The organism is Gilliamella sp. wkB178 (assembly GCF_001690705.1).
In the GTDB taxonomy this organism is placed as follows: Bacteria; Pseudomonadota; Gammaproteobacteria; order Enterobacterales; family Orbaceae; genus Gilliamella; species Gilliamella apicola_K.
Genome location: NZ_LZGK01000001.1, coordinates 173015 through 230685, shown reverse-complemented (window position 1 = coordinate 230685; position 57671 = coordinate 173015). Strand labels below are relative to the sequence as shown.

The window sequence follows — 57671 nt, the reverse complement described above, 5'->3', positions numbered from 1 at the left end:
TTGATAGCAACATTATCAGTGCACAAATGGATTATGCCGGCGGTGTTAAATTTGGATTAATGTTGGCTGAAATGAAAGGCAAACCGAAAAGTACCGCATCAGCGATACAATTTTTAGAAAAACATAATACTAAAGTAGAGGTGCTCGGTTATGCTTGATTTTTTACCTTCATTCAAACCATTTGAATCATTATTTCGATATTTAACCGAATTTCATTTTTGGGCTGATTTTGTTGCATTTTGTTCTTCATTTAATGGTTTTAATGAAGCTATGTTATTTAAAATGGCACAAGCTACAGATGAAACACTGTATATGGTTATTTTATCTGGTTTTTGGGGAACCGTCCTTGGACTACCCATAGGCATCTTATTATATACCACTCGCAAAGGACAAATATTAGAGTGTTACTCAGCCAATAGTATCATCTCATTTATTACCAATATATTTCGTTCAATACCTTTTATTATTTTAATAGTTTGGATTATTCCTTTTACTACTTTTTTAATAGGTACTTTTATTGGAAAACAAGCAGCCATTGTACCATTAAGTATTGGTGTAGCACCTTTGATTGCTCGTATGATTGAAAATGCATTGCTTGATGTACCTAAAGGCCTGATAGAAGCAGCTCGATCTATGGGAGCAACACCACTACAAATCATATATAAGGTTTTATTACCTGAATCATTACCCGTGATTGTTAATAGCATGACTATCACACTTATTACTTTAACCGGCTATATTGCAATGGCTGGTGCAGTTGGCGCTGGTGGATTAGGGCAACTGGCAATTCAATATGGTTATAATGGCTATAAGCCTGCTATAATGAATACAGTTTTAGTTATATTAATTGTTATTGTCTTTATAATTCAATTCATTGGCAATACTATCGTTAAACGCGTTACTCATCACTAATTTTGGAGAAACTTATGTCAATTAAAAAGCTAGCACTTGTTACCTCATTGGTGAGTGCATTTTTTTTAACTGGTTGTGACAATAATAAACAACCAGCAGCTACAGAGAATAAACCCGCAGAACCAGCTAAAGTAAGCACTATTAAAGTAGGAGTTATTTCAGGCCCGGAACAAGAAGTTGCGGAAGTGGCTAAACAACAAGCTAAAGATCTTTACAAACTAGATGTGGATCTAGTTATTTTCAATGATTATGTTACACCAAATCAAGCATTAAATGATGGTTTAATTGATGTTAATGCTTTTCAACATAAACCTTATTTAGACGAACAAATGAAAGAGCGTGGTTATAAATTAACCGTTGTCGGTAACTCATTTGTTTACCCAATTGCTAGCTATTCACACAAACTAAAACCTGTCGAAACAGTAGCCGATACAGAATCTGGAGTTAAAGTGACTTCACCACGTGGTGAAACTTTCTTTATACCAGCCAATGCAACGATAGCCATTCCAAATGATCCTACTAATTTAGGCCGAGCCTTACTTTTACTGGAACATGAAGGCATGATTACCGTTGATAAATCCAAAGGCTTATTGCCGACTGTCCTTGATATTACTAGCAATCCATATAACTATAAAATAGTAGAACTTGAAGCCCCAATGTTACCTCGTTCCTTGGATGACGCTCAAGTAGATCTCGCTATTATTAATAATGCTTTTGCTGGACAAGCAAATCTAACTCCTAGCAAAGATGGTATTTTTGTGGAAGATAAAGAATCACCATATGTTAATATTATCGTAGCGCGAGACGCAGATAAAGATAATGAAAATATCAAAAACTTTGTTAAAGCATACCAAACCGATGCCGTAGCCCAAAAGGCTGACCAAATTTTTAATGGTGGCGCTATTCGTGGTTGGTAACAATCTACAAATATATTAAGCTTGATAAATTCCGTCGGCGATAGCCGGCGGAAATAATAACTAGAATAAGTTGAATTATCCAAACTTTATATCAAAATAAGCATAATTAATAGCTAACTTAAACATCATGACTTATTCAATTAATCCTATCGGAATTATTCACTCTCCTTATAATGAAAAATTTGCTGTCCCCAGGCAGCCTAATTTAGTCCTGGCTGGACAAGGTGAACTACATTTACTACCACCATTTAACGATCCTAACTGTATAAAAGGCTTAGAACAATTTTCACACTTATGGCTATTATTTCAATTTCATCAAATTGATCCTAAAAAATGGCGACTGACCGTCCGTCCTCCTCGCTTGGGAGGCAATAAAACCTTAGGAGTATTCGCTACCAGATCACCCTTCAGACCGAATCATATTGGATTATCGGCGGTAGAGTTAAAAGATATTGTCCTTGAAAAGAAGCAAATAATTTTAAAATTAGGTAGCCTTGACTTAATCGATGGCACTCCAATTATTGATATCAAACCGTATCTTCCTTACTGTGATAGTTACCCTGAAGCAAATGCCGGGTATGCACAATCAGTTCCCGAACAAAAATTAACAGTTGAATTTTCAACCTCTGCACTAAACCAACTTGCTATATACCAAAATAAACACCCTCAATTAGCTGAATTAATAACTCAAGTTATTGCTCAGGATCCAAGACCAGCTTACAAACAAAGTAACCTTGATCAACAAACTTACGGTATTACTCTGTATCATTTTAATATTAAATGGCAAATAACTAATCAACAAGCAACAGTTATTGATATTGACGAAAATAAGATCTACTGAATTAATTTTTAATATAAATTATAACTATTTAGTATGACTAAAAATTATAACAAATTGATTATAAATGATATTTTACAGAGAAAATATAACAAAAAGTTTTGTAAAGTTTCTTTACAAATTTATTATCTAAACCATATAAAAAATGTTGGAAAAATACAATTATTTTGTTAGATTAACAGCGGAATTATTATTCCTATATTTCAATTTTACCACTATAGATATACGGATCTTAGTGGTATTTTTATTGACTAATATTAATGATAGTTTGTGTGTTGTTTGTTTTTTAACTCTGCAATATCAATCGCGTCGAATAAATAATGTTTACTGCAATAATCACAATGCATATCAATCTTGCCACCTTCTTCATTTAAGATCTGATCAATTTCCTCTGCAGATAATGTCATTAAACTATCTTCACAACGTTGACGAGAACAGATGCATTTAAAGGTAATTTGATGCGTTTCAAAAAGGCGAACTTGTTCTTGATTATATAAACGATAGAGAATCTCATCAGCAGGTAATTGAAACAGCTCACTACCAGTAATTGTTTCAGTCAATGTACTAAGATGTACAAACGATTCCTCGGTATTCTCATCATTTGGTAAAACTTGTAGTAAAATACCGGCAGCTATAGGCTTATTATTATGGACACCCGTTTTCACAAATAAGCGTGTAGGTAATTGCTCAGATTGCACAAAATAGTTTTCGATACACCCAATCAAAGTATCTTTTTCTAATCCAACAATACCTTGATAACGTTCACCATTTTTGGGTGTAATAGTAATTACAATATAACCATTACCAACCATATCTTTTAATGTCGCATTATCCGCAATTTCACCATTCACGCGAGCAACACCACGCAATTGTTGCTGGTTATTACCATTGACTACCGCAAGTTTAAGCGCCCCATCACCTTGCAACTGTACCGCTATATCTCCTTCAAACTTTAAAGTTGCTGTCAATAAACTAGTAACCACCAATAATTCACCTAGTAACTTTTGCACCGCAATAGGGTAATTATGATCATCTAAAATCGCCTGATAGGTATCTTCAAGCCGAGTAAGTTCCCCACGAATAGGATGATTATCAAATAAAAATCGATTTAAAGTATCCATTAATTATTATCACTTTGTTGTCGTTCATGTTTAAATTTAAGTAAATTACGCCGCTCTTTTTTATCTGGTTTACGATCAGGATGCGGCATAGTTAATGCGTTGAGTTTTCGTGCCTCAGCTATTTTTTCTCGTTTAGTAATACTCTCTTCGGTTTCTTGATAAAGTAATTGGGCTTCTATTGCTGGTCGGCGTTGTTCACTAATTGCTAAAATTTGAATTGTTTTAAGATCGGAACCCTGGCGAAGGGTTAAAATAGCGCCTACTTCAACAATTTTACTTGGTTTAGTCCGTTGCCCATTATAATGAACCTTACCACCATCCACCATTTCGCGAGCAAGAGATCGAGTCTTATAAAATCTTGCTGCCCATAACCATTTATCTAGCCTGATAGAATCCATTACTTCCTCAAGTGAGCTTATTCATACGTTGATTTGCCACTAAAATATATATATATTACCTAAAATGTCTTTGCAAATTATATAAGGACTTTTTGTGAAAAATCAATTTTATGGGGTAATGACATAATCATTACCATCAGCGGAAAAAGTACCGGAAAAACCAAATGGCACAATATCACCATGTAAATCAACAGAATAATTGATTGCTTTAGGCGGTTGTTTAATTAATTTCCATTCATTTAACAATGAACTTGTAATATTATAGGCAGTAAATTTCAAAGATAGAAATTCTGTTTTGGAAGGATTAATAAGTGCCGTTGATTCAACCATTCCACCATTAATTAAAGTACTAAAACTTAATAAAGACTGGCCCTGAGAATCAAAATTAACTGCCAAATCAGGATACTTAATATCTATTCTATTAATAGATCCTCTTTCAGCTTTAAAAAATAAAGTCCCTGCATATAATCCTAATTTTTTGTCTTGCACTAAAGTTACATCGGTACCAGAAATTTGAAAATTAACTAAAGTAAACGGATAATCAGGATAGGTTCTAATCAATATACTTGGCAAAACAGTTAGTTTATTAATTACAACTTGGTTAAATATATCCGGCAATATCACTGTTTCAAATTTTTCGGGGAGTTGATAATCCACATCAGAAAAAGTTAGCTGATCAAGTTTTAATTGATTATCTTGCCAAATTCCAGAAAAATTAAAGTTACCCCTACTCCAAGAGGCGATAGCTTTTTCAATGGTGAATATATTATTTTGTGATTTTAATTGTAATAATACTGATGAAAAGACCTCATTATGCCAAACCATTTTCTCAGCATCGAAAACTAGCGAACTTTGCCCTAAGTTCCATTGCTTATCATAAGCTATATTAGTCGCCTCAATATTCCCTTTTTCAATTGTTATTGAGGGTAACTGTATAGTGCTATCAAACATCGAAAATTGATGAATGGTGAACTTTGAAAAAATAGTAGGTAATTGCTCAATATCGTTATCGTCATTTAATTGAACATGAACATTATTAATTTTTAATTGGTCGATATCTAACCTATTGTCAGCTAAGATTTTTAATTTGCTAACAAAAAAACCATTATTAATATTACCGCCTAAATTAGTAATAGAAGTAACACCATCTTGATAGAATCCTTGAACTAACACCGACTTTATTGGGGTTTGATTAAACAATACTTGCTGTGAGGACAAATCAAATTGATACTTACCTTGTTTAGATAAAGCAAAAGGTTTAATTGCCCCATTAATTTGTTGAAAAGAAAACTTGTCTTTTTCATTATTGAGTGAAAGATTAACCGTAGAATCAACAAGATTTAACAAATTTGCCGAAATATCATACTTACGATTACCTGTATCATTAATCACACCATTAATAACGGTAATAGAATTAAAATGATGCAACTGCCAAATATTATCTTTATCTAGCCCAATAATTAATTTTGGTATAGTTGTTATTTCTTGTTCTTGATTTTTATCACTGATAACGACATCATCTAATACTAATTCATAAAAATTATTAACAGAATAATGTATCTTACCAATTGAGATTGAGTATGATGTTAATTTAGATAATTGCTGACTAACTAGTTGAGCGACAAATGAAGTTGATATCAATAAATATGATAGCAAAACCAAAACACTAACAACGGTTAATAAAGTAATTATGTAAAATCGTAATCGGCGCATAAATTAATTAAATTATTAAAGATTGGGTTACCTTAACTCATTATAATTAAAATAGCACCTTTTTTCAGCATAAATGATTTGTGGTTAAGTCAGTTTTACAGTTATTATATCGTTATAGACAATTATGTCTTTAATATAACAAATGGAATCGATTACTATCCCTTTCTTAAACAAGATGAGGGCAAGTTGTTTTTTATTTACGATAAATAAAACGGGAGCAAACAAAGATGCAACAAATCCCAATGACAGTGAGAGGGGCCGAATTATTACGCGCCGAACTCGAAGAATTAAAAAATGTCAAAAGACCCCAAATTACAGCAGCTATAGCCGAAGCTAGAGCGCATGGTGACTTAAAAGAAAATGCTGAATATCATGCAGCGCGAGAACAACAAGGTTTTTGTGAAGGTCGCATTCAAGAAATTGAAACTAAGTTATCGCAAGCACAAATTATTGATGTAACCAAAGTAAAAAATACCGGACGTATTATTTTTGGGGCAACGGTCACCGTCATCAATGTTGATACGGATGAAGAAACGACCTATCGAATTGTCGGCGATGATGAAGCTGATTACAAACAAAATTTAATTTCGGTTAATTCACCTATTGCCCGAGGTTTAATTGGTAAAGAAGATGGCGACACTGTACACATTAAAACGCCTGGTGGTGAGGTAGAATTTGATATAGTTAAAGTCGACTATATTTAAAGTTACAATTTGTATAATACCAAAAAACAGGGTTATCTGCCCTGTTTTTTTATAACTTTATTTTGGTAAAGTAATCTTCTTGTCTTCACTTGGTCTAAATATGGTAAAAATAGAACCAACTTGTTGTACTGACTCAGCTTTAGTTTCCCGAATAATCGCATCACAAATCAGTTTTTTAGTTTCGCGATCTTCTGCTGCTATTTTAATTTTGATTAGTTCATGAAAATTCAAAGCATTTTCAATTTCTGCTAACACCCCTTCGGTAAACCCATTAGCACCAATCATTACCACAGGTTTTAAATGATGAGCTTCACCTTTTAAAAATTGTTTTTGTCTATTAGATAAATTCATTAATTTTTTATCACATTAAGTTGTAATTCTGTTATTTTACCCTTATATATATGAGTAATCAATGAAGTGGCCACTTTAACCTTAAGGATTTATTAGTTGTGAGTAATAAAAAACGCTCGGCAAGCTCAACCCGTTGGCTTAATGAGCATTTTAAAGATCGCTTTGTACAGCAAGCACAAAAAAAAGGACTACGATCAAGAGCTTGGTTTAAACTAGAAGAAATACAAAAAACTGACAAATTATTTAAACCTGGCATTACCGTTGTTGATTTAGGCGCAGCACCTGGTGGGTGGTCACAATACGTTGCTTCACTTATTGGCAATAAAGGTCGCATTATTGCTTGTGACTTATTGCCAATGGATCCGATTGTTGGTGTGGATTTTTTGCAAGGTGATTTTCGCGATGAAGCGGTTTTAAAGGCGTTACTTGAACGTGTGGGTGACGAAAAAGTACAAGTAGTCATGTCTGACATGGCACCCAATATGAGTGGGCAACCGGCAGTAGATATTCCCAAAGCCATGTATCTGGTAGAACTGGCTTTGGATATGTGTAAAGATGTACTTGCTCCCAATGGCAATTTCATTGTGAAAGTGTTTCAAGGGGAAGGCTTTGAAGAATATCTCAAAGAGGTGCGTTCATTATTTAAAACTGTCAAAATTCGTAAACCAGAAGCCTCTCGAGCACGGTCGCGAGAAGTTTATATTGTAGCAATGGGGATGAAGTAGCCAGTTGCAGAATTTTGTAGTAACATTACTTAATATTTTTTAGTCGTAACTGTTAATTTTTATGAGAGGTTTTTCTTTTGAACGACATGGTAAAGAATCTACTGATCTGGGGAATTATCGCTGTAGTATTGATTGCTGTATTTAACCAATTTAGTTCAATATCTAACAGTGGACCTCAAGTCAATTATACCCAATTTAATTCAGACATCGCTAGTGGTAAACTCCAAGAAGTTCGTATTAATGGGCGTGAAATTGTTGCCACCACCAAAAGTAATAGTAGCTACGTTACCTACATCCCTTATTTTGATGATAAATTGATGGATGATTTAGTGGTAAACAAAGTTGCTGTTTATGGTAGCCCAGATGAAAAACCAAGTTTACTGACTAGTATATTGATTTCTTGGTTTCCAATTATTTTATTAATTGGTTTTTGGATTTTTATGATGCGCCAAATGCAAGGTGGTGGCAAAGGTGGGCCAATGTCAGTTGGTAAAAGCAAAGCTCGCATGTTAACCCCTGATCAAGTTAAAACCAAATTTGCTGATGTTGCCGGCAGTGAAGAAGCCAAACAAGAAGTTACTGAAGTAGTAGATTTTTTACGTGACCCTGGCAAATACCAAAAACTCGGTGGTCGCATTCCGAAAGGTATTTTGATGGTAGGACCTCCGGGTACTGGTAAAACCTTACTCGCAAGGGCCATAGCTGGTGAAGCTAATGTACCTTTTTTTAGTATTTCTGGTTCTGACTTTGTAGAAATGTTTGTTGGTGTAGGTGCCTCACGCGTACGTGATTTATTCGAACAAGCTCGTAAACATTCACCTTGTATTATCTTTATTGATGAAATTGATGCCGTTGGCCGTAAACGTGGTGCTGGTTCAATGGGTGGTCATGACGAACGCGAACAAACTCTTAACCAAATGCTTGTTGAAATGGATGGTTTTGAAGCTAATAGTGGTATTATCATTATTGCGGCAACTAACCGTGTTGATATTTTAGACCCAGCTTTACTTCGCCCAGGTCGTTTTGATCGCCAAGTACAAATCGGTTTACCAGACATGAAAGGCCGTGAACAAATTCTGGCGGTACATGTTCGTAAAGTTCCGCTAGCTTCTGATGTAGATCTATCTGTGTTAGCTCGTGGTACACCAGGTTATTCAGGTGCTGAATTAGCTAATTTAGTTAATGAAGCGGCCTTATTTGCTGCTCGTCGCAATAAACGCCTAGTGACCATGGATGAATTTGAAGAAGCCAAAGATAAAATTAATATGGGTACCGAACGCCGTTCATTAACCATGACTCAAGAACAGCTTATTTCAACCGCTTATCACGAAGCCGGTCATGCAATTATTGGTTACTTAATGCCAGACCATGATCCTATTCACAAAGTAACTATTATTCCTCGTGGTCGAGCTTTGGGGGTGACTTTCTTCTTACCTGAAGGTGATCGTGTTAGTGAAAGCCGTGAAAAACTTGAAGGCGACATCGCTACTCTATATGGTGGTAGACTTGCTGAAGAATTGATTTATGGCATTGATAAAGTCTCAACCGGTGCTTCTAACGACATAAAAGTAGCAACCCAATATGCCAGAGCCATGGTCACTCAGTGGGGCTTTTCTGATCGTTTAGGACCTTTGTTCTATGAAATGGATGATAATTCTGCTTATGGTCGTCCTAAAGATATCTCGGATGAAACGGCCCGTATCATCGATGAAGAAGTTAAACTCATTATTGATCGTAACTTTGAAAGAGCGCGCAAAATATTAACTGAAAATATGGATGTGCTCCATGCAATGAAAGATGCACTGATGAAATATGAAACTATCGGTTCTAAACAAGTTGCTGATTTACTTGCTCGTAGACCAATTAGTGCACCAGATGATTGGACTGAAAATGACGAAAAAGCAGCCAAGGAAATTCCTAACGAAGGCAGTAACACACCGCCTGAATCGGAAAATTAATTTCCTTATTGATTAAAAACAACGCGCTCCGGCGCGTTTTTTGTCGGTAACAATTAGTTGATTTAATCAATAAACTTATAATGATAAAAGCTACACTACTACAACCATAATACTCTGGTGTTAGTTTCTAATGAAACTTAATTAAATCTAACATTAAACATCTGCATAAATAAGGCAACAAATTATGGAAATTCGTTTTCAAAATCAGGTGATGGATCTATCTTTTCCTCAAGTAATGGGTATTGTTAATATGACGCCGGATTCATTTTCTGATGGTGGCGATTATAATAATCTTGATGCTGCCATGCGGCGAGTGGATAGTATGATTCAAGCGGGCGCAACATTTATCGATGTTGGGGGCGAATCAACTCGCCCGGGAGCCGCCGAAGTTCCCGTGGATGAAGAACTTAATCGCGTTATTCCTCTGGTTGAAAAAATAGCCCGTTACTTTGATGTCTGGATATCCGTTGATACTTCTAAACCGCAAGTCATTAGCGAAGCAGCTAAAGCTGGGGCACATTTAATTAATGACATCCGAGCATTGACCGAACCAGGCGCACTTGAGGCCGCAGCAAACACAGGCTTACCCGTGTGTATTATGCACATGCAAGGGGATCCTAAAACCATGCAAAATGCACCCCACTATCAGCAAGATATCTATCAAGAAGTCGACCAATTTTTTGCCCAACATATTAACCGTTGCATGCATGCTGGAATTGATCGGGAAAAAATCATACTCGATCCCGGTTTTGGGTTTGGTAAAACCCTAGCTCATAACTATCGCTTACTAGCAACCTTAGAGCGATTCCAGCATTTTAATTTACCATTGTTGGTAGGTATGTCGAGAAAATCGATGATTGGACAAGTACTAAATGTACCACCTCAAGAACGTATGCTTGGTAGTGTTTCTTGTGCGGTCATTGCCGCTATGAAAGGCGCTCACATTATCCGCGTGCATGATGTTAAAGAAACCTTTGACGCTCTTAGGATTGTACAAGCAACACTCGCTGAGCAAGACTAACCATATTTTTTTTAGGCTATTTGATTATGAAGCTACGATCATTAGCCTAAATAGTTTTGGTATTAACTAATTGGCAATTTTGTCAAGATGTTTCCTGAGAACCATACGTTTCAGTATAAAATTACGGGCTAAAATCTGGTAATAGTGATATAACCATTGTGACTGGATAATTTATTAACTTTTAGGAAAAAAATATACCAACGAAGATTAAGCAACCGACTAAATTATTATTCATAAACGCATTAAAACATCGGTTTCTGTCACGATCTTTAATAAGCCATTGTTGATAAATAAACAGTAACGAAGCAATCAGTAATCCAAGGTAATAAATGATAGCTAAATGATTATTGAGACCAATAATTATCAAACAACTTACAGCTATTAGCTGTAGAATGCCAATGATTAACTTATCATGATGACCAAACAAAATGGCAGTTGATTTAATTCCGATTTTTAAATCATCATCTCGGTCGACCATTGCGTACTCCGTATCATAAGCCACTGTCCAACAAATATTCGCCAAACAGAGTAACCAACAGGTTAATGGAAATTGCTCAATGGTTGCCGCATACACCATGGGAATGCCCCAACTAAAAGCAATACCTAAAGTAATTTGCGGTAAATGGGTATAGCGTTTCATAAAGGGATAAATTAATGCAGTCAATAACGCCAAACCAGCAATAAACCATGACAATTGATTTAAAGTGAGTAATAACAGCAGTGCGATAACTAATAAAACCAACAAAGTCCATAAAGCATTTTGGGGGCTTAGAGCACCACGAGCTAATGGGCGATTTTTGGTGCGCTCGACATAGCCGTCGAAATGGCGGTCGGCATAATCATTAATCACACAACCAGCCGAACGCATTACTACCACGCCTAACACAAACACCAGCGTAATATATACCGAAGGATGGCCTGCAAGCCAAATTGCCCAGAGAGTTGGCCAAAGTAACAGTAATGTGCCAATTGGCCTATCCAAGCGCATTAATTGTAAATAAGCTCGCATTAATCCTCTTCATCCTAATAAATCATAAACAAATTATACCGATTAGCGTGTAAGCTGCAATGTCACTCTATGCTAGTTATACAAACTCGATCAAGTGGTTGGCAATAACATTAAATATTGTTCGGCAATTACCGCTAGGGAGCGATAAAAGCTGCTCACATCATTATGCTTAAGTCGATGCAAATAGAGCGCAGACCAAGTCAGTAAGTGATCGGTAATTAATTGTTGTGCCACTTCAGGTTTGTTATTTTCAAGTAGAATAGCAAAAGCCATCAACATTAAACCAAACTGATCTTCAGGTTCATTCATGCCACTAGTGAGTTTAAGGCCTTGCTGTTGTAAAAATTCACGGTAACGTTCCTGTGACTCACCCATCAATAAATGTTCTTCGTCAAGGTACACCGATCCCCAAGGAGGGGTTGGCATGCTGCCTTGCCCTTCAAATAAGACGGAGTATTGATAATCAAGTTCGGGATTGGTTACTTCATCAGCTAATATTTGGCATTGCTCACTAATAAGCGAACCATTTTGCCATTCGGTCAACTGATCAATATGTAACAAAGCAGTAATTAACGGCTTTACCTCTTGACCATTAGGTGGATAGTAAAAAAAAGCACCTAGTAATTTAGCCAATGTAGCACAGGTTGTAATATCCAAACGCACGATCCCTTGATAGTTAATTCATATAGCCATAATTATTTATCATGATTATAAAGGAATTGTCCATAAATTATAAAATGCTATGCGAGCGCAAATTTCACCGACTAAAACACTAACAAAAGCTAGCAAATAAATAATGTTGTTTTTTGGCGTGCGCCAATTATTAAGCGCGACTAAAACTAGTGCCAGCACTAATAAACCACACTCAGCAAGCAACCAAGAATGCTGCTCGGCCGCAAGTTGTGGCGATATGGTTGTCATCAAATTAACATATGGAATCTTTAATAATAAAATTAGTACGCAACTAATCACAAAGACTAAACTACCAATACGATACAACCCCAATAGTGCCACCGCAATACTACCTAATGCCAGCATCGCTGTATACATTTGAATTGCGGTGTAAACCGTGTTCCATGTTTTCACTGTTGGTAACATATAGGTTAACACAATGGTCCACACAAAAACTAAACTCAAAATAACTAGCAAAATTGCCAGCATTTTGGCTAAATGGGGAATTTGATTAATTCGTTGACACAGTGATTTAATCCAGACAAATTTATTACCCTTATCTTCATCGGCAAAATAGCTTAATAAAACACTCGCTAAAGTCACCCCAAACAAGCAACCAAAAGTAAAAATTTCATTACTCATTGGTGATCGGCCAATACCGAAAATAACATTTAAAGCGCGTAATGGCTGCCCTAAATGGAACGAGGCCATAATCATGCCTGTTGCCATAAAAACTAACGCCACAAGATTAATTTTCTCAATCTTGCGAGTGTTATTTGCGGATGATTGGCATAAATAACTTAAGCTACCTAGCAACACCATCCCTGCGGCTAATTGCCCCAATACCGTAAAAAATACCAATGGAAGTTCATGCATAATTATACCTCCTCTGGATTAAGAACTTTGCCCTGAGTATCACCAGAGGGTTTAGCTTGTGGGTGAGGCTTAATGACAATATTGGGTTTAGTCAACTGTGAATTTGGTAATGGCGCAATATTACATTCAGCGCCATAACGCTGACGCAGCTTGTCTATTTCATCAAAATCTAATGCTCGTTGTGGACAAGACTCGACACATACTGGTTTTAAACCTTCGGCAACCCGGGCAAAGCAGCCATCACATTTCGACATTACCCGTTTTTGAGGATCAAATTGTGGGGCGCCATAAGGGCAACGCATTTCACAATAACGGCAACCAATACAAACATCTTGGTTAACAACCACTAAACCGTCTTGCTCACGTTTGTGCATGGCACCAGTCGGGCAACCTTGCACACAAGTAGGCTCAGAACAGTGATTGCAGGCAATAGATAAGTAATAAGTAAAAATATTATTTTGCCAAAAGCCATCAATTTGCTGCCAAGTTCCACCACCATATTCATAAACTCGGCGGAAATGAATACCTAAAGGGTTATCTTTTTCATCTTTGCAACTAAGTTGACAGGTTTTGCAGCCGGTACATTTTGAGGAATCAATATAGAATCCATATTGCATTGTTATTATCTCCTCTTCCGTTATAATGCCGTTGGCACAGTAGATAACGGTTTGATTTCCACTAAATTGGTATGCTGTGGATTCGATTTAGCCAATACACTAGGTCTTAATGAGGTTAAGCGATTAATACAACCACCAATATCAATACCGGCGGCATTAGTCTTTGCCCACATGCCTTGTGGAATCGCAATCACTCCCGGCAATATACGTGGTGTTACTTTAGCCGGAATGTAAAGTCGGCCACGATCGTTATAAACTTCAACTAGCTGACCATGTTTAATGTGCCGTTGCTCGGCATCCAATGGATTAATCCAAATACTATCAGCGACTGCTTCGCGCAATTGCGGTAAATTACAATAGGTTGAATGACAATGCCCTTTAATATGAAAACCAATAAGCTGTAGTGGGTACTTTGCCCTTTTTGGCTTATCTTCACTGCCTTCAACTGCTGGTAAATAAGCAGGAATTGGGTAGAGTTGGTCGTCTTCATCCAGTTCCCATTCATTAGCAATTTTAGCCAATGCTTCTGAATAGATTTCAATTTTACCGGATGGTGTGTTTAATGGATTGTTAATCGGGTCATCTCTAAACGCTTTTAAACCAATTTGCGCATCACTATTAGCCAATTTACGATCGATAACGCCCATGCCATCTGTTTGCGCAAATGGTGGTAAATTTGGTTCTTGTCTTCGTAGTTTTTCGTAGCAATATTCGATCCACTCGTCTTGACTCCGTCCTTCGGTAAATTTATCTTTTACTCCAAATTTTGCAGATAATTCGGTGAGCACATCATAAGAAGATCGATTTTCCCAAAGTGGCTTAATTGCTCGTTGCATACGAATAAGATAATTATACGCACCCGAAGCATAAGAATTATTAATTAGATCATTACTTTCGACTGATGACACATCTGGTAATAGTAAATCAGCATATCTTGCTGAAGCAGTCATATGCGTATCCCAAACTAAAATAAATTCACATTTAGATTCATCTTGTAAAATTTGGTGAGTTCGATTGAGATCAGAATGTTGATTGCCAATAACATTACCAGCATAATTCCAAATAAATTTGATACCTACGTCCAACTTATCTTTACCTTTTAGATAAGAGTTCTTAGCGGTCATATTAGGTCCATCTTCAATTGCCTTCGTCCATAAGAAGAAAGAAATACTAGTTTTTATTGGATTAGGAATAGCCAAACCAGGAACAGGATAAGTCACACTACCACCCCAAGTACCAATATTAGTGCCAGGTTTACCAAATTGCCCTGTCATAATCGGTAAAATCATAATTGCTCGGGCAGTATGTTCACCATTTTGCCAACGCTGTACGCCATAACCTTGTGAAATCCACGCTGCTTTAGCATTAACAATATCTAACGCTAGTTTACGGATTTGTGAGGCCGGGATGCCTGTTCTTTGTGCAGCCCATTCTGGGGTTTTCGGTGTTCTATCATCACCTAATCCTAAAATATACGATTTATAATCACTAAAAGGTGGTGCACTATCAGGTAAAGAATCCGCATTCCAACCGACACAATATTTATTCAACATGGCATCATCAATTCGATCTTCTTCAAGTAAGGCATAGCCAATTGCAGCAACTAAAGCTGCATCAGTACCCGGAATAATTGGGATCCACTCAGCATTATAGGCCACTACACTTTCACTGCGACGCGGATCGATAATAATGACTCGAGCTTTACTTTGTTCCAACGCATGAAAAAGCTCTGTCACTTGGCCACCACCAGACATTCGTGTTTCAGCAACATTATGCCCAAACATCACCACCAGATCAGAGTGCTTAATCTGATCGATCAATGATTCTTTGGCAGTACCATAAATAAATGGCCGAATAGCTGAAATTTGACCACTTGAATAGGTACCATGAGAATCCAAAAATCCACCAATAGAACTTAAAAAACGCTTACAAGCATTACGCCCCGGAATATTTGCGCCGGTAGTGCCAGAAGCATATTGATAGTAAATCGCCTCATTCCCATAGTTATTAATAGTATATTTGAGTTTATCAGCCAACAAATTAATTGCTTCATCCCAAGAAATGCGTTTAAATTTACCTTCACCGCGTTTACCAATGCGCACCATTGGGTATTTTAAACGGTCAGGATCGTAAGTTCGCCAACGCACTGATCTTCCACGAATACAAGGACGGATTTGATGTTGACCAAATATAGGTTCATCAATGCCGTCTTCTGAGGATATTTTGGTAATTATATTGTTTTTAACATGGACTTTCAGGGGGCAACGGCTGCCACAATTGACCAAACAAGCACTATAAAAAATCTGTTCTTCATTGGTAGGATTTGGAATGGCATCGGCAGCATTATTATTAGATTCCGCATAAGCAAACGGCAAGTGTAAATTACTGGTTAAGGCAGCAACCCCACTAATAGCCATCGTTTTTTGTAAAAAATCACGCCGCGTTATTTTATTTTCTGACTTGCTCATCTTATTCCCTTAATTTTTGTATGGGATTTATGCATAATGATAATACTATAAAAGCAATAAACAAACCCAAAATCCATAAAAACTACCGTTAACATAATTATAAATTTAAATTCATGCATCTTGACGAAAGATTGCTATAATAAGCCCATTTATTTAAATGAACAGAAAAAATATGTCACAATCCAGTTATAATGCCGTTGATATCGAAGTCCTAAAAGGGCTTGATCCGGTGAGACACCGCCCGGGTATGTATACTGACACTACAAGGCCAAACCATTTGGCACAAGAAGTCATTGATAACAGTGTCGATGAAGCGATTGCTGGCTATGCACACCAAATTAAAGTCACTTTATTTGAAGATAATTCATTAGAAGTGATTGATGATGGGCGTGGTATGCCGGTTGATATTCACCCGGAAGAAGGTGTACCCGCCATTGAATTATTGCTTTGTCGTCTCCATGCTGGTGGTAAATTTTCCAACAAGAACTATCAGTTTTCTGGGGGGTTACATGGTGTTGGGATCTCAGTTGTTAATGCCCTTTCTAAACGAGTCGAAGTCACAGTAAACCGTGATGGACAAGTTTACCAAATCGCCTTTGAAAATGGTGATAAAGTCGAAGATTTGCATGTAACTGGCACTTGTGGTCGCCGCAATACTGGTACCAAGGTACATTTCTGGCCTGATGAAAAATATTTTGATTCCGCAAAATTTTCCGTGCCTCGGTTATCACATTTATTAAAAGCTAAAGCGGTACTGTGCCCAGGACTAGAGATTATCTTTAAAGATAAAATCAATAATACCGAAGAACGCTGGTGCTATGAAGACGGCTTAAAAGATTATTTAATGGAATCAGTAAGCGGTTACACACTATTACCGGAAGAACCTTTTACCGGCAATCATATTGGTGATACCGAAGCGGTGGAATGGGCGCTGCTTTGGATGCCTGAAGGTGGTGAACTATTAACCGAAAGTTATGTTAACTTAATACCAACCGTACAAGGTGGTACTCATGTTAATGGTTTGCGTCAAGGATTACTTGATGCCATGCGAGAGTTTTGTGAATTTCGTAATCTCTTGCCGCGCGGACTAAAACTGACTGCTGACGATATTTGGGAACGCTGTGCCTATGTGCTTTCAGTTAAAATGCAAGAACCGCAATTTGCCGGACAAACCAAAGAACGGTTATCATCCAGACAAAGTGCCGCTTTTGTTTCGGCCATTGTCAAAGATGCGTTTAGCCTATGGTTAAATCAAAATGTGCAAATAGCCGAATTACTAGCTGAAATCGTAATTTCCAGTGCCCAAAAACGCTTAAGAGCAGCCAAGAAAGTCATCCGTAAAAAATTAACTAGCGGACCAGCGTTACCGGGTAAATTGGCTGATTGTTCTTCTCAGGATTTGAACAGAACCGAACTCTTTTTAGTGGAAGGGGATTCTGCCGGTGGTTCTGCCAAACAAGCTCGTGACCGCGAATATCAAGCTATCATGCCTCTAAAAGGTAAAATTTTAAATACTTGGGAAGTGTCCTCCGATGAAGTACTAGGTTCTCAAGAAATCCACGATATTTCGGTGGCTATTGGTATTGATCCTGACAGTGACGATTTAAGCCAATTACGCTATGGCAAAGTTTGTATTTTAGCTGATGCCGATTCTGATGGATTACATATTGCCACCTTAATTTGTGCATTATTTGTTCGCCACTTTCGAGCTATGGTTGAACAAGGTCATGTTTTTGTTGCCATGCCTCCCCTATACCGTATCGACCTAGGTAAAGAAGTGCATTACGCATTAGACGAAGAAGAAAAAGAAGGCATTTTAGATCAACTTAAACGTAAAAAGGGCAAACCTAATGTACAACGTTTTAAAGGCTTGGGGGAAATGAATCCATTGCAACTGCGTGAAACCACAATGGATCCCAATACGCGCCGTTTAGTGCAGCTATCGCTTGATGACACCGAACAAACCATGGCTTTAATGGATATGTTGCTAGCTAAAAAACGCTCAGAAGATCGCCGTGAATGGTTACAAGAAAAAGGTGATCAAGTTGAACTTACTGTCTAACATAAAGAAAGATTTAGAGGAACAATAATGAGTGAGATTACTCATGACGGAGTAGAAGTTCAATCGCTACGTACCTTTACTGAAAGCGCTTATTTAAACTACTCCATGTATGTGATTATGGACCGTGCCTTACCATTTATTGGGGATGGCTTAAAACCGGTGCAACGACGCATTGTCTATGCCATGTCAGAGCTAGGACTCAATGCGCAAGCGAAATTCAAAAAATCAGCGCGTACTGTCGGTGACGTTTTAGGTAAATATCATCCACATGGTGATAGTGCTTGTTATGAAGCGATGGTATTAATGGCGCAACCTTTCTCTTACCGCTATCCATTAGTAGATGGCCAAGGTAACTGGGGGGCACCCGATGATCCTAAGTCATTCGCGGCTATGCGTTACACCGAATCACGCTTATCAAAATATGCCGAATTATTATTAGGCGAATTAGGACAAGGCACAGTTGATTATACCCCGAACTTTGATGGCACCTTGCAAGAACCGAAAATGTTACCGGCTAGATTGCCAAATATCTTATTAAACGGTACTACCGGCATTGCGGTTGGTATGGCTACCGATATTCCTCCTCATAATATTCGCGAAGTAGCTAATGCCGCAATTATGTTAGCTGAAAATCCTAAAGCCACGCTTAGCGAAGTAATGACTCACATACAAGGCCCTGACTTCCCGACCGAGGCCGAAATTATTACTCCACGTGAGGATATAGAAAAAATCTATACCAGCGGTCGAGGCTCTATCCGTATGCGCGCCGTTTGGAAAAAAGAAGACGGTGATATTGTTATTACTGATCTACCGCATCAAGTTTCCGGCGCTAAAATTTTAGAACAAATTGCCGCACAGATGCGCGCCAAAAAACTGCCTTTGATAGAAGATTTACGGGATGAATCAGATCATGAAAATCCTACTCGCTTAGTGATTGTGCCACGTTCTAATCGAGTTGATTTAGAACAAGTCATGAATCATCTATTTGCCACCACCGATTTGGAAAAAAGTTATCGGGTAAATATGAACATGATTGGGCTTGACAATCGCCCAGCAGTTAAAGGTTTACTAGAAATTCTAACTGAATGGTTAGAGTACCGCAGGAATACCGTTATACGACGTTTAAACTATCGTTTAGATAAGGTACTTAAACGTCTGCATATTTTAGATGGTTTATTGATTGCTTTCTTAAATATTGACGAAGTCATCGAAATCATTCGCCATGAAGATGAACCGAAAACTGAATTAATCAATCGCTTTGCCTTGACTGATATTCAAGCAGAAGCAATTTTAGAATTAAAACTCCGTCATTTAGCCAAACTGGAAGAAATGCGCATAAAAGGTGAGCAAAGCGAATTGGCTAAAGAACGTGATCAGTTACAAGCATTATTGGCGTCACCAAGAAAACTTAATACCCTAATTAAAAAAGAGTTACAAGAAGATGCGGAAAAATATGGTGATGACCGCCTTTCTCCGATCGTTGAACGTAGCGAAGCCAAAGCGATCACCGAACAAGAATTAACACCATCAGAACCGGTCACTATTGTTTTATCGGAAATGGGTTGGGTTAGAGCCGCTAAAGGGCATGACATCGATCCGGTTAGCCTAAGTTATAAAGCTGGTGATAGTTTCAAAGCGGCAGCCAAAGGCAAAAGCAATCAACCGGTAGTATTTATTGACTCAACCGGACGTAGTTACGCCATTGAACCTAATACCTTGCCGTCCGCGCGTGGCCAAGGTGAGCCACTAACCGGCAAATTAGCCTTGCCAGCTGGTGCTACTGTTGAACATGTACTTATGGCAGCCAATGACGAGCAAAAATTATTATTGGCCTCAAATGCCGGCTATGGTTTTATTTGCCAATTTAGTGATTTAGTTGCGCGTAATCGTAATGGTAAAGCAATTATCAACTTACCGAATAACGCTAAGGTATTGCCTCCAATTGAGATTACCTCTGATGACAGTCTACTGTTATCCATTACGCAAGCTGGACGCATGTTAATCTTCCCGGTAACAGACTTACCGGAACTGGCTAAAGGTAAAGGTAATAAAATTATCTCCCTTTCTGGTGCGGATGATAGCTTATGCTTGATGATGTTAATCACACCGCAAACCGCTATAACCTTGCATGTTGGTAAACGCAAACTTACACTCTATCCTGCTGATTTACAAAAATTTAGAGCTGAACGCGCCCGTAAAGGTACATCATTACCACGTGGTTTACAAAAAATCGATCGCATTGAGGTAAACGAATAATATGTCATTTATTTGGGCAATTATTACCGGCTTTGTATTAAGTCTGGTGTTAAAAACTGGTTGGGGATTTTTTATTGGCTTATTTATAGGGCCAATGCTCTACCAAGCTTTTTGTAATAAATTAACTGAACAAAGGACGCATGCTAACCCGACACTTTACTTAACCGTCGTTTTTGAGGTGCTGGGGCATTTAAGTAAAGCCAAAGGCGTAGTGACCCAAGATGATATTAATCTGGCGCGCCAATTTATGGATCGGTTACAACTGGATAGCAACAGTCGCCAACTTGCTCAAGATTCATTTAATCGCGGCAAAACTAGTGATTACCCACTACGTTCGCGGTTAAAAGAGCTGTATGCCCAATATCGCTTCCGTCGTAATGTTTTAAATATCTTTTGTGAACAATTAATCCAAGCGGCATTGGTTGACGGTAATTTAGATGAAAAAGAGCTGCAAATTCTTTTCATCGTGGCGGAAGAATTTAATATTCCGCGCCAACAAATGGCCATGTATATCCAAATGATGATGGGTAGTTATCATTTCCATCAACAAGGTTATAGCAACCAACAACGTTATCAATATCAACAGGGTAACAATTATGGTGGTTATCAAAGCCGTTCAGCAGAATCTGATCTACAAAATGCTTATAAAATATTAGGTATTGAACCCTCAGCGGAAGTTGCAGCCATAAAAAGGGCTTATCGTAAGTTGATGAACGAACATCATCCCGATAAATTAGTGTCCAAAGGGTTACCTAAAGAGATGCTTGAAGCGGCTAAAAAACGCGCTCAAGAAATCCAAGCCGCATATGATCTCATCAAAGCCGCTCGTGGTTTTAAATAGAGATTACAACGATGATGCATTGGCGCTCAATTATCAGAATAGTTGGTTTATTAATTACCTTACTGTCGGTATTTATGCTAATCCCGGCACTGGTGGCCCTAATATACCGCGATGGTGCCGGAGCCATTTTTGTGCGATCTTTTATTGCGGCTCTAATTCTCGGCTGCTTATTATGGTTACCAAATCGCCATCAACATCATGAACTCAACACTCGTGAAGGTTTTTTTATTGTGGTACTATTTTGGGTGGTAATTGGTACTATTGGCGCCTTTCCATTTATCTTTGATCATCACATTAACCTTAATTTAACTACCGCCTTTTTTGAATCGTTTTCCAGTTTAACCACTACCGGTGCCACGACCATCGTTAATTTAGAACATTTGCCTAAAGCACTATTATTTTATCGGCAACTACTACAATGGCTGGGTGGTATGGGTATTATCGTTTTAGCTGTAGCCATTTTACCATTGTTGGGTGTAGGGGGAATGCAACTTTATCGTGCTGAAATTCCTGGTCCGCAAAAAGATAGCAAAATGCGCCCACGTATTGCCGAAACCGCTAAAACACTGTGGTCGATTTATATATTGCTTACCACTCTATGTGCCATTTGTTTATGGTTTGCTGGTATGGATGTTTTCGATGCTATCTCACATAGTTTTTCTACTATCTCTATGGGTGGCTTTTCTACGCATGATAATAATTTAGCTTATTTTAATAGTGCCACTATTAATTATATTGTGACGTTATTTTTGATTTTATCTGGTTGTAATTTTGCCTTACATTTTGCTGCATTAAATGGTTTTTCACTTAAGGTTTACTGGCGAGATCAAGAGTTTAGAACCTTTATATTTATTTTATTAATTCTAATTGGTATTTGTGGTTTCGTGATTTATTGCTATCAACCACAACGCCAATTAAGTATCGACAAAATTATATTGCAAGTGGTGTCAATCGCAGCAACGGTTGGGTTCACAGTAGATGATATAAACACCTGGCCATCGTCATTACCAATTTTTTTACTGTGTGCCTCATTTATTGGTGGTTGTGCGGGTTCAACTGGCGGCGGATTGAAAGTGGTGCGAGTACTTCTGCTTTTCATGCAAGGTTCCCGAGAATTAAAACGCCTGATTCACCCTAATGCTATTTACACGCTCAAATTAAATCACCGCGTAGTACCGGAAAGAATTATCGAAGCAGTTTGGGGATTTTTTTCCGCCTATGTACTGGTTTTCTTAATCAGCCTGTTTATCATTATGACTTCCGGCGTTGATGCCACTGACTCTTTTTATATTGTGGCATCATCACTAAATAATTTGGGTGTGGGCTTAGGTAGTGTCAGCGACAACTTTGCTAATGTAACCGATGCAGTTAAATGGGTAATGGTGGTTGATATGCTATTTGGACGACTAGAAATATTTACCCTATTGGTTTTATTCACACCAACCTTTTGGCGAAGTTAATTTTATACTGAAACGTAGGGTTCTCAGGAAACATCTTTACAAAACTAACAAATATTATCAATATTCTATTGATTATTTAAACAATTACAGACAGAATTACTGGGCAGCATGTGCTGTTTCTTTAGAGGTAATCACCTGACATATGGAATGGATCATGGATCCTACAATTTGGATTGGTTTATCCACGCTAATTGTACTTGAAATCGTCCTTGGTATTGATAATATCGTTTTCATTGCCATTCTTGCCGAGAAACTTCCTTCGCAGCTACGTGATAGAGCTCGAATTACCGGACTTGCTTTTGCGTTAGTTACCCGAATAATTTTATTAATGTTTACCGGATGGTTAGTCACACTCACCACCCCACTATTCTCTGCATTTGATATTAGTTTCAACGCGCGCCAACTGATTATGTTGATTGGTGGTATATTTTTGCTATTTAAAGCAACCATGGAACTTAATGAACGCCTTGAAGGTGCATCACATGAAGATGGTAAACCGAAAAAGACCTCACACTTTTGGACTGTTGTCGCGCAAATTGTGGTATTAGATGCAATTTTCTCGCTTGACTCGGTGATCACCGCTGTAGGTATGGTGGAACATATTCCGGTAATGATTATTGCAGTTTGCATTGCTATAGGCATTATGATGGTTGCCAGTAAGCCACTGGCTTACTTTGTTAATTCCCACCCCACGATAGTAATTCTCTGTCTAAGCTTCTTGCTAATGATCGGCTTTAGTTTAGTCGCTGAAGGATTTGGGTTTGTTATTCCAAAAAGTTACTTATACGCCGCTATCGGCTTCTCTATCATGATTGAATTTTTCAATCAATTAGCCATATTCAATCGCCGTAAGTTCTTAAGTAAAAAACCCTTACGTGAACGCACCGCTGAAGCTATTTTACATTTGTTAAAAGGCGACGCCGAAGAAGATCCCGACAGCCATACTATCGATTTAGTCTCAGATTCTACTAAAAAAGTATCAGTTTTCAATCATCAAGAACTGAGTATGGTTGAACGCGTGCTTGGGCTGGCTCAACGTTCGGTGAGCAGTATTATGACCGCCAGACTGGATGTTGATATGGTAAATATCAATGATGATCGTGAAGTTATTTTAAAAGAGATTTTTGATAACCCGCATTCACGTTTAGTCGTTACTGACAATGCGGCCATGGATGAACCTTTAGGTATTATTCAAGTTAATGATTTATTGAAAGATGTATTACAAAATAAGCAACCATTTGATATTAATTCACTTATCAAACAACCATTGATCTTTCCAGAAACTGTCTCATTATTGGTGGCATTAGAACAATTTAAAAAAGCCAAAACCCATTTTGCTTTTGTGGTTGATGAATTTGGTTCAATGCAAGGTGTGGTTTCGGTTACCGACGTAATTGAAACCATTGCTGGCGATTTTCCAACTGAAGAAGAAGATATTGACGCTAAACATGATATCCAATGTCTAAATGATAATAGTTGGATTGCCAATGGTTATATTCCGGTAGAAGAATTAGTGCGTTTTGTTCCAATTGATATTGATGACAAGCGCGAATATCATACCCTTGCCGGCCTGTTGATGGAAAAAGCTCAGCATTTGCTTGAAGTCGGCGAAACGGTTCAAATTGGTGATTATCTATTTGAAGTTCTGGAAACTGAAAGTCACCGTATTGTTAAAGTAAAAATCACTTTAAATAAACTGGATTTACCGTCATCTGAATAATATGGCTTAGTTTAGCCTACGGCTTGTAGGCTAAACTAATAAAATTTAATAATTTTTCTGTTATCCGGCATGATTCTTATATTTCCCCTATTTCAGCAATCAAAACTCTAGTTACCTTCATAAAATCATCAAGTTATGTTAATATAATCACTCCCGCCCTATTCATATTTATCTCTAAATGTTCGTAATTACACAGTAAGGAGGTATGCATGCATGATATTAGTCCATTACTCATCGCCATTATTGGTGGTATTGTTCTAGCCGCAATACTTGGCTTATTAGCCAACCGCCTACGAATTTCCCCTTTAGTTGGTTATCTTATCGCCGGAATTATTTTTGGTCCAGCTACACCAGGTATTACTGCTGATACCGCGATTGTACAAGAACTTGCCGAAATCGGTATTATTTTATTAATGTTTGGGGTCGGCTTACATTTTTCATTAAAAGATCTAATGGCAGTCAAAAATATTGCTATCCCCGGAGCTATCGTACAAATTGCCGTAGCCACTCTGCTGGGCTTAGGTCTATCTTACATGATGGGTAGGTCCTTACTTACCGGACTGGTATTTGGTCTTTGCTTGTCTACCGCTAGTACAGTGGTATTACTCCGAGCGTTAGAAGAACGTAATTTAATCGAAAGCCAACGTGGACGCATTGCTATTGGTTGGTTAATTGTTGAAGACTTAGTAATGGTGTTAACTTTAGTATTATTACCAGCGATTGCCACTATGTATAGTGAGAGTGAACACTATAGTTACCTAGATATTTTAAAACAAATATCCAAAACTATCGGCTTGGTGATCTTATTTATCGCTATTATGATTTTAATCGGCCGGCGGGTTATTCCTTGGCTCCTAACTAAAAGTGCTTGTACAGGTTCAGAGGAATTATTTACCCTATCAGTATTAGGCATTGCCTTAGGTATTGCATTAGTGGCAGTCCAACTATTTGGAGCTTCATTTGCATTAGGTGCTTTCTTTGCCGGCATGGTGTTAACCGAATCTAATCTCAGCCACCGCGCCGCTAAAAATATCCTTCCCCTAAAAGATGCCTTTGCAGTACTGTTCTTTGTGTCTGTCGGCATGTTATTTAAACCCCAAATTTTACTCATTCACCCAATTGCAGTAGTAACTACCGTGGTGATTATTGTATTGGGCAAATCATTAGCAGCTTATTTTATTGTGAGATTATTTGGGCGTTCTAGACGTACGGCTTTAACCATTTCAGCAAGTTTAGCTCAAATTGGAGAGTTTGCTTATATACTAGCCGCACTAGGAATTAGTTTAAAGATATTTCCAGAAGAGGCACATAGTTTGATTTTAGCTGGTTCTATCATTTCGATTGTACTAAATCCTTTTGTGTTCAATATTCTTGAACATTACCTATCTCGCACTGAAAATGTTGTCGATAAAATTATTGACCCAATAGCTGAAATTAACAACAACATTCCCTATCAGGAAAATCATGCCATCTTAATTGGCTACAATCAATTAGGTCGCATTGTTGCTCAAAAACTAAGTCACCAAGGCATACCATTTACCGTGATTGATAATTCATTAACTTTAATTGAACAGATCCGTCACCAAGGCTTGACAGCAGTATTTGGTAAAGCGACAAAATTAGAAATATTAGAACTGGCTAATTTAAAAACGGCAAAATGGTTAATTATTACTTCACCTAATGGCTATAAATCTGGGGAAATAACACAACGAGCCAAAGAAGTACACCCTGAATTAGCGATCTATGTTTGGGCTTTTTATGATGATGAAATTGCATATATTAAAGAACATGGTGCGACTAAAGTTATTACTGGTACTGAAGAAATCGCTCAACATATTTTAGAATTACTTAATGTCAATGCCAATAGTGAAACTATAAAATCAAACAACAATCTGGCTACCTCAGAAACCGTATTAGCGACAGCAACTGCGGTAACACTAAACAGCCACAATTCGCCTAAAATTGATATTACCGCTAACAGCAATTTTCCGAATGGAAATGGTAGTCCAATAGAATAAAGCTTGACCTAGTCAAATAACTAGCAATAATATCGCAGAGAAAATTGTATTTATTTTAGAGATGTGAAGTTGTTACTCCACATCTTTTCTGTTTTTTACCGCTGCGCAAATTTGGTAAAAACACATTTAGTACACTATAAGAACGTTGATTACTATTAACTTAAACTGGGCCTGAACTTATGAATTCAATATTCGAAAAAATATTTCAATTGCAACAGAAAAAATCTACAGTCGGTACTGAAATTATTGCCGGATGTACAACTTTCCTTACCATGGTGTATATCATCTTTGTAAATCCAGCTATTTTATCCGCCACTGGCATGGATACCTCAGCGGTATTTGTACTCACTTGTTTGGTCACCGCTTTTGCCAGTATTTTAATGGGATTGGTTGCAAATTTACCCATTGCCTTAGCCCCGGCTATGGGACTTAACGTATTTTTTGCTTATGGTATTTGTGGTGCTATGGGGTATTCTTGGCAAATTGGTATGGGCGCAATCTTTTGGGGTTCACTCGTCTTTTTTGCTTTATCATTATTTAAAGTTCGTCACTGGTTAATTGAGCATATCCCTCAATGTTTACGCGTTGGTATAAGTGCCGGTATCGGCTTATTTATTGCCTTTATGGGGTTCCAAAACATGGGAATTGTAGTGGCATCACCTGCTACCTTGTTAACCATGGGTAATATCTTATCGTTAAAAGTGTTACTTGGCTCACTTGGCTTTTTCATTATTATCATTTTAGCAGCACGTAATTTTCACGCCGCGGTATTAATATCAATTTTAGTGGTAACGCTATTTGCGTTATGGTTAGATCCAGATATTCATTTCAATGGTATTGCTTCCATGCCACCAAGTGTAACTAGCGTGGTCGGCCATGTTGATTTAGCTGGTTCACTTAATATTGGTATTATGGGGGTGATCTTTTCCGTTATGATTGTTAGCTTATTTGACTCATCCGGTACCATTTTAGCGTTAACAGATAAAGCCGGGATTTCAGATGAAAAGGGGCGCTTCCCTAAAATGCGTCAAGCATTATTAATCGATAGTTTTAGTTCTTCATTAGGTGGGCTATTTGGTACTTCTTCAGTATTAACCTATATCGAAAGTTCCGCTGGAATCTCAGTTGGTGGTCGTACTGGCTTAACTGCCGTTGTGGTTGGGGTGTTATTTTTATTGGTAACTTTCTTATCACCACTAGCCCATTTAGTACCAAGTTATGCCACTTCCGGCGCCTTGATTTTTGTTGGGATCTTAATGGTTTCTAGCCTAGTTCGCGTTAACTGGTCTGACTTAACCGATGCCACTCCCGCATTTATCACCGCCCTAATGATGCCTTTTGCCTTTGCTATTACTGAAGGTGTTGCTCTTGGTTTCATTTCATATGTGGTGCTAAAAACTTGTACCGGTAAATTTAAAGAATTAAATTTATGTGTGATTGTCTTCGCACTATTGTTCGCATTAAAATTTATCTTTATTGATCATCACTAATCTAGTAATTATACTCAATTAGCAGATTTTTGAGATTAATTACCTAGAATCACTACCTAAATATGGTAATCTAAATTTTGATGATATTTCAGCCAGAAATATCATCAAAATCCACAGCAAATAGCAGTAAATTTTTGCGCAAATATCTTGAATAATTTGAGCAAACAACTAACGGTAATACTTGACATTATCCCCCTTGAGGTCTAGAATCTTGCGACCCAAAACTTATATATTTAGGTTCTGGGCTACAGTTATTAATTACGAATCTATAAAGCAATTTTTAAATTTATTTTTATTAATCAGGAGCTTATTAATGGCAACAATTAATCAGCTGGTACGCAAACCAAGAGCACTAAAGGAAGTGAAAAGCAATGTTCCTGCGCTTGAAGCATGCCCGCAAAAACGCGGTGTTTGTACTCGTGTTTACACGACTACACCGAAAAAACCAAACTCAGCATTACGTAAAGTATGCCGTGTGCGCTTAACCAACGGTTTTGAAGTTACTTCATATATCGGTGGTGAAGGTCATAACTTACAAGAACATAGCGTGATTTTAATCCGCGGTGGTCGTGTTAAAGATTTACCTGGTGTTCGTTACCATACTGTTCGCGGTGCATTAGACTGCGCAGGTGTTAAAGATCGCAAACAAAGCCGTTCTAAATACGGTGTGAAACGACCTAAAGCTTAATGGAACTCCGTTAAGTAAGGCCAAACTATATAATTCCATATAACTCATTTGAGTTTTGGGTAAACCTGAAAAATTTATAACATAATAAACGGAGTATTCCAATGCCACGTCGTCATGTTGTCGGTCAAAGAAAAATTTTACCTGATCCGAAATTCGGTTCAGATTTGCTGGCGAAATTTGTAAATATTTTAATGGTAGATGGTAAAAAATCTATCGCAGAATCAATCGTATATTCAGCTCTTGATAAATTAGCTGAGCGTAGTGGGAAAGACCACTTAGCAGCTTTCGAAGTTGCCCTAGATAACGTAAGACCAACTGTAGAAGTTAAGTCTCGTCGCGTTGGTGGTTCTACATACCAAGTTCCTGTTGAAGTGCGTCCGGTTCGTCGTAATGCACTTGCAATGCGTTGGATTGTAGAAGCTGCACGTAAACGTGGCGATAAATCAATGGCTCTACGCCTAGCGAATGAACTTATGGATGCTTTTGAAAACAAAGGTACCGCAGTTAAAAAACGTGAAGATGTTCATCGCATGGCTGAAGCTAATAGAGCGTTTGCACACTATCGTTGGTAATTCTGACACGAATATAAGTGTCTTGAATTAAGACTGAACGCCCTTATATGCTTTCAGTCGCCCTAAATGATATTTTATTAAGCAAACGATTCTAAATAGAGGATTAATATGGCTCGTACAACTCCTATAGCACGCTACCGCAATATCGGTATCAGTGCTCATATTGACGCAGGTAAAACAACTACGACTGAACGTATTTTGTTTTATACTGGTGTAAGTCACAAAATTGGTGAAGTTCATGATGGCGCAGCTACCATGGACTGGATGGAACAAGAACAAGAACGTGGTATTACTATCACTTCTGCGGCAACGACTGCTTTCTGGTCAGGTATGGGGCAACAATTTGAACCACACCGAATCAATATTATTGACACCCCGGGGCACGTTGACTTTACTATCGAAGTAGAACGTTCTATGCGTGTTCTTGATGGCGCAGTTATGGTTTACTGTGCGGTTGGTGGTGTACAACCTCAATCTGAAACAGTATGGCGTCAAGCAAACAAATATAAAGTTCCACGTATCGCATTCGTAAACAAAATGGACCGTATGGGTGCCAACTTCTTACGTGTTGTTGAACAAATCAAAACACGTTTAGCTGCTATCCCTGTTCCATTAGTATTACCAATCGGTGCTGAAGAAGGTTTCACTGGTGTAGTTGATTTAATTAAACGTAAAGCAATTAACTGGAGTGACGCTGATCAAGGCGTAACCTTTACTTATGAAGATGTTCCTGCTGACATGGCTGCGCAAGTTGAAGAATGGCGTGCCAACTTAGTTGAAGCAGCGGCAGAAGCAAGCGAAGAGTTAATGGAAAAATACCTTGGTGGTGAAGAGTTAACTGAAGAAGAAATCAAAACAGCATTACGTGAACGCGTACTTGCTAACGAAATCATCTTAGTTACTTGTGGTAGTGCCTTTAAAAACAAAGGTGTTCAATTCATGCTTGATGCTGTGATTGAATATTTACCATCACCTACTGATGTACCAGCTATTAAAGGTGAATTACCAGATGGTGAACCAGCTGAGCGTCATTCAAGTGATGATGAACCATTCTCATCATTAGCATTTAAAATTGCTACTGACCCATTTGTTGGTAACTTAACTTTCTTCCGTGTTTATTCGGGTGTAGTTAATTCTGGTGACTCTGTTCTTAACTCTGTTAAAGACAAAAAAGAACGTTTTGGTCGTATCGTGCAAATGCATGCCAACAAACGTGAAGAAATTAAAGAAGTTCGTGCAGGTGACATCGCTGCGGCTATCGGTCTTAAAGACGTAACCACAGGTGATACATTATGTGCTGAGAATGCTCCAATTATTCTTGAAAGAATGGAATTCCCAGAACCTGTAATTTCAGTTGCAGTTGAACCAAAAACTAAAGCTGACCAAGAAAAAATGGGTCTTGCTTTAGGTCGACTAGCACAAGAAGACCCTTCATTCCGTGTTCATACTGATGAAGAATCTGGTCAAACAATTATTTCTGGTATGGGTGAACTACACTTAGAAATCATCGTTGACCGTATGAAACGTGAATTTAAAGTGGAAGCCAACGTTGGTAAACCACAAGTAGCTTACCGCGAAACAATTCGCAATGAAGTGGAACAAGAAGGTAAATTTGTTCGTCAGTCTGGTGGTCGTGGTCAATATGGTCATGTATGGTTAAGAATCAAACCATTAGAAGCTGGTGGTGAAGGTTACAAATTCAACAATGAAATCGTTGGTGGTGTAGTACCTAAAGAATACATTCCTGCGGTTGATAAAGGTTGTCAGGAACAAATGAAAAATGGTGTTCTTGCTGGTTATCCAATTGTTGATGTTGAAGTCACTATCTATGATGGTTCATACCATGATGTTGACTCATCAGAAATGGCATTTAAAATTGCCGGTTCAATGGCATTTAAAGATGGCTTCATGAAAGCTAAACCTGTGCTTTTAGAACCGATTATGAAAGTAGAAGTTGAAACACCAGAAGATTATATGGGTGACGTAATTGGTGACTTAAACCGTCGTCGCGGTATGATTGAAGGTATGGAAGACACTGCAACTGGTAAAACAGTAAAAGCACAAGTTCCACTTTCAGAAATGTTTGGTTATGCAACGGACCTACGTTCACAAACTCAAGGTCGTGCTTCTTACTCCATGGAGTTCTTGAAGTACAATGAAGCACCAACAAATATTGCAACAGCAATTATTGAAGCTCGTAAAGCGAAATAATTTTTATATAAATAAAGTAACACTTCCCTCAGCGAAAAGAGGGAAGTGAGTTAATAAAGGAACATTAAGATGTCTAAAGAAAAATTTGAACGTACAAAACCCCACGTTAACGTTGGTACAATCGGCCACGTTGACCATGGTAAAACAACTTTAACTGCTGCAATTACTTCTGTTCTTGCTAAAAAATACGGCGGGCAAGCACGTGCATTCGATCAAATCGATAACGCACCGGAAGAAAAAGCACGTGGTATTACCATCAATACTTCACACGTTGAATACGACACCCCAACTCGTCACTACGCACACGTAGACTGCCCGGGCCATGCTGACTATGTTAAAAACATGATCACTGGTGCAGCACAAATGGACGGTGCTATTTTAGTAGTAGCGGCAACTGATGGTCCTATGCCACAAACACGTGAACACATTCTATTAGGACGTCAAGTAGGTGTTCCATACATCATCGTATTCTTAAACAAATGTGATATGGTTGATGATGAAGAATTATTAGAATTAGTTGAAATGGAAGTACGTGAACTTCTAACTCAATATGATTTCCCGGGTGACGATACACCAGTAATTCGCGGTTCTGCGCTAAAAGCATTAGAAGGCGATGCAGCATGGGAAGACAAAATTGTAGAATTAGCAGAAGCATTAGACAGCTATATTCCAGAGCCACAACGTGATATCGATAAACCATTCCTACTTCCAATTGAAGACGTATTCTCAATTTCAGGACGTGGTACAGTGGTAACAGGTCGTGTAGAACGCGGTGTAATCAAAGTTGGTGAAGAAGTTGAAATCGTTGGTATCAAACCGACAACAAAAACAACTTGTACTGGTGTAGAAATGTTCCGTAAATTACTAGACGAAGGCCGTGCAGGTGAAAACGTTGGTGTATTACTACGTGGTACTAAACGTGAAGAAATCGAACGTGGTCAAGTATTAGCGAAACCAGGTTCAATCACACCACATACTGATTTTGAATCAGAAGTATATATCTTAAGCAAAGAAGAAGGTGGCCGTCATACTCCATTCTTCAAAGGTTACCGTCCACAGTTCTACTTCCGTACAACTGACGTAACAGGAACCATCACATTACCAGAAGGTGTAGAAATGGTAATGCCTGGAGATAACATCAAAATGACAGTATCATTAATTCACCCAATCGCAATGGCAGACGGCTTACGTTTTGCTATCCGTGAAGGTGGTCGTACTGTTGGTGCTGGTGTTGTTGCTAAGGTTATTAAATAATTTAGCTAACTATTTAGAGCATCACTGATGCTCTTTATCAGCAGAAAAGGCGCACATAGTGCGCCTTTATATTTTCTGGTAAATTATTAAATCACAATAAGTTTAAGAAACCACCCCAACAGTCAAAATGATATTTGCATAGCGCCGACTTTCTCCTGTTGCAACTACTAATAAGGTGTCATTTGATTTAGCCATAGCATAAAAATCATTACGCGCTACATAGCTAATATCAACAGATTGTGGAAGTAAGGCTTTATATTCACTTTCAATGGTATTGTCGAAATCTTGGGGATATTCCATTAGTGTCACTTTTTCGACATTAATATAATTTAGAATTTTATCTAAAACTGTGGTACTTTTAACTAAATCTTTAGATAAATTAAGATAGATAATTGTTGCATTTGGTGATGAATTTGTCACAAATGAATAATTACTATCAGTGATCAATATATTTGTTTTATGTCCACATTTAGCTAACGTAGCCAATAACTCTGGGTGTAAGATTTCAGACTTAATCATATTATTTCCTTATGCAACGTTGAAACTAATTAATGCACTTAGTTAACTAATTACATTCTATAAATTCCACCATTAATATCAATTGTTGCACCTGAAATAAAACCATCATACTCCGATGCTAAAAAGGTAATCACCCGAGCTACATCTTCTGATGTTCCTGCTCTAGCCAAAGGAATTGCTCTTATGGTTTCATCTGCAGATTCTTTAGTTGTATGTTGATTATGAAAGCGAGTTCCTAAAATTAAACCAGGTGCAACAGCATTTACTCTAATACCATATTGACCAAGCTCAGCAGCTAAAGAACGTGTCCATGTTAAAACTGCACCTTTAGTCATTGAATAAACTAGGGAGCCTGAATGACCGCCAGATCGTCCGGCTAAAGAAGCTAGATTAACAATACTTGCGCCATTAGTCGCCTTTTTTAAATAAGGTAAAGCATTCTGAGTTACATTTAACATCGTCGTCATATTGACATCAATCACTGTCTGCCAAAATTTTTGATCAATCTCACCTAACCACTTTCTTGCTATAATGCCACCAACATTGTTGACTAAAATATCTATACCACCAAGAAATTTTTCCGCTTCCGTTACACATTTCTTGGTATCATCTTCATTAGTTAAATCAGCATAACCGTAGGTGGCTTTTTGACCAAGAGATTGAGCTAAACTGACTAATTCTTTAGGCCCTTCCTCTCCATTGAAATAATGAATATAAATATCACAACCAGCTTCAATAAGTGACTTTGCTGTAGCTTTTCCGATACCTTGCTCAGCACCTGTAATTAATACTTTTTTACCAGTTAACTTTCCCATTTTTATCTCCTATTGGGTAAATAGTTATTGAAATAAAATTTAGTTGTTACTGGTAACGGGATGAGCGTCAAATTATAAAGATAAACCAACAAAAGGATGTGACATATATCACAAAATAACAATTTTATTAGCCTCAAAAAAATCAACTTATCACTATAAACCTTGTTCTGAAAAGGAAACAAACTAAAACGTTATAGTAAAATATTAGTAGTTGATTTTCATTAATTTTGATCTTGGTCACAAATTTAATAATTTGATAAAAATTATTGTTTACTATTTGGGCAAATTAAAACAATATTTACTATAACGTTACAGTAAAACGTTATAGAAAGGTAACGGGATGAATATTTGGATTTTTAAGATTAACCTAACTTGAGGTTTTTATTATGACTATATTAAAACAGCTTTCAACTACTAAGAAAGTTATTTCAACTGTACTCTTGTGCTTATCCACAATGGTATTTTCAATTCCAAGCTCTTATGCCGCGTCACAGATTAATATAAGAGTCTATTCATCTCTACCTGAAAATAATAATTCTGCTCATTACCTTTGGTATGCGCGTTTTAAAGAAAATCTAGCTAACAAAACAGGGGATAAAGTTAAATTCAGTTTTTTCCCTAATGCAATGCTAGGTAAAGAAGCTGATGCGGCTCAACAAGTAAAAGTTGGTGCACTAGATATCATGATTTCAGGCACATCAATTTGGTCAACATTAGTACCAGAAATTGGCATCCTTGATTCCGGATATCTTTTTAACGATATGAATCATGTAGGGCGTTCGCTTGATGGTGATGCAGGCAACAAACTTGCTGCCATCATGCAAAAAAAGGCTAATATTCAAGTATTAGGTTTTGGTTATAGTTTAGGTGCCAGAAACATTTATACTAAAAAACCAGTTAATACTCCTGAAGATCTCAATAGTTTAAAAATCAGAGCATTACCAGTACCTAATTTTCTTGAAACTATAAAAAGTATGGGAGCTGTGCCTATTCCAATGCCTGGAGGAGAAGTCTATTCAGGGCTACAAATGGGAGTTATCGATGGTGTTGAACATGATGCACCAACAGTGTTAACTAGTAAATATTATGAGCAGACCAAAAATGCCATATTAAGTCAACACATTTACAATCCTATTGTAGCCGTAATGAATAAACAAGCCTTTGAACGCCTTCCTTCTGAACTTAAACAAGAATTTTTAGCTGCAGCAAAAGAAGCCACACAATATGAAAGAAGTTTATCTTCAACTGCTGAACAACAGGCAATAAGTGAACTTAAATCATTAGGAGTAAACTTTATAGAAGTTGATAGAGCGTATTATAAAGAAAAGACAAAACATGTTCATGAAGATTTCGTCAAAAAATATCCACAAACTCAAGAAATCGTGGAATATATTTATTCAGTTGAATAAATTGAAATTTCTTTAGGAGAAAGTTATGTCAGATATTACTGGTACAAAAAAAATAATTGTTCCAGTGATATCCCCATTAAGTAGTTGGTTAACCAAAATGACCGCTATTTTAGGGGGAATATCACTCTTTATTAACGTTATCGTTGTATTTTCCTCAGTTATATTTCGTTATGCTTTTCATTCACCTTTAGAATGGGCTGAAGAAGTTGCCAGAGCATTGATGATAGCCTTAGTGTTTTTTGGGGTTGCGACTTCATCAGGGAAAGGTGGACATATTGGTATTGATCTTTTTTTAGGGTTACTACCTAACTCAATAAGACATTACGTAGTACATGGTACACGTTGGATTTTGGTTTGTGTTTCACTAGGATTAGTAATTTCAAGTTACAATCTAGTTGAAATAACTTTAGAACAGACAACCGAGACAGGCATGCCGTTAGCGCTGTTTTATGTTCCTGTATTTATCGGTGCCACTGTAATGTTTATTGCAACATTAGAACACGCTTTTCAAGAAGATAAAAAAATCGTATTAAGAAGTGGTATTGGCGTTATCTGTTTAATGGTTATAGGTTATAGCTGCCAAATATTACTACCTGATTACACAGCCTTACCTGCTGTTTTTATGTTTATTTGCTTCATTTTAGGCATTATTGCCGGAATCCCAATTGCCTTTACACTAGGTTTATCCGCAATGGTCTTCTTTTTGAGTAATCCGACTTTACCATTTGTCTTTTTTGCACAACAAGTTTCTGCTGGTGTAGATCATTTTGTTTTACTTGCTATACCATTCTTTCTATTGGCTGGCGCAGCAATGGAAGTCAATGGCATGTCATCAAGATTAGTCGAATTTATTGTTCGAGGAATGGGTAAATTTAAAGGTGGATTAAATATGACCACCGTATTATCTATGGCCTTCTTCTCGGGGATATCAGGTTCTAAATTGGCAGATGTTGCAGCTGTCGGTGGAGTATTAATGCCTGCAGTAAAAAGAACTAAACAGAGTAATGAAGATGCAGCCGGAGTATTTGCCGCTTCAGCAATAATGGCTGAGTCTATTCCACCTTGCGTTAATCTTATTGTTATGGGCTTTGTTGCCAACATTTCAATTGGAGCACTCTTTATTGCCGGAATCGTGCCAGCGGCTTGTTTATTAATCATTTTATTAATTACTGCTAATATTTTTGGAAAAAGAATTAATGTTGCCGATGCTTACCCTGTGCTTATGCCTAGAAAACAATTAATTATTGGCGCTACAGTTGGTTTACTCATGATTCTTATGATTGGCCGAGGAGTAGTTGCAGGTATAGCTACATCAACTGAAATTTCAGCTTTTGCTGTAGTTTATGCAATTGTTGTAGGCCGTATTGCCTTTAGAGAATTAACACTAAAAGCGACAATTAAATTATTTATTGATATGTCAGCTATGTCTGGAATGTTACTATTTATTGTTGCCTCAGCTACAAGTCTCTCTTATGCATTAACGATTGAAATGATCCCTCAAAAATGTGCTGATATTCTTGTTTCTATCGGTAATAATCACGGAGCATGGTTATTTCTATTAGTATCTATTATTATTTTGATTATATTTGGCTCTGTATTAGAAGGCGCTCCGGCACTCATTATTTTTGCACCAATACTCGTTCCAATAGCAATCCAACTAGGATTTCACCCATTACATTATGGTATTGTCATGGTATTTGCTATGGGATTTGGTTTATTCTCACCACCAATAGGATTAGGTTTATATGCAACATGTACTATTTGTGGTGTAACCATGAAAGATGTAATGCGACCAATGCTTAAATATCAACTAGTTATTTTCACTGGTATTATTTTAGTCGCTTTATTCCCGATGGTAACAACTTGGTTACCAAATATCATGGGCTACTAATTAACATAATTTGCTAATTAACTAACTATTAATTAGCAAATATTTAACCCATTGGCCTGTCTTAATCATTTTGATAAGTAACAATGCAATAATTTTAGTATTAGCTATATAATACATAACCAATTAAATTACTAATATAAATTACTCATTGCAATTGAAAATAAGTTCAGTTGTCCTAAAACTTTTTGTATAGTGTATCGCATATAAAAATAGATCAAATGACTCATAAGGAAAATTAGGAATGGTTGACATTCGCGATGTTGCTAAACATGCTGGTGTTTCTGTTAGTACAGTTTCAAATGTATTAAATGGACGAATAAACCAAATGCGACAAGAAACCCTTGTTCGTATTGAAGAAAGCATTAAAACATTACAATACCATCCCAATAAACTTGCACAACAACTAAAAACAGGGCATGTAAAAATGCTAGGAATCTTAGTCCCATCGATTATGAATCCAAATTTTTCAGCCTTAGTTAATAATATTGAATCAATTGCTAAAGAAAAGTATGGCTACCAAGTTTTATTAGCTAATACATACCGTCAAGACAAACAAGAAAAATTATTTTTAAATGACCTTTTTTCTTTTGGCGTAAAAGGAGTAATTGTTGTTTCATCCTCGATAGAAAAAAAACATTTTATCACTGCCATAAAAAAAGGAATGGTAATGGTTAATTATGATGGATTAACCTCAGAAGAAGATCACCGAAGAAAAAAAATTCTTATTGATAGTGTTTCAATGGATAATTTTCAAGCAGGAAAATTGGCTGCTGATTATCTACTTGATCAAGGTTGTAAAAATATTATCTTCGCCACAATCAAAGGCAATATTACTAGCCGGAAAAATAAAATATTGGGGTTCCTAGACAGTTTAGAAAAGGCCGGAATGAATACCAAAAATCGGATTGTTGAAGGAACTGCACAATTTGCATACGGAGACACAGAACTAGCTGAATTAGGGAAAAGCTTGGCAATAGAAATCACTAAAAATAGGAAAAAGCTACCCGACGGTATAGTTGCAATTAATGATATGTTAGCAATCGGATTAATCTCCGAATTGGTTCGCTTGGGAATAAAAATTCCTCAAGATATCTCTGTTATTGGTATAGATAATATGTTTTTAGACACATTATTTAGTCCATCATTAACATCTATTGCTCCACCGTTATTGGATATGGCCACATTGATGGTAGATCGGTTAGTTACCACGCTTAATGGAACTAAAATAGAACCTCAAGAATTCTTATTTCAACCTAATCTAATTAAACGAGAATCAGTTGTATCAGCTAATTAATTAGTCTTTACGAAAAAGGTTTCACAAAAACCTTTTTCAGCACTATCGAACTAATACAGTTAATATTTTAAATATTTTTCTATCTTATTTGACAAATGTCATAGGCTATTTGTTATTTCATGCAAATAATACTCATTATCATTAACATGGATGAGAATTAAGATATTATGTATAAGATAAAAAAAACAGTTCGATTAACTATTATAAGTTCCCTTTGCTCAACAATTTTATTTAGTCATTACGCTATTGCGGAAACTAAACCCGACATAATAGTTGTCACTCCAGATCAAAATTTGGACAAGAAAAATTCATTATCACCAACTTACCAGCAAGAACAAGCCAAGCTAAAACAAACGGCTGGGGCAACCAACCTTATTATTCCCGAACAAGAAAATCGCTTATCAACCTTACAAGATGCTCTAGATTTTCAACCAGGGATCATTATTCAAAACTTCTTTGGTGGTACTGATCAGCCAAGATTAAATATCCGTGGTTCTGGAGTACAAAACTTCCCACTTTCTCGTGGCGTTTTATTATTACAAGACGGTTTACCCATTACTGATGCCGATGGTGATTTTCACATTAGTACCTTAGACATGCGTGACACTCGCCTAATCTCAGTTTATCGTGGTGCCAATAATAGCCATCCACAAAGTAATAGTTTGGGTGGTGAATTAAACTTCATCTCTTATACCGGAAAAGATGAATTAGGCACCGCACGTTATGAATATGGATCATTTGGCAGGGAAGCTGCCCAAGTTGCACTGGGTAATGACAGTAAAGAATATGGTATTGATGGGCGACTCAGTTTATCTTATGACCATTTTGATGGCTACCGCGATCATTCAACTTCACAACGTAAAACCGTGCGCTCCAATTTTGGTTATAGCACCGAAAATTTTGAAAACCGCACCTGGTTAAGTTGGACTGATTTACGCTTTGATATTCCTGGCCCATTATCACAACATAAAGTGAAAAGTGATCCTACAAGTATTTTTAAAGTAGTGGCAATGAGAGATCCACATCGTAATGTTCAGCAAGGGCGTATTGCTAACCGTTCTAACTGGACCATCGGCGATCAATCTATCGAACTTGGTTTATGGCATCAACGCACCCACGACAACTTTGTCACGCCAACAACTTACTTCTTGAGTGGTGCTAACACTTCCGGTGCGCAACTTTCATATAATGCAGCTTTGGGTGATTTTAGCTATCATAGTGCTCTAGCTTGGGACAAAACTGATCTGGATCGCCAATTATTAATGAATCGTCGTAATACGAGGATGAATAAACGCAAGCTCGGTAAATTTGATGCCACTGCCGAAAATATTTATGGTTCTCTTGGTACATCGTGGCAAATTAATCCTGATTGGCAACTTAATTTAGATACCAAAGTCACCCATGCCAAACGTGATGTTGACACTCGTCATTCTAAAAATTCTCTGGATCAATCATGGACATTTTGGTCACCTAAACTTGGTTTAATTTGGAACGCAACCACTGATAATCGTTTTTATGCTAACTTAAGTACCAGCAATGAACCAGCATCGTTTCGTGAAATTATTACTAGTGATGGCACCAAAGCCAAAGTTAATAAGTTAAATCGCCAAAAAGGTGTCACTGCTGAAATTGGCGGCAACGGTAAGATAATACAAGGTTTAAATTGGGATGTGGCTTTGTACCGTAGCATCATTAAAGACGAATATATAACCACTTATGATGCCAGTGGTAATGCAATTGGTGTATTTAATTATGCTAGTAAAACACGGCACCAAGGAATAGAGGCCGGCATAAAAGGTTTAACACCATCACTATTTGCAAGTGGTGATATTGAATACCGCTTGGCTTGGACTTATAGTGATTTTCGCTTTATGGGTGGCGAATACAATCATAACTATATTGCTGGTATTCCAAGAAATATTATTACTGCCGACATATTATATAAAATAAATAATTGGACATTTGGCCCTAACATGCACTGGTCACCAACCAATACACCGGTCGATCATGCTAATAGTATGAAAGTACAATACCGCGATCAATATGCTACTTTTGGCTTCAAAGTTAATTATCAAAGCCAGGATGGCTGGTCGGCTTATTTAACCGCGGATAACTTAACTGATAAACGTTATGCAACTGCATCTGTAGCTAATCGAGTCGTAACATCTAAAGATGAAATGACACTATTCCCGGGAATGGGCTTTAATTTAAATGGTGGGATTATCTATCATTTCTAAGTGTTAATGTAATTATCTGGCAGTTATATATTCTAGCTGTCAGATTAATTTTATTTAAAATGCACGTTGTGAAGGTAGGGTTAATTCATCCAAATAAGTTATATTCAAAATTATCACCTTATTACCTTCGATAGCAATAACTTTTTGTTTACGCCAACTGGACAACAAGCGACTTAGTGTTTCGTAGCGCATACCTAACTTAGTGGCTAATTGTCCTCGCGATATAGGCAAAATAAATTGATGCCCTTGTTTTGAAGATAACGACAAAAAATAAGCCCCTAAGCGTTGCTCTGCAGAACTAGAGGTTAACCAATCAATATTATTAATATGTTCATATAACTTGGCACTAAAGCGAATTAATAGCCGCTGCATGATAATGGGATTGGTTTTACATACTAGCAGTAAACTATTTTTTTCTAACAACAATACCGAGCAATCCGTTTTTGCTCTAATCGTCATGGGGAAGCGATTATGGGGCATAAATACAGCAGCGATTGCTACTAAGTCATAACAAGAAAAGATACCAAAGATTTTTTCTTCACCTAAATAGGTATTTCTATACACCTCAACTTGGCCACTAAGCACTAAAGAACAGCTGGATAGCGGCATGCCTTCATAGCTAATCATATCGCCCTGTTTAAACTCCATATAACTAGCATTCTCAATAATTGGCATTAAAGCATCCTGAGTTAATCCTTCAAATAATTTAACCTGATTTAACCAAGTTAAAATCTGTGGTTGAGTGGGTATATTTTTGACAAATGTCATAGGTTTTACCTCAAGATACTCTTAGAATAATTTCAATATAGTTGATAATAATTCTCATTTCAATGAATAAAATGATTTTATTCTTTAGGAATAACCATATGAAATATAATGTTTTATTTTTATTAGGTTATTACCAGCATACACAAAATAAGTATTTTTTATTAATAATTTACAGGAGCATCTTATGTCAAATAATACTATTACCCCGGCTCAAGCACTTGAATTGGCATCACTAATTAGCCCAACTGAACAAGGTATTGCCAGCCGAATTTTAGCCAAAACCTCTGGTGGCAATTTAACGCTATTTGCTTTTGATAAAGGACAAGGATTATCCGAACACAGTGCCCCATTCGATGCGCTTGTCATGGTAATTGATGGGGAACTCACTTTAATCATCGACGGTAAACCCGTTAAGGCAACACCGGGCACGATTGTAAGAATGCCAGCCAATATTCCGCATGCAGTTGAAGCCCCACAAGCGGCCAAAATGTTATTGATCATGTTGCGAGAAATTACATTAAAAACCAATTAATTTAAGGAATTTCATCATGAATAATAAAAAAGAAGCCGGGCATAAATTCCTAGCCCGTTTGGGTAAAACCCGGCTACGTCCTGGTGGTAAAACTGCAACTGAATGGTTGTTTCAACAGGCAGGGTTTACACCACAAAGCCAGGTATTAGAAATTGCATGTAATATGGGCACCACCTCAATTGAAATTGCCAAACGTTTTGGTTGTCATGTTACTGGCATAGATATGGATAAACTAGCACTTGAGCAAGCAAAACAAAATATCGCCAAAAATAAAGTTAGCCATTTAGTTAATGTACAACAGGCTGATGCCTCTAAATTACCCTTTGCCGATAACAGCTTTGATATTGTGATTAACGAAGCCATGCTAACTATGTATGTCAATAAAGCAAAAGCGCATCTACTCAAAGAGTATTTTCGCGTATTAAAACCCGGCGGTAAACTACTCACGCATGACATTATGTTAGTGCACCCGGAACAAGCTCAAGAGATCATTGACCGTATACACCAAGCAATTAATGTCAATGCCCAGCCGATTAGTTATGATGCTTGGCTTGAACTTTTTGCAGGTATCGGCTTTACCGATATTAAATCAAGCCATAATGCTATGACGCTAATGTCACCCAAAGGCATGATCACTGATGAAGGTTGGTTAGGAACTCTCAAAATTATACGCAATGCATTACGCAAACAGAATCGCCCTCAGTTTTTTAAAATGTTTACCACCTTTAAGCATAATAGCCAGCAACTTAATTATATTGCTTTATGTAGTGTTAAACCTCAATTAACAACTTAATTTAACACGACTTAAATTAATAACATATGTGAGCAACTAATAACTTTTCAGGTTTACGCTTATTATGGTAAACCTGAGCTAATTGACCGAAATAAAACTGACTAAATTGCCGATAATCATGAATTTTAGCCTGATTTCAATGCAAAAAGTAGCCAATTTAACCAAATTTTGCGCCGCCCTGCCATGACTTAACGGCGTTTTTTTGGTATAGTAAGCACCATTTTATTTAATTTGGAAAAATCATAAATCATGGACTCAATCCCTAATTGCCCTATTTGCCAATCACCACATACTTATCAAGATGGTACTTTTTACATCTGCCCTGAATGCGCTCATGAATGGGACCCTAACGAAGCTTCTAGCACTAATGATGAATTACAAGTAAAAGACAGTAATGGTAATTTACTTGCCGATGGTGACGATATTATTTTAATTAAAGACCTTAAATTGAAAGGCTCGTCTACCGTGCTGAAAAAAGGTGCTAAAGCCAAAGGTATTCGTTTAGTCGAAGGCGATCATGAAATTGATTGTAAAATTGATGGTATGAAAATCATGCTCAAAGCATGCTTTGTCAAAAAAGCATAATCTCAATTGATTTAATGCTGATACTTTCAGCATTAAAATCCTCGTTATTTTCTTCTTCACCATTAAGTTGCCTACTGATTTTAGGCTGTTTATAATCTATTCATACTATATTGGTTAGTATTTTTATACTGAAACGTATACTTCTCAGGAAACATCTTGACAAAAAATAGGCGCTGCTAATTAATCAACTAAATACCATAACATCGATGCGATTCTGGCAAACATTTGTTCAAAAATAAACTCAGCAAAAGTCGGTAATGTGGCAATTAAATAAGTTAACATGGTTAATCCTAATAATAATGTCAACGGATACCCTACCACAAAAATGGATAATTGCGGCGTGATTCTATTTAATAATCCTAGCGCCATATTGATGATCAACAACAATGTCATTAAAGGTAATGCTAATATGATGCCGTTAATAAATAATAACGCGTTCACCTCAATTAATGCTAAAAAACCATTGTCTTTTAATGGCATAACGCCAACCGGAATAATGTCAAAACTAGTGGCTAGGGCATGGAATAACCATAAATGACCATCGACACTTAAAAATATTAATAACGTAATGATGTTAATTAATCGTGATAGTACTGAGGTTGACGGTCCACCAATGGGATCAAAAAAGGTCGCCATACCTAATCCCATTTGCATGCTAATTAATTCGCCCGCAAACCTCACAGTCATAAAAGTAATTTGCATAGCAAAACCGATCATGACTCCTACCACTATTTGTTGCAAAATTATCCATATTCCCATTAACGAAAATAAAGTGATATTGTCAGCAGCTCTTGGTAATGGCAGGAGTATCGCAATACATAATGCTAACGCTATTTTTACTCGACTAGGGAGCTCTTTGTCACCAGTAATAGGTGCGACCATAATTAATGCTAATAGGCGCACAAAAGGAAAAAAACAATCAGTAATTAATGAGAAAAAATCAATATTAAATAGGCTATCAATAGCGTAATCCATTGGCTTTAATTAGTTAAATTGGGAATGCCGGTGATCACTATTTTGATATAGTCAACCATAATCGATAACATCGATGGCCCTAAAACCACTAATACCACAATAACAGCGATAATTTTAGGGATGAACGATAATGTCATTTCATTAATTTGCGTGGCCGCTTGTAATAAACTAATAATTAATCCGGTAATTAAAGCTGCCAAAAGTAACGGCCCTGCCAGTGATGCAGCAACTTTTATCGCCTGCATGGCTAAGCTACTAATATATTCTGTTGGCATAATGCTCCTCAACTAAAAAAACTTTGGGCTAATGAACCTAATAACAAGTGCCAACCATCAGCCAACACAAATAACATTAATTTAAAAGGTAATGACACCGTTGCTGGTGGCACCATCATCATCCCGAGCGCCATTAAGGTACTGGCAACAACCAAATCGATAACCAAAAAAGGAATAAAAATGGTAAAGCCAATTTGAAAAGCCGTTTTTAATTCACTAACCACAAACGCCGGAACCAATACTCTTAATGGAATATCGTCTCGAGTGGCAATATCATTGAGGTGCGCCATATTAACAAATAAGCCAAGATCAGCTTCGCGCGTTTGCGTTAACATAAATTCACGTAATGGCTTAGCAGCGGTGGTCAGGCCTTGTTGCATAGTAATTTGATCTTGAGAATAAGGTATATAGGCATCTTGATAAATCTTATCTATCACCGGGGACATGATAAAAAATGTCATAAATAAAGCGATACCTAAAATAACTTGATTGGGAGGTGCTGATTGGGTACCCAGTGCATTACGCAATAACCCTAACACAATAATAATTCGGGTAAAACTGGTCATTAATAGCAAAATTGCCGGAATAAAAGTCAGTAAACTCAGGAAGACTAAAGTCTCAACGGGTAATGACCAACTTTGGCCACCATTGGCTACCGGTTCACTTATAATCGATAACGGCAAAATTTCAGCATAACTGTATTGGCTAAATAAAAATAAACTGAGTAAAAATGTCAATTTTATGCGCAAAATTGGTTATTCCTTGTTACTTTTTAGGGTGGATTGCAATATTTGCTGAAATAAACTCTTTTTCAAACAATCATTAACCGCCGTTGATTGTGACAATAATATCTGGCTGCGTTCTTCGCTTAGTGTATGTAGTAATGTCATTTGCTGCGGCGTTACCCCTATCAACAATAATTGCTGATCGACCTGAACTAAGATAATACGTTCTTTGGGGTTGATGACATAACTGGCTTTGATATCAATTAAATTACCGGTAGTATTTTTGCCACCGAACCGCTTTACTAACCATCCTAGCACAAGGATGATGCTAATAATGCCGATAAAGGGTAGCCCAATGGATGTTCCGGCATGTGAATAAAAATTCACATCCGGTGCCGATGCTGAAGTAGTTATGGCTGAATAGGTGGTTAACTCTGAAGTTTGAGTTGCATCTAATAGGTTATTACTCATTAGCGACTCAATCTACGTACACGTTCTGAAGGTGTAATTATGTCAGTAATGCGGACACCATAGTTGTCACCCACTACCACAATTTCACCTTGTGCGATTAAATAACCATTGATTAAAATGTCCAACGGCTCACCGGCTAAACCATCTAAAGCAATAACCGAACCTTGAGTTAAATTTAATAGATCTTTAATCGCCATTTTAGTGCGACCAAGTTCAACACTCATACTAACGGGAATATCTAAAATAAGATTAATATCTTGTTTATTGTCTTGTGTCTGTTGCGGTGATAGCGTTTCAAAAATCGCTTCCTTAGTCAGCAAATCGTCACTATTACTATCGGTTTGGTTATCGTCATCAATTTGGTTAACATCAGTCATTGAGCATACCCTCATTCAATTGCTCTAATACAGGATTAATCACCTGCTCTACTTGAATTGCATATTGTTTATTCACTTTGCCATAATGGCCTTTTAGTATTGGCACCCCGCCTACTGTGACATCGAGGCTGGTCGGCTTTTCGATTACTAAAATATCATTCACTTTTAAAGCCAGCAGCTTGGCAACTGTCGTGTGGATCTGGCTAAAATTGGCTACCAATTCAACCATGGACTGTTTGATGCCACTGGTTAAAGAACTCATCCACACCTTATCATCTTGATAAGATTGCTGTTCACTCGGTGGTTTAATTAGCAACTCTTTAATCGGTTCCACCATTGAATAGGGAATACAAATACAAAATTTTGCTTTGCAATTACCTATTTCCACTGAGAAGGTAGAATTTAAGACAATATCATCCGGAGTATTGGTGATATTAGTAAATTTACTCTGTATTTCCGAACGAATATATTCAGTTTCAATGTTATAAATATCGGCCCATGCGTTTTGATAAATGGTTAACGCTAATTCTAAAACGCGCTTAATAATTTGTTGTTCGGTATGGGTAAATTCGCGTTCTTCTGTTTCCAGCCGTGAAATATACCCATCACCACCAAATAAAGTATCCACCACAATAAAGACTAATTCAGGCGAAAACGAAAATAACCCAGATCCTCTTAACGGATTAAGATGAACTAAATTCAAATGATTGGTTGCTGAAATGGACGAAAATTCATTAAACGTTTGTGGTTCAATCGGCGAGGCAATGACATCCGTATTACGCCGTAATAGATTAAATAAACCGATTCTAAATTGCCGCGCAAAACGTTCATTAATAATTTCTAAGGCAGTAAGTCGCTCAGGAATAAAATTATGCTTTACTGATAAATCATAAGGGCGTACATCTGTTTTCTTACCTAAGGTTACGGCAGGGTTTAGTTCATCCTCCGGTGCATCTGCGGTACTAACTGCTTGGCTATCAGTTACTTGTTCTAGATCTTCATGTTCATTAATGTCTGCTTGTGACTGCTGCTTATCAGACATAGTAATCACCGTATAATAAAATCAGTAAACAAAACTTCGTCAATTTTTACCAAATGTTTGCTGTCATATTGCCGAGATAACGTAGCTTTAACCTGTTCTTGCAATTCAAGTTTACCGGACTCGGTTTTTAATTTGTTAACATTCTGTTTGGATACTAACAGTAACACATCACTCCTAACTTCCGGTAAATACTCCAACAACACCGTTTTTTGATCTTCATCGGCAATGCGCAATACCATACCTATGTACAAAACCTTGTTAAGATCAACACTATCTTCATCAATTGGTAATGAGGTGGTGAAAGGTTTTAAGGTAATAAATACCGGTGCTGAAATGGGCTGAGCTTCAGGAACGGTCACGGTATGGGTGGGTTGTTTTTGATACCAAAAATAAACCGCCGCACCGGAAGCTAGCAACGTAATTAGGCTCAGTATTATGATTAAAATACTTACTTTTTTCTTGGTAGTTGGCATATTGATTATGGTCTCAGTAAAAAATTAAATATATTTATAACCAATAAGTTGGCTGGAATTCAAAATAACTTGTTAACATTTAATAAGTTAAATCTTAATGTTCCTCACATTAAATCTAGCTTTATCGTCAATATTTTCTTCACAACGCCATTGGATATATTAAATAACTAGCATGATAAAGTATGTTTACAAAATTGATTTAAAGAATAGGCGATAAAAATACCATCTATTCTGCGTTTTCAATTGTGGTTATCATCAATATTAACTATCAATAAGCCATTAATTGTTAGGCAAATATACTCAAACCTGCTGATGCTTGAGTTTGACTTAATGGTGTTTCAAGTTCTGGTTCTTCATTGGTTAAGACTAATTTTGTTGGTTTACTCGTTTTGGATTGTTGAAACATTGGCGATTGCTGTGAATCATTCATCATAGAAGAATCACTCACATCTGCTTGCTGTAGGGTGATCCCTTGTTGTTCTAATGAAGTTTTTAGTAAAGGTAATGCTGATTCTAATACGCCTTTTACTGTAGCATGGGCAGCCAACAAATGCAGATTTATTTTATCGTCATGCATACTCAATTTAATATGTAATGAACCCAATTCCTGAGGATGTAATTTAATTTCCGCAGTGGGGATATTTTGCCGTGTTAACATCACTATTTGCTGAGTTAATGAAGTTTGCCATTGATTGATATTAACTGGCATGGATAAGTTCAGCGTTTGTGGCATGGTAACTGATGATGATGACGAAATTTGCACATGATTATCAGGCATAAAAGCATTAACTGCATGGGTAGTTATTAATTGTGGTTTACTATCAGTAGTAGTTGCCAAATGATCATCAGGAAAATTGGTTTTTGCCACCATTGTACTAACACTCTCAGTATAGTTGCTATGTAGCGATGGTTCACCTGCAAGTGTTAATGCAATAACAGAGAATGGCTTAGTTGCAGTTGCAGTTGCAGTTTCAATATCAGCTTCAATTAATTGATGATTAAGCGCTGATTGTGTAGCTTTAGCTAGTTGGGGTTGAGGGTTATGAGTTAATTGTGCTGATGATAATACTGTTGATAATACGGATGGCGCTAACTGCTGATTAATGATTGGCGTTGATTGCGTAGCAATACTAAAATCAATGGGTAACTTTGCCTTTATCTGATCAAATTCATTTAGCAAAGTTGTATGGGTAGTGAGTAACCGATTATTTAACTGCTCGTTTACATTTGTTGGGCTACTAACTGTTAACAATTGACTTGGCGCTACAACTTGTTGGTCTAACAAAGGCATAATCATGGCAACCATATCAGGATTTACGGCTAAATCTTCTGTTTCATCATTGTCACTGTTTACGGCTGGTTTTACCGTAGCAGATAACTTATCAGTATCTTGGAAAGATTGGTTATTAAACTGTAATAATTGTTGAAATAAATCATCACTAACGGCTAAATCATCTGTTAGCGACTCCGCTGACTGAATTGATGGCAAATCGTTAATAATATTAATATTCATTGATTATTCTCCTGGCTAATTGTTGCTGAGCAAATTCATCAGTCAGTTTTTGTTGTAACCGATTTTGTTGTTGTTGATATTGTTGCTGCTGTTTGGTTAATAAGGTGGTATAAGTGTTAAGTTGCTTTTGGTGCTGATTAAATTTGGCGGTTATTTGTTTTTGTTGCATATTTAAGGTAACTAACAACTGTTGTTGTTGATTAATTCCTTGCTCTATAGTGGCAATAAACGCATTAAAATTATTCAGTTCTCCACCGGTGATCCCCAACGTTAACGCATCGGCTAACTTTTGTTGATATTCATGATAATAACCATTTAAAACATCTAACTGCGTTTTAGCATTATGATAATTTTCGTTGGCCTTTTTTAACTTGAGTAAAGTATCGTCTACTGCTTTTTGCGCTAATTTTTTTAAGGTTATAAACGCTAATTGACTAGGATTCTTGTTGATCATAATTTACTCCTAACCGGTTAACTCTGGTGCCACAATATTAACTAACTGTTGGTATGCTTCTTGATAACTACAATGTTCATGCATACCTTGTTGTAAGAATTTTTGCATCATTGGGAATAGTGTTATGGCTTTATCTAATAACGCATCAGTCCCGGCTACATAAGCACCAACATTAATCAAATCGCGATTACGCTGATAACTTGAAAACAGTTGTTTAAATAAGCGGGATTTTTGCTCATTTTCTGGAGCTGTTAGATCAGTCATTACGCGGCTTATTGAAGCTTCAATATCAATAGCCGGGTAATGCCCGGATTCGGCTAAAGCTCGTGATAACACAATGTGTCCGTCCAAAATAGCTCTAGCTGAATCAGCTATCGGATCTTGCTGATCATCACCTTCAGTCAATACCGTATAAAATGCGGTAATCGATCCATTGCCGCTGGCATCATTACCCGCTCGCTCAACTAATGCCGGTAATTTAGCAAATACCGATGGCGGGTACCCTTTGGTCGCAGGTGGTTCGCCAATGGCTAAAGCAATTTCGCGTTGCGCCATAGCATAACGGGTTAATGAATCCATAATCAGTAACACATTAAAACCTTGATCGCGAAAACTCTCGGCGATTTTAGTCGCATATGCCGCACCTTGCAGGCGTAATAAAGGTGAAACATCCGCTGGGGCGGCAACCACCACCGCTCTGGCTAAGCCTTCTTCACCTAATATATTTTCAATAAAATCTTTAACTTCACGCCCACGTTCACCAATTAAACCCACCACAATAATATCGGCTTTGGTATAACGCGCCATCATGCCAAGTAAAACACTTTTGCCAACACCAGAACCAGCAAATAACCCCATGCGTTGCCCTTGACCAACCGTTAACAAGGCATTTATCGCCCTTACCCCAACATCCAAAACTTGGTGAATTGGCGTTCGTTGTAATGGATTAAGGGTTTTATTGGCGAGCCCTTGAAACTTAACATGATCAGGCAAAGGTTTGCCATCTAAAGGTTTGCCTGTAGCATCCAGTACTCGCCCTAATAATGCTTTACCTATGGGTAACAATTTATGGCTAAAATGCGCCAACTCATATTGTGATGTATAAACTCTAGCACCTAACAAAATACCATCTGTTGATTCAAAAGGCATCAGGTAAAGCACCTGATCATGAAAACCCACGACTTCACATTCCACCGCTTCGGTTTTATTGGCTAACTGCCTTTCAACAAAACAATTTGAACCTAAGGGTAATTTTAAGCCGATCGCTTCCAACACCAATCCTGAAGCTTTAACTAATCGTCCGTATTGACGTATCAACGATACCGATTGCAATTGCTCCTGTGCTTGAGTAATTTTGGTTGACCACCGACAAGAAAAACGCACCTTAATCACTTTCTCCTTGGACACAATCAGCCATTATCTGCCAATGATTTGTGCAACTGGCATCAATTTCATTGTTATCAGACAACAACTTACAATTACCGGATTCAATATTAGGATCGGCGATTAATTGCCAATTATCTTGCTTAATTTGTTCACCCAATAGCGGCGCTAACAAAACTAAATCATCAGGATTAAGATGTAATAACAAAGGTTCCGATAATAGCGTACACTGTTCTATTAACGTTTTGATGGTATGCACTAATTGTTTTTGTTTTACTTTTGAGATTGAACCAACGGTCTTTTGTGCCGCTAATAACGCTAAATCAACTAATTTAGGCACAATTAATTCGTCAATATCGTGAAGAGACTGCTCAAAATTGCTCATTAAATGGGTTATTGCCTGCACTGCATTAGTTTTTTCAGCATTAAGTTGTTGTTCAATATGTTGTCGCCCTTCCTGTTGACCCAACTGGAAACCTTGTTCATAACCTATTTGGTTACCATCAATAAGGCCTTGTTGTTTACCTAAATCAAAACCTTCTTGATAAGCCTGCGCCTTAATTTGTGCCTTTAATTGTTGTAAATCTTGCTCAATCACTGCTGGATCAACGGCTGCCATTACTGGCTGTGGTTCTGATTCGGGTATATCAATGGTTTTAACTCGCTTGTCCTTACTTAATTGTGATCGTTTACTGGACGACAAATCCCGAAAATTTAGCGGTTGCCAGTTAAGTATATTCGATTGATTATACATATTCGTCATCACCACTACTTAAGATCATTTCACCACTTTCGGCTAATCGCCTTGCTATAACCAAAATTTTCTTCTGTTCGGTTTCCACTTGTGACAAGCGCACTGGTGGGCGATTTTCTAGATCTTCACGCAGAATAGCCGCGGCACGTTGGGACATGTTACTAAGTAATTTGTCACGCAAGCTAGTTGATGCGCCTTTCAAGGCAATTATCAATGTTTCATTATCGATTTCTTTAAGTAGCCGTTGGATACTTCTGTCATCAACTTCAACCAGATTTTCAAACAAGAACATTTCATCAATGATTTTTTGCGCCAATTCTGCGTCATAATCACGTAAAGCCCCAATAACCAATTCTTCTTGCTGACTCTTCATTAAGTTAATAATTTCTGCCGCGGTACGGATGCCACCTAAGTTATTAAGTTTCACATTTTGCCCATGTAATAAAGTAGATAAAGAAGTCGATAAAACTTCCAACGCCGAAGGCTCAACGCCACCAAAAGTAGCGATCCGTAACATCACATCATTACGTAATTCATCATCAAATAAATTTAGAATTTCCGCCGCTAAATCACGGTTTAAGTGGACTAGAATAGTGGCAATAATTTGTGGATGTTCTTTTTTAACTAAATCAACCGCACGAGCAGCCTCAACATAATTTAACATTTTAAGACCATCAGTAGTGTCTTCCCTACCGGTATCTAACAATTCATCGAGTAAGCGATTGGCTTTTTCTGTACCAATTGATTTTTCTAATATTGAACGTAAATATTCATTAGTATTGGTATTGGAGTTTAACACCGCACATTGTTCCAAGGTTAGTTGGCATTCATTTAAGATACTTTTCAATTGATCTTGAGAAAGTTGCGGTAATGACACCATAGAACTACTAATTTGTTGTACTTCTTTAGGGCTAAGATATTGCAACACTTTGGCTGCAAGTTCTTCCCCTAATACCATTAATACCGTAGCTGCTTTTTGAGATTCAGTTAATTTCATTTATTAGCATCCCCATTATGCATCCAACCACGAATAATTAATGCCATAACTCGAGGTTCTTTCTCGACAAGTTGTCGAATATATTGTTGTTGCTGCATATTATCTTCGAATATTTTCTGTTGCTGTTTACTATGCGCTTTATAATCCAACTTACCGTCTAAATTAGCCTGCGTGTCAGTGGTTGTATTTGGGGTATTAAAAAACTGCTGTTGTAATTTCAGCCACATTGATTTTAAAAGCTTGCGCCAAAGCAACCATAAGATTAAAAATAAAATTAGGTATTGGATGATGGATTTAACTAATTGGTAAAATTCCGCCGTTTTCCAAAATGCAGGCATGTCATCCTCATCAAATATTTGATTGGTAAATTTTAAATTAGCCACTGTTAAGGTATCACCGCGTAAATCAGAAAAGCCCATAGCTTGGCGCGCTAATGCTTCAATATTTTTAAGCTCATCGCTATCCAGTTTGGTCCAATGATTGGTAGTAACCGCAGTACTGTCATTTTCTTGATTCTCATTTGCTTCTGATTCGGCAGTCACAAATTTATAGTTAACCAATACCGCAACGGATAAGCGCTTTATTCGCCCTTCGGGGATTTGACTATGGATAATTTGTTTATTTACTTCAAAATTTACCGTGTTATTCAATTGTGAATTATAAATTTTTGGCTTTTCGTCTTTTTCGGTTGACGGCGCTTCTTCATCAATTGGCGCACTCGGTGTGGGTACTGGTTGATTTGATAAGGCACCAGGCACGCCACCAACACCCTGACTATTAGCTAATTGGCGGTTTTCAACTTGCTGTTTACTACGCATGGTTTGATTAGCCAAATCACTATTAGGATCATACGTTTCCGAGGTTGATTCTTGCCGACTAAAATCGACATCAGCATTGACCTGTACCATCACATTATTTTTACCCATAATCGGGATAATTATTTTTTCGACGCGCTCACGAATACTATTTTCAATGCGTTCACTAAATTCTAATTGGGCGACATTAGCATTTTTTTCACGGTAATTGTCACCAGTTAGCAAATTACCATGTTGATCAATAATGGTGACTTTATCGGCTTGTAGTTCCGGAACACTGCTAGAAATTAAGTGAATAATGGCAGCAATTTGTCCTTGAGATAAAGTTCGTCCGGGTAATAAAGTTAAGGCTACAGAAGCAGAAGGGAACTTTCTTTCACGAACAAATAACGATGGCTTCGGCATTGCTAAATGCACTCGAGCATCAGCAATGCTACTAATTATGGCAATAGTTCTCGACAATTCACCTTCTAAAGCACGCTGATAGTTGATTTGCTCATTGAATTGACTCATACCAAAATTTTCTTTATCGAGCAACTCAAAACCAATAGCTCCACCTTTGGGTAAGCCTTGCTGCGCAATACGTAAACGAGTGTCGTAAACTTTATTTTCAGGGATTAGAATGGTTGAACCGGAAGATGAAAAACGATAAGGGATATTCATTTTATCTAGCTGGCTAATAATTTCGCCGCCATCTTTATCATTCAAATTACTAAATAAAACACCATACGTTTCATCTTTAAGCCATAAATAGGTAATACTAGCTATAGCAATAATGACTACGCCTATAATGGGTAGTACCATTTTATAATTTTGTTTTAACAGATTAATAAAAGGTAACTTATTTAGCTTTGATTTATCTTTAGTGCCGGCGTTCTGGCTATCCATAACAATCTCGATTCTAAACTGGCTAGATTAATTCTGTAGTTTATTATCTGTGTATTTTAAAAAATCAATAGATTAAAAAGCACCTTGTTTACCCCTTACTTATAGCTTTTAGAATTTTGGTTATATGCTAGATTAAAGTATGTAATTAAAACCAATAATCGTAGATTAATACCGATGACTATAATAAATCCATTTCATTCAGTGACAGCAATAACACCACCGACAACAGAAGGTATTGCTCAACAACCCAATCTGACCAATGATAACCAATTCCTGAGTGAATTAACGAAAGCATTAGATGCTATTAGTCAAACACAAATTCAGGCAAGTAATACAGCTAAAGCCTTTGAAATGGGTGAACCGAATATCGCATTAAACCAAGTAATGGTAAATATGCAAAAATCGTCGGTTTCATTGCAATTTGGCATTCAAGTCCGCAATAAACTCGTTGCTGCTTATCAAGAAATTATGAACATGAATATCTAAATTAAATCAAGTTAGCAACTTGATAATAATCTTGAAGGTGTGAATGTTGACTCACCTTCTCACCAATTAATTGACCAAGTTTAGTATGTTGATCGTAAATTAATTGGCGTAACTGTTGCTGATGATTTAATATCTCTTTGATATAATTTAAGATTGTCTGTTGCCCAGAATTAGCTAATTGTTTAATGGTGGTTATTTCACCATCGCCCATTAAATCTGCGGATAATTGTTGATATTGAGTCTGGCAATCCAATAATAAATCCCACTGCTGATCGCGCGCCAAGTGTACCATTTGTTTGGTAAGCAAACTAAATTGTTGATAATCATTTAATAAATTACTTGTTAGCATCATCCGTTCCTATAACTAAGCAATTTCACGCCAAGATTCGGCAATATTATTAAGTAAATCAAAACACAGGTGTAATTTATCCTGATCATTATGTAAATTAGCTAGCACTAATTGCTGGCTAATGTAACGATATAAATTATCAAGGTTTTCAGCTATTTCACCACCTTGTTCCAAATCTAAACAACTTTTAAGACCGTTATCAATTATATTTATGGCTTTAGATATAGCTTTACCTTTACCAGCAATATTGCCTTTTTGAATGTATAAATCAGCTAAGCGCATGGCATTGAGTGCACCATCAAATAATAACACAATCAATTGATGGGGTGATGCTTGGCTAACACAAGTTTCTAAATTCACTTGTTGGTAAGCTTGAGATCCTACTTTATACATTGTTTGGTCCTATTTTTTTAAATTGGTCATCATGTCAAATTGCGTGGTGAGATAATTACTCATGCTATCTAAAGAGTTAATTAATACATCCAACTTCGTAAACTGAACCCGATAACGTTCAATAGTTTGTTCAATAGAACTATTCACCTGTTCATAACGTTTATCTAATGATTTTAAGGTTGAGTTTAAACCATTAGTGACCGAATCAATCATCCCTTCACTATCAATAAAACTACTAACTTTAGCCACTACCTCATTGGCAATGCCAGTGGTTTCACCATTACCAATAAATAACTGCGCCACCGCATCACTATTTTCGCTTAATGCTTTTTGCAACTGATTTTCATTAATCGTCAATGTGCCATTGTTATCCATGTTAATGCCAATTTGAGCTAAAACTGTAAATTCGCCACTTTGCCCCTTAGCAAATATTGAACGAATACTTTGATCAATATTACGTAAGGTAGCATCGCCAATTAGTGGACCATTATTATTATTTAGTTCATCTGTATTGGTTTCTTTAGCTGTGAATTGGGTTAATGTGGCTATGGTTGCTTGCAATTGATTAAAGGCTTCTACCCATTGCTTAATCGCTTCTTCAGCCTTGTCGTTATCGGCAGTTATGGCTAAATTCTGACTAGTTGGCGTCGTGGCTTTTAAGGTAATATCCACTCCTGCTATCACATCTTTCACTGTGTTTGTCGCGCTAGTTATAGCAATGCCATTGAAAGTAAATTTAGCATCTTGAGCTTGGCAAACTTCACTCATAGCACTAGTACTCGGCTGCTTGTTATCAAAACCAATAACACTATTTAACTGTTCATCATCCGACGAGATAGCCGTAATGGCTTGTTGTTCACCGGTTTCTTTGGAAGTAATGACTAATTGATAATTATTAGTTCCTGAACGCACGATGCTAGCATTCATGGTCGAAGCACTAGCGGTGCCATCGGCATTAGTCACTTGCGCATTATTAATCGCATCAGCAATGGCTTGTAAAGAAGTCTCATCTTTACCTAAAACAACTTCTAGTTTATCGCCATTAGCTTGCTCAATGGTAATGGTCCGTGATTCATTGTCATTACCAAGCAAAGCGGTTTTATCAGTCATCGCGGTGGTAGCAACACTATGAGAAGTAGCTAACTGATCAACGGTCACCACATAATTACCTAAGGCGGCTTTACTATTTACTTTAACCGCAAAATAATTATCGTTAGTAACGGCATTGCGGCTTTGGAATAATTCTTGTTTTTGTAATTTTTGGGTTGCGGTATTAAATGCGGTTAAAGAACTTTTTAACTTACCAAAACCACTAATTTTGGCATTTACAGTTTTTTGTTGGCTAGTAATGGGTGTAAGACGTGTTTTTTCCACTGCCTCTAATTGATTTAAAACTTCATTTAAATCAATCCCGGAACCTATCCCTAATACGCTCATTGCCATAACTTAATCAACCTATAAAAATTATTTGATATAGGGTTATATCGGCAGATTAATGCAGAAGTTTAGGTATTTATTAGCTAATAATGATTAATTATGGTGATGATTAAAGCTAAGCTTAGCGTTTAAATCAGTTTAATTTTCTG

The 57671-nt window shown here is 37.2% G+C and carries 55 protein-coding genes (1 of these 55 cut by a window edge); 27 read left to right on the top strand and 28 right to left on the bottom strand.

Translation table 11 applies throughout. The features are described 5' to 3' along the window. From metN to tsaA, 4 genes are all read left to right on the top strand, one after another. A protein-coding gene (gene metN, locus A9G13_RS01065) for a methionine ABC transporter ATP-binding protein MetN (protein ID WP_065555778.1) crosses the window boundary here: on the top strand, positions 1-158 show its 3' portion. It extends 874 nt beyond the left edge of the window; the window shows 158 of its 1032 coding nt (coding positions 875-1032); the start codon falls outside the window, past its left edge; it ends in the stop codon at positions 156-158. 112 nt (positions 159-270) lie between these two features. Next, entirely contained in the window at positions 271-912 is a 642-nt protein-coding gene (locus tag A9G13_RS01060) for a methionine ABC transporter permease (RefSeq protein WP_065555795.1), read from the top strand. A 14-nt stretch (positions 913-926) separates the two neighbouring features. Next, positions 927-1829, top strand: a complete 903-nt coding sequence (gene metQ / locus A9G13_RS01055; RefSeq protein ID WP_065555777.1) for a methionine ABC transporter substrate-binding lipoprotein MetQ — start codon at positions 927-929, stop codon at positions 1827-1829. Positions 1830-1953: 124 nt separating this feature from the next. Next, positions 1954-2670: a tRNA (N6-threonylcarbamoyladenosine(37)-N6)-methyltransferase TrmO gene (tsaA, locus tag A9G13_RS01050; protein ID WP_065555776.1), complete on the top strand. Its 717-nt coding sequence runs from the start codon at positions 1954-1956 to the stop codon at positions 2668-2670. 254 nt (positions 2671-2924) lie between these two features. Here the strand turns inward: tsaA and hslO are convergent, their stop codons facing one another. The 3 genes from hslO to A9G13_RS01035 all read right to left on the bottom strand — a co-directional run bounded on the left by hslO (position 2925) and on the right by A9G13_RS01035 (position 5848). Continuing rightward, a complete protein-coding gene (gene hslO / locus A9G13_RS01045; protein ID WP_065555775.1) occupies positions 2925-3788 on the bottom strand; it encodes an Hsp33 family molecular chaperone HslO in 864 nt (287 codons plus the stop codon). Next, a complete protein-coding gene (gene hslR / locus A9G13_RS01040; protein WP_065555774.1) occupies positions 3788-4186 on the bottom strand; it encodes a ribosome-associated heat shock protein Hsp15 in 399 nt (132 codons plus the stop codon). Before hslR ends, hslO begins: the two co-directional genes overlap by 1 nt. A 108-nt stretch (positions 4187-4294) precedes the next feature. Continuing rightward, entirely contained in the window at positions 4295-5848 is a 1554-nt protein-coding gene (locus A9G13_RS01035) for a hypothetical protein (protein WP_141670833.1), read from the bottom strand. A gap of 278 nt (positions 5849-6126) precedes the next feature. On the opposite strand from A9G13_RS01035, the gene greA reads away from it, so the two are divergent. After that, positions 6127-6603, top strand: a complete 477-nt coding sequence (greA, locus tag A9G13_RS01030) for a transcription elongation factor GreA (protein ID WP_065555772.1) — start codon at positions 6127-6129, stop codon at positions 6601-6603. 57 nt (positions 6604-6660) lie between these two features. Here greA and yhbY read toward each other — a convergent pair whose 3' ends face one another. Next, positions 6661-6954 carry a ribosome assembly RNA-binding protein YhbY gene (gene yhbY, locus A9G13_RS01025; RefSeq protein WP_065555771.1) on the bottom strand — a complete coding sequence of 98 codons (294 nt, stop codon included), beginning with the start codon at positions 6952-6954 and terminating at the stop codon, positions 6661-6663. Between the two features lie 98 nt (positions 6955-7052). Here yhbY and rlmE point away from each other — a divergent pair, with 98 nt between their 5' ends. The 3 genes from rlmE to folP all read left to right on the top strand — a co-directional run bounded on the left by rlmE (position 7053) and on the right by folP (position 10658). After that, complete coding sequence (gene rlmE, locus A9G13_RS01020; protein WP_065555770.1) at positions 7053-7679, top strand: 23S rRNA (uridine(2552)-2'-O)-methyltransferase RlmE; 627 nt, start codon at positions 7053-7055, stop codon at positions 7677-7679. Between the two features lie 77 nt (positions 7680-7756). Next, a complete protein-coding gene (ftsH, locus tag A9G13_RS01015) occupies positions 7757-9637 on the top strand; it encodes an ATP-dependent zinc metalloprotease FtsH (RefSeq protein ID WP_081301113.1) in 1881 nt (626 codons plus the stop codon). Positions 9638-9821: 184 nt separating this feature from the next. Further along, entirely contained in the window at positions 9822-10658 is an 837-nt protein-coding gene (folP, locus tag A9G13_RS01010; protein ID WP_065555769.1) for a dihydropteroate synthase, read from the top strand. A 181-nt stretch (positions 10659-10839) separates the two neighbouring features. On the opposite strand, the gene ubiA is transcribed toward folP, so the two are convergent. The 5 genes from ubiA to A9G13_RS00985 form a co-directional block, all read right to left on the bottom strand. Continuing rightward, positions 10840-11667, bottom strand: coding sequence for a 4-hydroxybenzoate octaprenyltransferase (ubiA, locus tag A9G13_RS01005; protein WP_065555768.1), 828 nt, complete (start codon positions 11665-11667; stop codon positions 10840-10842). 90 nt (positions 11668-11757) lie between these two features. Beyond that, positions 11758-12324 (bottom strand): TorD/DmsD family molecular chaperone, encoded by a 567-nt coding sequence (locus tag A9G13_RS01000; RefSeq protein ID WP_176701931.1) that lies wholly within the window; start codon positions 12322-12324, stop codon positions 11758-11760. Between the two features lie 51 nt (positions 12325-12375). Then, on the bottom strand, positions 12376-13215 hold the full coding sequence (locus A9G13_RS00995) for a dimethyl sulfoxide reductase anchor subunit family protein (protein WP_065555767.1): 840 nt from the start codon (positions 13213-13215) through the stop codon (positions 12376-12378). A gap of 2 nt (positions 13216-13217) precedes the next feature. Next, complete coding sequence (locus A9G13_RS00990) at positions 13218-13832, bottom strand: DMSO/selenate family reductase complex B subunit (RefSeq protein ID WP_065555766.1); 615 nt, start codon at positions 13830-13832, stop codon at positions 13218-13220. Between the two features lie 20 nt (positions 13833-13852). After that, on the bottom strand, positions 13853-16300 hold the full coding sequence (locus A9G13_RS00985; RefSeq protein ID WP_065555765.1) for a DMSO/selenate family reductase complex A subunit: 2448 nt from the start codon (positions 16298-16300) through the stop codon (positions 13853-13855). 172 nt (positions 16301-16472) lie between these two features. Between A9G13_RS00985 and parE the strand changes: the two genes are divergently transcribed. From parE to tuf, 11 genes are all read left to right on the top strand, one after another. Continuing rightward, positions 16473-18362 (top strand): DNA topoisomerase IV subunit B, encoded by a 1890-nt coding sequence (parE, locus tag A9G13_RS00980; RefSeq protein ID WP_065555764.1) that lies wholly within the window; start codon positions 16473-16475, stop codon positions 18360-18362. 27 nt (positions 18363-18389) lie between these two features. Next, entirely contained in the window at positions 18390-20618 is a 2229-nt protein-coding gene (gene parC / locus A9G13_RS00975) for a DNA topoisomerase IV subunit A (protein ID WP_065555763.1), read from the top strand. A 1-nt stretch (position 20619) separates the two neighbouring features. Then, positions 20620-21459, top strand: coding sequence for a co-chaperone DjlA (djlA, locus tag A9G13_RS00970; RefSeq protein ID WP_065555762.1), 840 nt, complete (start codon positions 20620-20622; stop codon positions 21457-21459). A 14-nt stretch (positions 21460-21473) separates the two neighbouring features. Continuing rightward, positions 21474-22919 carry a TrkH family potassium uptake protein gene (locus A9G13_RS00965; RefSeq protein ID WP_065555793.1) on the top strand — a complete coding sequence of 482 codons (1446 nt, stop codon included), beginning with the start codon at positions 21474-21476 and terminating at the stop codon, positions 22917-22919. A gap of 142 nt (positions 22920-23061) precedes the next feature. Further along, the gene (locus A9G13_RS00960; RefSeq protein WP_065555761.1) at positions 23062-24639 is read left to right on the top strand and encodes a TerC family protein; all 1578 of its coding nucleotides are present in this window, start codon (positions 23062-23064) and stop codon (positions 24637-24639) included. Between the two features lie 209 nt (positions 24640-24848). Then, positions 24849-26657, top strand: coding sequence for a YbaL family putative K(+) efflux transporter (gene ybaL, locus A9G13_RS00955; RefSeq protein ID WP_065555760.1), 1809 nt, complete (start codon positions 24849-24851; stop codon positions 26655-26657). Positions 26658-26836: 179 nt separating this feature from the next. After that, positions 26837-28147, top strand: coding sequence for an NCS2 family permease (locus A9G13_RS00950; RefSeq protein WP_065555759.1), 1311 nt, complete (start codon positions 26837-26839; stop codon positions 28145-28147). A gap of 313 nt (positions 28148-28460) precedes the next feature. Next, positions 28461-28835 carry a 30S ribosomal protein S12 gene (rpsL, locus tag A9G13_RS00945; protein ID WP_025316630.1) on the top strand — a complete coding sequence of 125 codons (375 nt, stop codon included), beginning with the start codon at positions 28461-28463 and terminating at the stop codon, positions 28833-28835. A gap of 101 nt (positions 28836-28936) precedes the next feature. Further along, on the top strand, positions 28937-29407 hold the full coding sequence (gene rpsG / locus A9G13_RS00940) for a 30S ribosomal protein S7 (RefSeq protein ID WP_065555758.1): 471 nt from the start codon (positions 28937-28939) through the stop codon (positions 29405-29407). 108 nt (positions 29408-29515) lie between these two features. Beyond that, a complete protein-coding gene (gene fusA, locus A9G13_RS00935) occupies positions 29516-31618 on the top strand; it encodes an elongation factor G (RefSeq protein ID WP_065555757.1) in 2103 nt (700 codons plus the stop codon). 69 nt (positions 31619-31687) lie between these two features. Further along, entirely contained in the window at positions 31688-32872 is a 1185-nt protein-coding gene (gene tuf, locus A9G13_RS00930) for an elongation factor Tu (RefSeq protein ID WP_065555756.1), read from the top strand. A gap of 102 nt (positions 32873-32974) precedes the next feature. Here tuf and A9G13_RS00925 read toward each other — a convergent pair whose 3' ends face one another. Together A9G13_RS00925 and A9G13_RS00920 are read right to left on the bottom strand one after the other, a co-directional pair. Continuing rightward, the gene (locus tag A9G13_RS00925; protein WP_065555755.1) at positions 32975-33391 is read right to left on the bottom strand and encodes an RbsD/FucU family protein; all 417 of its coding nucleotides are present in this window, start codon (positions 33389-33391) and stop codon (positions 32975-32977) included. Positions 33392-33441: 50 nt separating this feature from the next. Then, complete coding sequence (locus A9G13_RS00920) at positions 33442-34206, bottom strand: SDR family NAD(P)-dependent oxidoreductase (protein WP_065555754.1); 765 nt, start codon at positions 34204-34206, stop codon at positions 33442-33444. Positions 34207-34592: 386 nt separating this feature from the next. Between A9G13_RS00920 and A9G13_RS00915 the strand changes: the two genes are divergently transcribed. The 4 genes from A9G13_RS00915 to A9G13_RS00900 all read left to right on the top strand — a co-directional run bounded on the left by A9G13_RS00915 (position 34593) and on the right by A9G13_RS00900 (position 41037). Continuing rightward, complete coding sequence (locus A9G13_RS00915) at positions 34593-35615, top strand: TRAP transporter substrate-binding protein (RefSeq protein ID WP_065555753.1); 1023 nt, start codon at positions 34593-34595, stop codon at positions 35613-35615. A 25-nt stretch (positions 35616-35640) separates the two neighbouring features. Continuing rightward, the gene (locus A9G13_RS00910; protein ID WP_065555752.1) at positions 35641-37506 is read left to right on the top strand and encodes a TRAP transporter large permease; all 1866 of its coding nucleotides are present in this window, start codon (positions 35641-35643) and stop codon (positions 37504-37506) included. Between the two features lie 241 nt (positions 37507-37747). Then, positions 37748-38800, top strand: coding sequence for a LacI family DNA-binding transcriptional regulator (locus A9G13_RS00905; protein ID WP_065555751.1), 1053 nt, complete (start codon positions 37748-37750; stop codon positions 38798-38800). Positions 38801-38967: 167 nt separating this feature from the next. Continuing rightward, positions 38968-41037, top strand: coding sequence for a TonB-dependent receptor family protein (locus tag A9G13_RS00900; protein ID WP_065555750.1), 2070 nt, complete (start codon positions 38968-38970; stop codon positions 41035-41037). Positions 41038-41091: 54 nt separating this feature from the next. Here A9G13_RS00900 and A9G13_RS00895 read toward each other — a convergent pair whose 3' ends face one another. Beyond that, positions 41092-41805, bottom strand: coding sequence for a Crp/Fnr family transcriptional regulator (locus A9G13_RS00895; RefSeq protein WP_065555749.1), 714 nt, complete (start codon positions 41803-41805; stop codon positions 41092-41094). A 184-nt stretch (positions 41806-41989) separates the two neighbouring features. Between A9G13_RS00895 and A9G13_RS00890 the strand changes: the two genes are divergently transcribed. The 3 genes from A9G13_RS00890 (at position 41990) to A9G13_RS00880 (ending at position 43715) form a co-directional block, all read left to right on the top strand. Next, the gene (locus tag A9G13_RS00890; RefSeq protein WP_065555748.1) at positions 41990-42337 is read left to right on the top strand and encodes a cupin domain-containing protein; all 348 of its coding nucleotides are present in this window, start codon (positions 41990-41992) and stop codon (positions 42335-42337) included. A 16-nt stretch (positions 42338-42353) separates the two neighbouring features. Beyond that, complete coding sequence (locus A9G13_RS00885; protein ID WP_065555747.1) at positions 42354-43130, top strand: class I SAM-dependent methyltransferase; 777 nt, start codon at positions 42354-42356, stop codon at positions 43128-43130. Between the two features lie 249 nt (positions 43131-43379). Further along, positions 43380-43715, top strand: coding sequence for a zinc ribbon domain-containing protein YjdM (locus tag A9G13_RS00880; protein ID WP_065555746.1), 336 nt, complete (start codon positions 43380-43382; stop codon positions 43713-43715). Between the two features lie 180 nt (positions 43716-43895). Here A9G13_RS00880 and fliR read toward each other — a convergent pair whose 3' ends face one another. The 13 genes from fliR to fliF all read right to left on the bottom strand — a co-directional run bounded on the left by fliR (position 43896) and on the right by fliF (position 54857). Continuing rightward, on the bottom strand, positions 43896-44690 hold the full coding sequence (fliR, locus tag A9G13_RS00875) for a flagellar biosynthetic protein FliR (protein ID WP_065555745.1): 795 nt from the start codon (positions 44688-44690) through the stop codon (positions 43896-43898). Positions 44691-44695: 5 nt separating this feature from the next. After that, on the bottom strand, positions 44696-44965 hold the full coding sequence (gene fliQ, locus A9G13_RS00870; protein WP_065555744.1) for a flagellar biosynthesis protein FliQ: 270 nt from the start codon (positions 44963-44965) through the stop codon (positions 44696-44698). Between the two features lie 8 nt (positions 44966-44973). Then, on the bottom strand, positions 44974-45651 hold the full coding sequence (gene fliP, locus A9G13_RS00865; RefSeq protein ID WP_442902783.1) for a flagellar type III secretion system pore protein FliP: 678 nt from the start codon (positions 45649-45651) through the stop codon (positions 44974-44976). 69 nt (positions 45652-45720) lie between these two features. Next, positions 45721-46161 (bottom strand): flagellar biosynthetic protein FliO, encoded by a 441-nt coding sequence (gene fliO, locus A9G13_RS00860; protein ID WP_065555743.1) that lies wholly within the window; start codon positions 46159-46161, stop codon positions 45721-45723. Further along, entirely contained in the window at positions 46161-46538 is a 378-nt protein-coding gene (fliN, locus tag A9G13_RS00855; protein WP_081301110.1) for a flagellar motor switch protein FliN, read from the bottom strand. The genes fliO and fliN overlap by 1 nt, the downstream gene beginning before the upstream one ends. Further along, a complete protein-coding gene (gene fliM / locus A9G13_RS00850; protein ID WP_065555742.1) occupies positions 46531-47580 on the bottom strand; it encodes a flagellar motor switch protein FliM in 1050 nt (349 codons plus the stop codon). The genes fliN and fliM overlap by 8 nt, the downstream gene beginning before the upstream one ends. A 5-nt stretch (positions 47581-47585) precedes the next feature. Beyond that, positions 47586-48053, bottom strand: coding sequence for a flagellar basal body-associated FliL family protein (locus A9G13_RS00845; RefSeq protein ID WP_065555741.1), 468 nt, complete (start codon positions 48051-48053; stop codon positions 47586-47588). Between the two features lie 286 nt (positions 48054-48339). Further along, positions 48340-49566, bottom strand: coding sequence for a flagellar hook-length control protein FliK (locus A9G13_RS00840; protein WP_065555740.1), 1227 nt, complete (start codon positions 49564-49566; stop codon positions 48340-48342). Further along, positions 49556-50020: a flagellar export protein FliJ gene (fliJ, locus tag A9G13_RS00835; protein WP_065555739.1), complete on the bottom strand. Its 465-nt coding sequence runs from the start codon at positions 50018-50020 to the stop codon at positions 49556-49558. Before fliJ ends, A9G13_RS00840 begins: the two co-directional genes overlap by 11 nt. Before the next feature lie 9 nt (positions 50021-50029). Then, the gene (gene fliI / locus A9G13_RS00830; protein ID WP_218059113.1) at positions 50030-51373 is read right to left on the bottom strand and encodes a flagellar protein export ATPase FliI; all 1344 of its coding nucleotides are present in this window, start codon (positions 51371-51373) and stop codon (positions 50030-50032) included. 31 nt (positions 51374-51404) lie between these two features. Further along, positions 51405-52157, bottom strand: a complete 753-nt coding sequence (locus A9G13_RS00825; protein ID WP_065555738.1) for a FliH/SctL family protein — start codon at positions 52155-52157, stop codon at positions 51405-51407. Then, positions 52150-53154, bottom strand: coding sequence for a flagellar motor switch protein FliG (gene fliG / locus A9G13_RS00820; RefSeq protein ID WP_065555737.1), 1005 nt, complete (start codon positions 53152-53154; stop codon positions 52150-52152). The genes A9G13_RS00825 and fliG overlap by 8 nt, the downstream gene beginning before the upstream one ends. Then, positions 53151-54857, bottom strand: a complete 1707-nt coding sequence (fliF, locus tag A9G13_RS00815; protein WP_065555736.1) for a flagellar basal-body MS-ring/collar protein FliF — start codon at positions 54855-54857, stop codon at positions 53151-53153. Before fliF ends, fliG begins: the two co-directional genes overlap by 4 nt. Before the next feature lie 174 nt (positions 54858-55031). On the opposite strand from fliF, the gene fliE reads away from it, so the two are divergent. Continuing rightward, the gene (gene fliE / locus A9G13_RS00810; protein WP_065555735.1) at positions 55032-55343 is read left to right on the top strand and encodes a flagellar hook-basal body complex protein FliE; all 312 of its coding nucleotides are present in this window, start codon (positions 55032-55034) and stop codon (positions 55341-55343) included. Position 55344: 1 nt separating this feature from the next. Here the strand turns inward: fliE and fliT are convergent, their stop codons facing one another. Genes fliT through fliD form a run of 3 tightly spaced genes read right to left on the bottom strand, consistent with a single transcriptional unit; the run spans position 55345 to position 57528 of the window. Then, positions 55345-55692, bottom strand: a complete 348-nt coding sequence (fliT, locus tag A9G13_RS00805; RefSeq protein ID WP_065555734.1) for a flagellar protein FliT — start codon at positions 55690-55692, stop codon at positions 55345-55347. Between the two features lie 15 nt (positions 55693-55707). Beyond that, positions 55708-56085 (bottom strand): flagellar export chaperone FliS, encoded by a 378-nt coding sequence (fliS, locus tag A9G13_RS00800; RefSeq protein WP_065555733.1) that lies wholly within the window; start codon positions 56083-56085, stop codon positions 55708-55710. A 9-nt stretch (positions 56086-56094) separates the two neighbouring features. Then, positions 56095-57528 carry a flagellar filament capping protein FliD gene (fliD, locus tag A9G13_RS00795; protein WP_065555732.1) on the bottom strand — a complete coding sequence of 478 codons (1434 nt, stop codon included), beginning with the start codon at positions 57526-57528 and terminating at the stop codon, positions 56095-56097. Between the last annotated feature and the right edge of the window lie 143 nt (positions 57529-57671).

Coding starts and splice junctions, on each gene's coding strand:
- fliE (WP_065555735.1), top strand. CDS start 55,032: ATGACTATAATAAATCCATTTCATTCAGTGACAGCAATAACACCACCG.
- A9G13_RS00910 (WP_065555752.1), top strand. CDS start 35,641: ATGTCAGATATTACTGGTACAAAAAAAATAATTGTTCCAGTGATATCC.
- A9G13_RS00885 (WP_065555747.1), top strand. CDS start 42,354: ATGAATAATAAAAAAGAAGCCGGGCATAAATTCCTAGCCCGTTTGGGT.
- metQ (WP_065555777.1), top strand. CDS start 927: ATGTCAATTAAAAAGCTAGCACTTGTTACCTCATTGGTGAGTGCATTT.
- hslR (WP_065555774.1), bottom strand. CDS start 4,186: ATGGATTCTATCAGGCTAGATAAATGGTTATGGGCAGCAAGATTTTAT.
- yhbY (WP_065555771.1), bottom strand. CDS start 6,954: ATGAATTTATCTAATAGACAAAAACAATTTTTAAAAGGTGAAGCTCAT.
- A9G13_RS00995 (WP_065555767.1), bottom strand. CDS start 13,215: ATGCATGAACTTCCATTGGTATTTTTTACGGTATTGGGGCAATTAGCC.
- A9G13_RS00965 (WP_065555793.1), top strand. CDS start 21,474: ATGCATTGGCGCTCAATTATCAGAATAGTTGGTTTATTAATTACCTTA.
- parC (WP_065555763.1), top strand. CDS start 18,390: ATGAGTGAGATTACTCATGACGGAGTAGAAGTTCAATCGCTACGTACC.
- fliJ (WP_065555739.1), bottom strand. CDS start 50,020: ATGATCAACAAGAATCCTAGTCAATTAGCGTTTATAACCTTAAAAAAA.
- A9G13_RS00845 (WP_065555741.1), bottom strand. CDS start 48,053: ATGCCAACTACCAAGAAAAAAGTAAGTATTTTAATCATAATACTGAGC.
- A9G13_RS00880 (WP_065555746.1), top strand. CDS start 43,380: ATGGACTCAATCCCTAATTGCCCTATTTGCCAATCACCACATACTTAT.
- fliR (WP_065555745.1), bottom strand. CDS start 44,690: ATGGATTACGCTATTGATAGCCTATTTAATATTGATTTTTTCTCATTA.
- A9G13_RS00895 (WP_065555749.1), bottom strand. CDS start 41,805: ATGACATTTGTCAAAAATATACCCACTCAACCACAGATTTTAACTTGG.
- fusA (WP_065555757.1), top strand. CDS start 29,516: ATGGCTCGTACAACTCCTATAGCACGCTACCGCAATATCGGTATCAGT.
- A9G13_RS00950 (WP_065555759.1), top strand. CDS start 26,837: ATGAATTCAATATTCGAAAAAATATTTCAATTGCAACAGAAAAAATCT.
- fliD (WP_065555732.1), bottom strand. CDS start 57,528: ATGGCAATGAGCGTATTAGGGATAGGTTCCGGGATTGATTTAAATGAA.
- ubiA (WP_065555768.1), bottom strand. CDS start 11,667: ATGCGAGCTTATTTACAATTAATGCGCTTGGATAGGCCAATTGGCACA.
- A9G13_RS00990 (WP_065555766.1), bottom strand. CDS start 13,832: ATGCAATATGGATTCTATATTGATTCCTCAAAATGTACCGGCTGCAAA.
- fliO (WP_065555743.1), bottom strand. CDS start 46,161: ATGAGTAATAACCTATTAGATGCAACTCAAACTTCAGAGTTAACCACC.
- A9G13_RS00985 (WP_065555765.1), bottom strand. CDS start 16,300: ATGAGCAAGTCAGAAAATAAAATAACGCGGCGTGATTTTTTACAAAAA.
- rpsG (WP_065555758.1), top strand. CDS start 28,937: ATGCCACGTCGTCATGTTGTCGGTCAAAGAAAAATTTTACCTGATCCG.
- rpsL (WP_025316630.1), top strand. CDS start 28,461: ATGGCAACAATTAATCAGCTGGTACGCAAACCAAGAGCACTAAAGGAA.
- parE (WP_065555764.1), top strand. CDS start 16,473: ATGTCACAATCCAGTTATAATGCCGTTGATATCGAAGTCCTAAAAGGG.
- greA (WP_065555772.1), top strand. CDS start 6,127: ATGCAACAAATCCCAATGACAGTGAGAGGGGCCGAATTATTACGCGCC.
- folP (WP_065555769.1), top strand. CDS start 9,822: ATGGAAATTCGTTTTCAAAATCAGGTGATGGATCTATCTTTTCCTCAA.
- hslO (WP_065555775.1), bottom strand. CDS start 3,788: ATGGATACTTTAAATCGATTTTTATTTGATAATCATCCTATTCGTGGG.
- A9G13_RS00915 (WP_065555753.1), top strand. CDS start 34,593: ATGACTATATTAAAACAGCTTTCAACTACTAAGAAAGTTATTTCAACT.
- fliQ (WP_065555744.1), bottom strand. CDS start 44,965: ATGCCAACAGAATATATTAGTAGCTTAGCCATGCAGGCGATAAAAGTT.
- A9G13_RS00960 (WP_065555761.1), top strand. CDS start 23,062: ATGGAATGGATCATGGATCCTACAATTTGGATTGGTTTATCCACGCTA.
- A9G13_RS00905 (WP_065555751.1), top strand. CDS start 37,748: ATGGTTGACATTCGCGATGTTGCTAAACATGCTGGTGTTTCTGTTAGT.
- A9G13_RS00890 (WP_065555748.1), top strand. CDS start 41,990: ATGTCAAATAATACTATTACCCCGGCTCAAGCACTTGAATTGGCATCA.
- A9G13_RS00900 (WP_065555750.1), top strand. CDS start 38,968: ATGTATAAGATAAAAAAAACAGTTCGATTAACTATTATAAGTTCCCTT.
- A9G13_RS00920 (WP_065555754.1), bottom strand. CDS start 34,206: ATGGGAAAGTTAACTGGTAAAAAAGTATTAATTACAGGTGCTGAGCAA.
- fliG (WP_065555737.1), bottom strand. CDS start 53,154: ATGAAATTAACTGAATCTCAAAAAGCAGCTACGGTATTAATGGTATTA.
- A9G13_RS00840 (WP_065555740.1), bottom strand. CDS start 49,566: ATGAATATTAATATTATTAACGATTTGCCATCAATTCAGTCAGCGGAG.
- A9G13_RS01060 (WP_065555795.1), top strand. CDS start 271: ATGTTATTTAAAATGGCACAAGCTACAGATGAAACACTGTATATGGTT.
- A9G13_RS00925 (WP_065555755.1), bottom strand. CDS start 33,391: ATGATTAAGTCTGAAATCTTACACCCAGAGTTATTGGCTACGTTAGCT.
- fliN (WP_081301110.1), bottom strand. CDS start 46,538: ATGACTGATGTTAACCAAATTGATGACGATAACCAAACCGATAGTAAT.
- fliS (WP_065555733.1), bottom strand. CDS start 56,085: ATGTATAAAGTAGGATCTCAAGCTTACCAACAAGTGAATTTAGAAACT.
- fliF (WP_065555736.1), bottom strand. CDS start 54,857: ATGGATAGCCAGAACGCCGGCACTAAAGATAAATCAAAGCTAAATAAG.
- fliT (WP_065555734.1), bottom strand. CDS start 55,692: ATGCTAACAAGTAATTTATTAAATGATTATCAACAATTTAGTTTGCTT.
- djlA (WP_065555762.1), top strand. CDS start 20,620: ATGTCATTTATTTGGGCAATTATTACCGGCTTTGTATTAAGTCTGGTG.
- fliM (WP_065555742.1), bottom strand. CDS start 47,580: ATGTCTGATAAGCAGCAGTCACAAGCAGACATTAATGAACATGAAGAT.
- A9G13_RS00825 (WP_065555738.1), bottom strand. CDS start 52,157: ATGTATAATCAATCGAATATACTTAACTGGCAACCGCTAAATTTTCGG.
- tuf (WP_065555756.1), top strand. CDS start 31,688: ATGTCTAAAGAAAAATTTGAACGTACAAAACCCCACGTTAACGTTGGT.
- ybaL (WP_065555760.1), top strand. CDS start 24,849: ATGCATGATATTAGTCCATTACTCATCGCCATTATTGGTGGTATTGTT.